The 57,548-nt window shown below is 70.5% G+C and carries 46 protein-coding genes and 2 pseudogenes (1 of these 48 running past the window's edge); 29 read left to right on the forward strand and 19 right to left on the reverse strand.

Going from position 1 to position 57,548, the window contains the following annotated elements:
* Positions 1 to 311: 311 nt before the first annotated feature.
* Together ACH5AC_RS36380 and ACH5AC_RS36385 are read left to right on the forward strand one after the other, a co-directional pair.
* Positions 312 to 1,421 (forward strand): ImmA/IrrE family metallo-endopeptidase, encoded by a 1,110-nt coding sequence (locus ACH5AC_RS36380; protein WP_398866626.1) that lies wholly within the window; start codon positions 312 to 314, stop codon positions 1,419 to 1,421.
* Between the two features lie 2 nt (positions 1,422 to 1,423).
* Complete coding sequence (locus ACH5AC_RS36385) at positions 1,424 to 2,638, forward strand: hypothetical protein (protein WP_398866628.1); 1,215 nt, start codon at positions 1,424 to 1,426, stop codon at positions 2,636 to 2,638.
* Here the strand turns inward: ACH5AC_RS36385 and ACH5AC_RS36390 are convergent.
* Positions 2,621 to 3,250 (reverse strand): hypothetical protein, encoded by a 630-nt coding sequence (locus tag ACH5AC_RS36390; protein ID WP_266924758.1) that lies wholly within the window; start codon positions 3,248 to 3,250, stop codon positions 2,621 to 2,623. The genes ACH5AC_RS36385 and ACH5AC_RS36390 overlap by 18 nt on opposite strands.
* A 609-nt stretch (positions 3,251 to 3,859) precedes the next feature.
* Between ACH5AC_RS36390 and ACH5AC_RS36395 the strand changes: the two genes are divergently transcribed.
* From ACH5AC_RS36395 to ACH5AC_RS36405, 3 genes are all read left to right on the forward strand, one after another.
* Positions 3,860 to 4,216, forward strand: a complete 357-nt coding sequence (locus tag ACH5AC_RS36395; protein ID WP_398866630.1) for a carboxymuconolactone decarboxylase family protein — start codon at positions 3,860 to 3,862, stop codon at positions 4,214 to 4,216.
* 54 nt (positions 4,217 to 4,270) lie between these two features.
* On the forward strand, positions 4,271 to 5,122 hold the full coding sequence (locus ACH5AC_RS36400) for a class II glutamine amidotransferase (protein WP_398866631.1): 852 nt from the start codon (positions 4,271 to 4,273) through the stop codon (positions 5,120 to 5,122).
* Between the two features lie 69 nt (positions 5,123 to 5,191).
* Complete coding sequence (locus tag ACH5AC_RS36405; protein WP_398866683.1) at positions 5,192 to 7,858, forward strand: LuxR C-terminal-related transcriptional regulator; 2,667 nt, start codon at positions 5,192 to 5,194, stop codon at positions 7,856 to 7,858.
* Here the strand turns inward: ACH5AC_RS36405 and ACH5AC_RS36410 are convergent.
* Positions 7,779 to 8,579, reverse strand: coding sequence for a hypothetical protein (locus tag ACH5AC_RS36410; RefSeq protein WP_398866632.1), 801 nt, complete (start codon positions 8,577 to 8,579; stop codon positions 7,779 to 7,781). The genes ACH5AC_RS36405 and ACH5AC_RS36410 overlap by 80 nt on opposite strands.
* A 425-nt stretch (positions 8,580 to 9,004) precedes the next feature.
* On the opposite strand from ACH5AC_RS36410, the gene ACH5AC_RS36415 reads away from it, so the two are divergent.
* From ACH5AC_RS36415 to ACH5AC_RS36425, 3 genes are all read left to right on the forward strand, one after another.
* Positions 9,005 to 10,633 carry an MFS transporter gene (locus ACH5AC_RS36415; protein ID WP_398866633.1) on the forward strand — a complete coding sequence of 543 codons (1,629 nt, stop codon included), beginning with the start codon at positions 9,005 to 9,007 and terminating at the stop codon, positions 10,631 to 10,633.
* An 18-nt stretch (positions 10,634 to 10,651) separates the two neighbouring features.
* Positions 10,652 to 11,185, forward strand: coding sequence for a hypothetical protein (locus tag ACH5AC_RS36420; RefSeq protein WP_398866634.1), 534 nt, complete (start codon positions 10,652 to 10,654; stop codon positions 11,183 to 11,185).
* A gap of 125 nt (positions 11,186 to 11,310) precedes the next feature.
* Positions 11,311 to 11,508 carry a hypothetical protein gene (locus ACH5AC_RS36425; RefSeq protein WP_020276994.1) on the forward strand — a complete coding sequence of 66 codons (198 nt, stop codon included), beginning with the start codon at positions 11,311 to 11,313 and terminating at the stop codon, positions 11,506 to 11,508.
* A gap of 18 nt (positions 11,509 to 11,526) precedes the next feature.
* On the opposite strand, the gene ACH5AC_RS36430 is transcribed toward ACH5AC_RS36425, so the two are convergent.
* Positions 11,527 to 12,936 (reverse strand): DUF2252 domain-containing protein, encoded by a 1,410-nt coding sequence (locus ACH5AC_RS36430; protein WP_398866635.1) that lies wholly within the window; start codon positions 12,934 to 12,936, stop codon positions 11,527 to 11,529.
* Complete coding sequence (locus ACH5AC_RS36435) at positions 12,933 to 13,574, reverse strand: potassium channel family protein (RefSeq protein WP_398866636.1); 642 nt, start codon at positions 13,572 to 13,574, stop codon at positions 12,933 to 12,935. The genes ACH5AC_RS36430 and ACH5AC_RS36435 overlap by 4 nt, the downstream gene beginning before the upstream one ends.
* 221 nt (positions 13,575 to 13,795) lie before the next feature.
* Here ACH5AC_RS36435 and ACH5AC_RS36440 point away from each other — a divergent pair, with 221 nt between their 5' ends.
* The 4 genes from ACH5AC_RS36440 to ACH5AC_RS36455 all read left to right on the forward strand — a co-directional run bounded on the left by ACH5AC_RS36440 (position 13,796) and on the right by ACH5AC_RS36455 (position 16,971).
* Positions 13,796 to 14,455, forward strand: coding sequence for an HdeD family acid-resistance protein (locus ACH5AC_RS36440; RefSeq protein ID WP_398866637.1), 660 nt, complete (start codon positions 13,796 to 13,798; stop codon positions 14,453 to 14,455).
* 94 nt (positions 14,456 to 14,549) lie between these two features.
* The gene (locus tag ACH5AC_RS36445) at positions 14,550 to 15,923 is read left to right on the forward strand and encodes a hypothetical protein (protein ID WP_398866638.1); all 1,374 of its coding nucleotides are present in this window, start codon (positions 14,550 to 14,552) and stop codon (positions 15,921 to 15,923) included.
* 80 nt (positions 15,924 to 16,003) lie between these two features.
* Positions 16,004 to 16,471: an SHOCT domain-containing protein gene (locus ACH5AC_RS36450; RefSeq protein WP_398866639.1), complete on the forward strand. Its 468-nt coding sequence runs from the start codon at positions 16,004 to 16,006 to the stop codon at positions 16,469 to 16,471.
* A 32-nt stretch (positions 16,472 to 16,503) separates the two neighbouring features.
* Positions 16,504 to 16,971, forward strand: a complete 468-nt coding sequence (locus tag ACH5AC_RS36455) for a hypothetical protein (RefSeq protein WP_398866640.1) — start codon at positions 16,504 to 16,506, stop codon at positions 16,969 to 16,971.
* 64 nt (positions 16,972 to 17,035) lie between these two features.
* On the opposite strand, the gene ACH5AC_RS36460 is transcribed toward ACH5AC_RS36455, so the two are convergent.
* The gene (locus tag ACH5AC_RS36460; protein ID WP_398866641.1) at positions 17,036 to 17,944 is read right to left on the reverse strand and encodes a universal stress protein; all 909 of its coding nucleotides are present in this window, start codon (positions 17,942 to 17,944) and stop codon (positions 17,036 to 17,038) included.
* Positions 17,945 to 18,065: 121 nt separating this feature from the next.
* Here ACH5AC_RS36460 and ACH5AC_RS36465 point away from each other — a divergent pair, with 121 nt between their 5' ends.
* Both ACH5AC_RS36465 and ACH5AC_RS36470 read left to right on the forward strand, forming a co-directional pair.
* Positions 18,066 to 18,644: a hypothetical protein gene (locus ACH5AC_RS36465; protein ID WP_398866642.1), complete on the forward strand. Its 579-nt coding sequence runs from the start codon at positions 18,066 to 18,068 to the stop codon at positions 18,642 to 18,644.
* 99 nt (positions 18,645 to 18,743) lie between these two features.
* A complete protein-coding gene (locus ACH5AC_RS36470) occupies positions 18,744 to 19,184 on the forward strand; it encodes a hypothetical protein (protein ID WP_398866643.1) in 441 nt (146 codons plus the stop codon).
* Between the two features lie 166 nt (positions 19,185 to 19,350).
* On the opposite strand, the gene ACH5AC_RS36475 is transcribed toward ACH5AC_RS36470, so the two are convergent.
* From ACH5AC_RS36475 to ACH5AC_RS36490, 4 genes are all read right to left on the reverse strand, one after another.
* On the reverse strand, positions 19,351 to 20,805 hold the full coding sequence (locus ACH5AC_RS36475) for an ATP-binding protein (protein WP_398866644.1): 1,455 nt from the start codon (positions 20,803 to 20,805) through the stop codon (positions 19,351 to 19,353).
* A 3-nt stretch (positions 20,806 to 20,808) separates the two neighbouring features.
* Positions 20,809 to 21,552, reverse strand: a complete 744-nt coding sequence (locus ACH5AC_RS36480) for a response regulator transcription factor (RefSeq protein ID WP_398866645.1) — start codon at positions 21,550 to 21,552, stop codon at positions 20,809 to 20,811.
* A gap of 205 nt (positions 21,553 to 21,757) precedes the next feature.
* Positions 21,758 to 22,351, reverse strand: a complete 594-nt coding sequence (locus ACH5AC_RS36485) for an FMN reductase (protein WP_398866646.1) — start codon at positions 22,349 to 22,351, stop codon at positions 21,758 to 21,760.
* Entirely contained in the window at positions 22,348 to 23,442 is a 1,095-nt protein-coding gene (locus tag ACH5AC_RS36490; protein ID WP_398866647.1) for an LLM class flavin-dependent oxidoreductase, read from the reverse strand. The genes ACH5AC_RS36485 and ACH5AC_RS36490 overlap by 4 nt, the downstream gene beginning before the upstream one ends.
* A gap of 163 nt (positions 23,443 to 23,605) precedes the next feature.
* On the opposite strand from ACH5AC_RS36490, the pseudogene ACH5AC_RS36495 reads away from it, so the two are divergent.
* Positions 23,606 to 24,415, forward strand: a pseudogene (locus tag ACH5AC_RS36495) (DUF6597 domain-containing transcriptional factor).
* A gap of 17 nt (positions 24,416 to 24,432) precedes the next feature.
* Here ACH5AC_RS36495 and ACH5AC_RS36500 read toward each other — a convergent pair.
* A complete protein-coding gene (locus tag ACH5AC_RS36500; protein WP_398866648.1) occupies positions 24,433 to 24,900 on the reverse strand; it encodes a hypothetical protein in 468 nt (155 codons plus the stop codon).
* A gap of 122 nt (positions 24,901 to 25,022) precedes the next feature.
* Here ACH5AC_RS36500 and ACH5AC_RS36505 point away from each other — a divergent pair, with 122 nt between their 5' ends.
* The 4 genes from ACH5AC_RS36505 (at position 25,023) to ACH5AC_RS36520 (ending at position 27,737) form a co-directional block, all read left to right on the forward strand.
* Positions 25,023 to 25,361, forward strand: a complete 339-nt coding sequence (locus tag ACH5AC_RS36505; protein WP_398866649.1) for a YnfA family protein — start codon at positions 25,023 to 25,025, stop codon at positions 25,359 to 25,361.
* Positions 25,362 to 25,529: 168 nt separating this feature from the next.
* Positions 25,530 to 26,291 (forward strand): SDR family NAD(P)-dependent oxidoreductase, encoded by a 762-nt coding sequence (locus tag ACH5AC_RS36510; RefSeq protein WP_398866650.1) that lies wholly within the window; start codon positions 25,530 to 25,532, stop codon positions 26,289 to 26,291.
* On the forward strand, positions 26,291 to 26,449 hold the full coding sequence (locus ACH5AC_RS36515) for a hypothetical protein (protein ID WP_398866652.1): 159 nt from the start codon (positions 26,291 to 26,293) through the stop codon (positions 26,447 to 26,449). The genes ACH5AC_RS36510 and ACH5AC_RS36515 overlap by 1 nt, the downstream gene beginning before the upstream one ends.
* A 25-nt stretch (positions 26,450 to 26,474) precedes the next feature.
* A complete protein-coding gene (locus ACH5AC_RS36520; RefSeq protein ID WP_398866654.1) occupies positions 26,475 to 27,737 on the forward strand; it encodes a tyrosine-protein phosphatase in 1,263 nt (420 codons plus the stop codon).
* Positions 27,738 to 27,751: 14 nt separating this feature from the next.
* Here the strand turns inward: ACH5AC_RS36520 and ACH5AC_RS36525 are convergent, their stop codons facing one another.
* Positions 27,752 to 28,945, reverse strand: a complete 1,194-nt coding sequence (locus ACH5AC_RS36525) for an RtcB family protein (protein ID WP_398866655.1) — start codon at positions 28,943 to 28,945, stop codon at positions 27,752 to 27,754.
* 182 nt (positions 28,946 to 29,127) lie between these two features.
* Between ACH5AC_RS36525 and ACH5AC_RS36530 the strand changes: the two genes are divergently transcribed.
* From ACH5AC_RS36530 to ACH5AC_RS36540, 3 genes are all read left to right on the forward strand, one after another.
* Positions 29,128 to 29,955: a DUF3558 domain-containing protein gene (locus ACH5AC_RS36530; RefSeq protein WP_398866656.1), complete on the forward strand. Its 828-nt coding sequence runs from the start codon at positions 29,128 to 29,130 to the stop codon at positions 29,953 to 29,955.
* Between the two features lie 107 nt (positions 29,956 to 30,062).
* Positions 30,063 to 30,944: a DUF3558 family protein gene (locus ACH5AC_RS36535; RefSeq protein ID WP_398866657.1), complete on the forward strand. Its 882-nt coding sequence runs from the start codon at positions 30,063 to 30,065 to the stop codon at positions 30,942 to 30,944.
* Positions 30,945 to 31,020: 76 nt separating this feature from the next.
* Complete coding sequence (locus ACH5AC_RS36540) at positions 31,021 to 32,343, forward strand: DUF2637 domain-containing protein (RefSeq protein ID WP_398866658.1); 1,323 nt, start codon at positions 31,021 to 31,023, stop codon at positions 32,341 to 32,343.
* Between the two features lie 45 nt (positions 32,344 to 32,388).
* Here ACH5AC_RS36540 and lysS read toward each other — a convergent pair whose 3' ends face one another.
* Entirely contained in the window at positions 32,389 to 34,137 is a 1,749-nt protein-coding gene (gene lysS / locus ACH5AC_RS36545) for a lysine--tRNA ligase (RefSeq protein WP_398866659.1), read from the reverse strand.
* A 139-nt stretch (positions 34,138 to 34,276) separates the two neighbouring features.
* Between lysS and argS the strand changes: the two genes are divergently transcribed.
* A complete protein-coding gene (argS, locus tag ACH5AC_RS36550) occupies positions 34,277 to 36,037 on the forward strand; it encodes an arginine--tRNA ligase (RefSeq protein WP_398866660.1) in 1,761 nt (586 codons plus the stop codon).
* 96 nt (positions 36,038 to 36,133) lie between these two features.
* Here the strand turns inward: argS and ACH5AC_RS36555 are convergent, their stop codons facing one another.
* Positions 36,134 to 36,628, reverse strand: coding sequence for an ATP-binding protein (locus ACH5AC_RS36555; protein ID WP_398866661.1), 495 nt, complete (start codon positions 36,626 to 36,628; stop codon positions 36,134 to 36,136).
* A 25-nt stretch (positions 36,629 to 36,653) separates the two neighbouring features.
* Between ACH5AC_RS36555 and ACH5AC_RS36560 the strand changes: the two are divergent.
* Positions 36,654 to 37,346, forward strand: a pseudogene (locus ACH5AC_RS36560) (NAD(P)-binding domain-containing protein); the annotation flags it as partial.
* Between the two features lie 108 nt (positions 37,347 to 37,454).
* Here the strand turns inward: ACH5AC_RS36560 and ACH5AC_RS36565 are convergent.
* Entirely contained in the window at positions 37,455 to 38,204 is a 750-nt protein-coding gene (locus ACH5AC_RS36565; protein ID WP_398866662.1) for a hypothetical protein, read from the reverse strand.
* A 75-nt stretch (positions 38,205 to 38,279) separates the two neighbouring features.
* Positions 38,280 to 46,109 carry a ricin-type beta-trefoil lectin domain protein gene (locus tag ACH5AC_RS36570; RefSeq protein ID WP_398866684.1) on the reverse strand — a complete coding sequence of 2,610 codons (7,830 nt, stop codon included), beginning with the start codon at positions 46,107 to 46,109 and terminating at the stop codon, positions 38,280 to 38,282.
* Positions 46,110 to 46,291: 182 nt separating this feature from the next.
* On the opposite strand from ACH5AC_RS36570, the gene ACH5AC_RS36575 reads away from it, so the two are divergent.
* The 4 genes from ACH5AC_RS36575 (at position 46,292) to ACH5AC_RS36590 (ending at position 52,234) form a co-directional block, all read left to right on the forward strand.
* Complete coding sequence (locus ACH5AC_RS36575) at positions 46,292 to 46,567, forward strand: hypothetical protein (protein WP_398866663.1); 276 nt, start codon at positions 46,292 to 46,294, stop codon at positions 46,565 to 46,567.
* A 90-nt stretch (positions 46,568 to 46,657) separates the two neighbouring features.
* Positions 46,658 to 49,840 (forward strand): DNRLRE domain-containing protein, encoded by a 3,183-nt coding sequence (locus ACH5AC_RS36580; RefSeq protein ID WP_398866664.1) that lies wholly within the window; start codon positions 46,658 to 46,660, stop codon positions 49,838 to 49,840.
* Between the two features lie 125 nt (positions 49,841 to 49,965).
* Entirely contained in the window at positions 49,966 to 50,751 is a 786-nt protein-coding gene (locus ACH5AC_RS36585) for a DUF4253 domain-containing protein (protein ID WP_398866665.1), read from the forward strand.
* A 4-nt stretch (positions 50,752 to 50,755) separates the two neighbouring features.
* Positions 50,756 to 52,234: an immunity 49 family protein gene (locus ACH5AC_RS36590; RefSeq protein WP_398866666.1), complete on the forward strand. Its 1,479-nt coding sequence runs from the start codon at positions 50,756 to 50,758 to the stop codon at positions 52,232 to 52,234.
* 7 nt (positions 52,235 to 52,241) lie between these two features.
* On the opposite strand, the gene ACH5AC_RS36595 is transcribed toward ACH5AC_RS36590, so the two are convergent.
* Complete coding sequence (locus ACH5AC_RS36595) at positions 52,242 to 53,465, reverse strand: PLP-dependent aminotransferase family protein (RefSeq protein WP_398866685.1); 1,224 nt, start codon at positions 53,463 to 53,465, stop codon at positions 52,242 to 52,244.
* A 304-nt stretch (positions 53,466 to 53,769) separates the two neighbouring features.
* On the opposite strand from ACH5AC_RS36595, the gene ACH5AC_RS36600 reads away from it, so the two are divergent.
* A complete protein-coding gene (locus ACH5AC_RS36600; RefSeq protein WP_398866667.1) occupies positions 53,770 to 53,946 on the forward strand; it encodes a hypothetical protein in 177 nt (58 codons plus the stop codon).
* On the opposite strand, the gene hemB is transcribed toward ACH5AC_RS36600, so the two are convergent.
* From hemB to hemC, 3 genes are all read right to left on the reverse strand, one after another.
* Positions 53,906 to 54,898 carry a porphobilinogen synthase gene (hemB, locus tag ACH5AC_RS36605; protein WP_398866668.1) on the reverse strand — a complete coding sequence of 331 codons (993 nt, stop codon included), beginning with the start codon at positions 54,896 to 54,898 and terminating at the stop codon, positions 53,906 to 53,908. The genes ACH5AC_RS36600 and hemB overlap by 41 nt on opposite strands.
* A gap of 159 nt (positions 54,899 to 55,057) precedes the next feature.
* Positions 55,058 to 56,758 (reverse strand): uroporphyrinogen-III synthase, encoded by a 1,701-nt coding sequence (locus tag ACH5AC_RS36610; RefSeq protein ID WP_398866669.1) that lies wholly within the window; start codon positions 56,756 to 56,758, stop codon positions 55,058 to 55,060.
* On the reverse strand, positions 56,755 to 57,548 hold the 3' portion of the coding sequence (gene hemC, locus ACH5AC_RS36615) for a hydroxymethylbilane synthase (RefSeq protein WP_398866670.1). The gene runs 175 nt beyond the window's last position; only the last 794 of its 969 coding nucleotides appear in the window; its start codon lies off the right edge, out of view — the gene reads right to left on this strand; it ends in the stop codon at positions 56,755 to 56,757. Before hemC ends, ACH5AC_RS36610 begins: the two co-directional genes overlap by 4 nt.

Here is a 57,548-nt window from a genome sequence, read left to right on the forward strand (position 1 = left end):
GAAACCGACGAACCCACCATCCCGACCGAACTCACTGCATAGCCTCAAAGACGAGATCACCGAGTGGCCGTCGATACACCACTCCAGCGGACGTGCCCCCCCTGCAGCACACGCATCTGGACCGCCCAAGCCGGCCAGCCGTCACCTCCCCGTACCCGCAGGAACGCGGCCCGGCGCCCCCTGGATCCGAAAACCGAACTGCCTGAGTTCATCGAGGGCGCCACTCAGCTACCTCTCATCACACTTCGGCGAATCACTCACGGAATATTTCGTGCTACTCTTTCGAGGTCTGATACGAGGTGGTGTCGTGTATGGCGATCGGTGAGCTGCCAGCGCAGCCAGGGATGCTCGTGTTGGCGCGCGAGTCTCGCGGGCTGACGCAGGTCGAGGTCGCCACGGCCATGACCAAGGCGTCGCCAGGTGGCTCGACGCCGGTATCCCAGGGGTACGTGAGCCGGGCGGAGGCAGGCCGTCTCGTTGTCTCCAATGAGCGCCTGGAGCTCTACGCCACCGCGCTGGGATATCCGCCTGAGCTGTTGTGTCTGGACCCGCAGGTCAACGGCATCGGAGTGGGCCTGGTCCACCATCGCAAGAAGGCATCGCTGTCCGCTTCCTCTCTACGACGCGTGCACGCTCACCTGGCTCTCGCTCGGCTGCAGTTGGACGGCTTGGCGTCAGCGGCAGCCCTGCCGAAGGTCCCACGGCACTTCTTCAGAGTCCCACTTAGCGACCTCATCACTCCCAAGGACGCTGCTCGGCGAGTCCGCAAGGAGTGGGGCATGGCCCCAGGCCCGGTACCCGACATGGTCGGCGTGCTGGAAGAGGCCGGAGCGCTCGTAGTTACCACTGACCTTGACAGCGACTTGTTGGACGCTGTGAGCCAGTGGGACGAGGACGGACAGCCGCTGCTCCTGGCGAGCACCCGGGCACCGGGCGACCGGCGTCGCTTCAGCATCGCGCACGAGTTGGGCCACCTCGTGATGCACCCCGAACCCGGGGCCGGATCCACGCAGGAGAAGCAAGCCGATGCTTTCGCGGCTGAGTTCTTGATGCCTGCCTCCGACATCCGGGAGGCATTCGCCGGCGGCGTCGATCTGGCCAAGTTGGCGGACCTGAAGCGCATCTGGGGCACGTCCATGGGGGCACTGTTGCGTCGAGCCCAGACTCTGAACGCCATCAGCGAGTGGCAATACCGCAATCTCGTGATCGAAATGTCAGCGCTCGGCTACCGGACCGCGGAGCCCGTCGAGATCCCGCCCGAGCAACCACAGCGCATCCCCGCTCTCGTACGCACGTTGCTTGCTGATCACCAGATGTCTCTGGACGACGCGGCAGCATGCGCACACCTGCTCCCCGAAGACTTCCAGCGCCTGTACGTCGAGGGTGCCGGCTCATCATCGTCCCCAGCCCTTCGAAGGTGACCATGACCGACAGCTCCGCTCCGCTTCCCCGTCCTCGCTCCGACCTGACAGAGCCTCCCGACGCCGCGAGTGCAAAACTTCAGCCGGACGGCATGGATCTTCTGCAAAGCCGCATGCTGATCCAGGTCAGCGCCGCGAGGCTCGGTTACGTTCAGGACCAGGTCGACCCAGGGCGCAGCGGGCTTGTCCTGTGCGGCACGGACGCGGTGCAGAAGGCCGGCACCCTGCGGTTCAGGAAGGGCTACACCGCCCCGCTCCTCATCGATCCAGCCGTGTACGAGGTCAGCGCCGCGACCGAGGAAAACCCTTTCCCCTACGACGTCGAGCCCACGCTGTTTCTCGACGACCCCCTGGAACTATCTCTTGCCGAGCAGCGCGATGCCGGAGCGACGCTTCCCATGACCCCGACCGGCTATATCAGGGCCGAGGATTCCGACGCTCTCAGGGCCGCCGTGATGCGCACCCTCGAACTCGACGACCCGTCGGTGATCTTCTCTGCGCCAGTCGATGTCTCCTGGCTGCGCGACGAGGAGTCGACCCGGCAGCTCATCGCCTATCTGAAGATGCTCAAGGGTCCGAAGGCCATCATGCTGGGCGGACAGATGGATCCCCTGGGCCGCTACGCGAAGGCCGTGAACCACCTCAGGCTGCTCGTCAACGAAGTCCCCCAGTCCGCGCTCCTGCGTACCGATCTCGCAGCCTTCGGTGCCCTGGCAGCTGGGGCTTCCTTCACGGCCTTTGGTGCCAGCAGCCGGTATCGGCACATCGTCGCTCCTGGCGAGAAGGCCCAGACCAACAAGCGCGTCCCGGTTCGGTCACCGCACGTCCTCTTCCCCGAGCTCATGGCCTTCTTCCTGGGGGAGACAATCGCCAAGCGCTACGGTGGTGCCGACGCCCCGATCTGCTTCTGCGCGGCCTGCGAGGGCAGCATGGCGCTAGACGCCTTCACGAGCAACCGCGGCGAACTTCCTGCCGCAGCGGCGGCCCACAACGTAGCGGTCCTCATGGAGTGGTTGCGTACCCTCACCGCAGTCGAACCTGGCATTGCCCGCCAGCAGTGGTGGTTCGACCGGTGCCGCAATGCCGTCGATCAGTACACAGTTATCAACACGTCCATCAGGCAGCCGGGAGCATTCAAGTCACCGGCTCAGCTCGATCGTTGGGCTCATGCCGCGCCCGCCGCAGTCGAAGCACACAGCTCAGACAGCCGACGCTGAGCGCAGGCGCTGATACAGATCCTCGACGAACCACCAGGCCGCGGCCGTGTGGCGAGGCGGCCTGTACCCCCCTGGCTCCAGAGCCAGCTCAACATCGTTTCCTGCAACGAGGAACACGCCGATGCCGTAGAAGTCGGCTTCCGCAAGGGCCTCCTCCAGACGAGCTGGATGGCGGTCCAGCAGCATGGCCCGTCGGCAGAAGGGAGCAAACCGCCCTGCTCGCTCAAGCCCCTGACGCCAGTTTGAGGCCCTGACTACGGCAAGATCCACCTGCAGGGGCCGTACGGCGTGCCGCGTGACCGTTTTTCGATCCCGCTCCGCTGCGCCAGTCGGCAAGGCCCTCACCGCACGGCGCACTGCAGAATCCAACGCCCCCAGCAAAACGGGGATGCCAACCGGGAGTGCCAGCAGGCTCTCCAGATCGGCCAAGTGATCCAGACGAGCGGCCGAGGCTTCCTCGCGCCGCGCATGCTCAGCCTTGTCCAGCCGGTAGAAGCACAGCGCCTCAGTCCCGAGAACGGAAACCGTTCGAGCCTGCGCACCTGGCGCCAGGAGAGCGCGGGATGCCGCCTGGACAGAACCGCCCATCAGGGAACTCGCCAAGGTCACCATGGCCCCAACCCTGCCTCACTGGGATTCGACCGCTCACAGCGGCCCTACCGTTGATCCAACCCATATGGGTACGGACCGACCTGCCAAACAGCTCAAGCAGCCCCCTGGACACTGTCCGCCTGGGATCCTTGTCGGCATCTCTGCCCCCATCAAGGGGCCGTAGGCACGAATTACTCGTGTTGCCCCAGACACGCTCCCCAGGGCACATCCAGGGCACATGAGCCTGGGAAACGGCGTTGACCTGTGAGAACTACCGAGAGGAGTTTTCCCAGGTCAACGCGCATCTTCATACGAAACCGCAGGTCAGCATCCTCCCGCCGCCAATCGCTGCACGAGTGGCAGGACTTCAGCCACCGGCTGCATGAGGCGGGGCATCAGCCGTACTGCCTGGTGTGGCCCTGAGCCGGAAGCGAAACGCCAGGTGGAGGGTGCGGTTGAGGCGTTCGGCCCTGCCGCCGAGGAGGGCTGCGATCACCTGCTCGGCCCAACATGCGCTCGGTTGGCGCGGCTCCTACCGTGGATGAGTGAAACGGCCGATACGTGAGGGGCTCCCGTGGTCAGCGGGACGGCGCGGGGCGGCTCCGCACAGCACCGGAAGGCGGACCGGACATGACCACACGCTCGGACACCCCGGTTCTCGACACGCTCGCCGCCATGACGGTCGACTCCATCGAGCGCTGCGGTCTGGACGAGAAGACGTTCCTCCTCACCCGCCTGGCCGCGCTCGCGGCCATGGACGCGCCGGCGATCTCCTACCTCGCGCATGTCGACCCTGCGATCAGGGCCGACCTGACCGCGGAGCAGCTGCAGGACGTTCTCGTTGCCATCGCCCCCGTTGTCGGCACGGCACGCGTCATGTCGGCCGCGACTCACATCGCCGAGGCGCTCGGCATCACCATCGCCTGGGCCGAGGCCGAGGCGGAGGCGATGGCCGAGGCGGAAGCCCAGAGCCGGAGCAGGCCCTGAGCGACCTCTCTCGCAACTGCGGAGTACGGCGACACCAAGAAACGGGGACCCAGGATGTGCCGCTGGATCGCCTACTCGGGTACACCTCTCCTTCTCAGCCAGATCCTGTTCCGCCCGCGACACTCGTTGATCGACCAGAGCCTGCACTCCCGCATGGGGGTGGAGACGACCAACGGCGACGGTTTCGGAGTCGGCTGGTACACACGGGACACGGACACTCCGGCGATGCTGCGGGAGGTCGGTCCCGCCTGGAACAACCGCAATCTGCTGGAAGTCGCCCACCACGTTCGCTCGGGTCTGTTCTTCGCGCACATCAGGGCCTCGACCGGGACCGCCGTGCAGCAGACCAACTGCCACCCCTTCCGGAGCGGCCGCTGGATGTGGATGCACAACGGGGCGATCAACGGGTTCCACGGGCTCCGGCGTGACCTCGCTCTGGCGGTCGATCCGGCCCTGTATCCCGACGTCGAGGGTTCCACCGACTCCGAGCTCATGTTCTTCCTGGCCCTCACCTTCGGCCTGACGGAAGATCCACCCGGTGCCGTGGCGCGCATGGCGGGCCTGATCGAGAGAACCGGGCACGCGCACGGCATCCAGTACCCCCTCCAGATGACCGTCGCGGTGGCCGACGGCGAAAGCGTATGGGCGTTCCGCTACTCCAGCGAAGGCCGCTCGCGGTCGTTGTACTTCAGCACCAGGGTGGACACCCTGCGCGCGCTCCACCCGGACACCGAGTTCCTGCGGGAGATCTCCGACGAGACCCGCCTCGTCGTGTCCGAACCACTGGGCGGCCTCCCCGGCGCCTGGAACGAGGTGCCGGAGAACAGTTACGGCATCGTCCAGCCGGGCCATGACGCGCTGCACGCCTTCCGGCCCGACCTCCGAGAAGGCTCGGCCCGGGGCTGACCAGCGCGGACAAGGGTGGTGAGTGCCGTGGCCGAGACCTATGAGGACGCTCAGGGACCGACCGTTCCGATGGTTCCGGCCGTTCCCTGCGCCGATCCCCCGGGAGACCCGTTCCTGCGCACCAGGTTCGCCCTCCCGGCGAGACCCGCCACGTTCCTGCGGCGGCAGCGGCTCGTCGATCACCTCGACCGGGCTCTGCGGACACCGTTGACCCTGCTCAACGGCGCGGCCGGGGCCGGCAAGACCCTACTGGCCGCCGACTGGGCCGCCGGCCTGCGGCAGCCGGTCGCCTGGCTCACCGTCGAAGCGGGGGACCGGCGCCCAGGGGTGTTCTGGGCCTACGTCATTCAGGCCCTGCACGCCTGCGGTGCGCTGACGCCCGGCCCGGTCGGGTTCCCGGCGGACGCGTCCCGGGTGGACGGCCGGCTCCTGGCGGCGCTCGCCGCAGAACTGAACGACCATGACCGGCCCGTGGTCGTCGTGCTCGACGAGTACGACCGCGTGACCGCGCCGGACGTCGCGGAGCAGCTGGAGTTCGTCCTGCACCACGCCGGGCGGGGGCTGCACCTGGTCCTCGTGACCCGCACCGAACCGCTGCTTCCGCTGCACCGTTACCGGGCGGCCGGCGAGCTGACGGAGATCCGCGCCGCGGAGCTGGCCTTCACCCCGGAGGAGGCCGTCGCACTGCTGGAGCTGCACGGGCTGAGCCTCCCGGTCGACGCCGCTCGGCCCCTGGTGGACCGTACCCGGGGCTGGGCCGCCGGCCTGCGCCTGTCCGCCCTGGCCGCCCGGGAGAGCACCGACCCCGAGCGCTACCTGAAGGAGTTCGAGGCGGACCGCAGTACGATCGCGGACTTCTTGCTGGCCGAAGTCCTCAAAGGTCAGCCGGAGGAGACCCAGGACCTCCTGCTGCGGGTCAGCGTCCTGGAGCGTTTCCGTCCCGATCTGGCCAACGCGCTGACCGGCCGGACCGACGCCGAGCCGATTCTCGTCGGGCTGCACCGCGCGAACGCGTTCGTCGAGCACCTCGGCCGCTCCTGGTACCGGCTCCACCCGCTGTTCGGGGAGATACTCCGGGCCCATCTGCGCGTGCGCCTGCCCGGGCTGGAGCCGGAACTCCACCGGCGGGCCGCGCGGTGGCTGCGTCGGCACGGATTCCTGGCGGAGACACTCGCTCACGGCGCCGCCGCGGGTGAGTGGGACTTCGCCGCCGAAGCCCTTGTGGACGACCTGGCGATCGGCCAGCTCTTCACCGGCCTGCGCTCGGGCGAGCTGATCCAGTTGTTCTCCGACATGGGGCCCGAGGCCGCGAGCCCCGCGACGGACCTCGTACGTGCGGCCGGCGATCTGGCCCGGTGCGACCTCGGCCGTGGTCTGGCGCGCCTGCGCCACGCCGAGGAGCGGCTGGCTCCCGAGGTGTCCGAACCGGCGCCCGACGTGGCGCCCGACCGTGCTGCCGCACAGCTGAGCTGTGCGCTGCTGGAGGCGCTGGCCGCCCGGCTGACCGGATGTCCTCCACGGGCCGAGAAGGCCGCCCGGACGGCCGATGAGCTGCGACGGGAAGTCCCGGCGCGGCTCCTGGACGAGCATCCCGAGATTCCCGCTCTGCTGCTGACCCATGTGGGATCGGCCCGCCTGTGGGCGGGGCGTTTCGAGGCGGCGCGCGCTGCCCTGACCACCGTGGCCGGCACTCCCGGCGGAGCCTCCACCGTGCTGCCCCGGGGCGACTCGATGGAGCATCTGGCCCTGCTCGACTATCTGAACGGCTGGCTCGGCCGGGCGGAGCGCAGGGCCCTGGCGGCGGTGGCCGAGGCGGAGCGGGCCGGCCTTCCCCAGCCGTCCGGCTCCGGCATCGGAAAGCTGGTTCTGGCCGCCGTGGCCCTGGACCGTCATGAACTGGACCGGGCCCAGGCCCTCCTCGACGAGACGAACGGGCTCCCCTCGGGAACGCGTGATCCGGTGACGGCGGCGGGACGCGCCCTCGCCACGGCTCGCCTCCTGCTGGTCAGGGGCGATGCGCGAGCCGCCGTCGAGGCGGCGGCCCCGTCGGTCGCCACCGCCGTGGCCTCACCCTGGGCGGCGGGCCACGAAGCGCTCGTCGCCTCCGCCGCGCACCTGGCCGAGGGACGGCCGGACGAAGCCGCCGAGGTGCTCCGGGGTGTGTCTGGCGGCCAGCCCACGTGTGCCGTGGAGGCCGCGGCGATCCAGGTCGCCGCAGGCCGTACCGGGGCGGCCATCGACCTGCTCGACAGCATCCGCACCGAGGGCCGGGCCGGGCCTGGGGTGACCGTGCGGGCCGCGCTGGTGAGGGCTCAGGCCGCGGAGAGGGTGGGAGACACCGCCGCCGCCCGCAGGCTCGTGGCGCAGGCGCTCCTCGATGCCCGGCGGGAGCGGCTGCGCCGTCCGTTCCTCGACGCGGGATGGCTGCGGCCTCTGCTGGCCACGGCTCCGCTGCAGGAGCTGGCGGCGGGCTGGCTCAGGCCCGGCCCACCCCCGCACGGTGAACGGCCCCGGGCGGGGTCGGGGCCCCCGCCGCTCGTCGCGGTGGAGCTGAGCGGACGGGAGCGCGATGTCCTGGAGCGGGTGGCCCGGATGATGTCGACGGAGGAGGTCGCCGCTGACCTCTATGTGTCGGTGAACACGGTGAAGACGCACCTCAAGAGCGTCTACCGGAAGCTGGCGGTGAACCGCCGAGGGGACGCGGTGCGCCGCGCACGCGACCTCCGCCTGCTGTGAACGGTCGAGGGCGCCGGTGGCGGCGCCGGTACCAGAGCGCGTCGACCCCGGCGGACGCCGTGACCAGGGTGATGCCGAGGACCGGCCAGGGGCTGCCGGCGAGGCGCAGGCCGGTCAGGAGCGTCACGGCGGTGACGACGAGCGGTACGAGCAGGGAGAGGAGCGCGCGGAGCGCGGCAGCCATCACTTCCGGATCGAGGTGGGGGGTCCGGTGGCGCGGGGCGGGTGCGGTGTCGGCGAAGTAGTGGGCGAGGACACGGTCTGCCAGGCGGGCGTCGGCCCGCCGGTGCACCACCGCCATGTACGGGAGCCAGACGAGCGGTGCGACCAGTCCGACCAGGAAGACCACGCCGAGGAGCAGCCACCGCCACGTCTGGACGGCGACCCGGCGTACGCGTCCGTCCGCGTCCCGGCTCTGGTCGGCCGGGGCGAGAATGCCGAGGAGGCGGGCCATGCGCAGGGTGACGTTCCACAGGGCCACCGGGGCCACCCATCGCTTCCGGCGGGCGGGTGGGGCGGTGGCGCGTCCGGTGCGGGTGAGCGCGGCCCGGGCGTGCCGGGTGTCCTCGTACACGCCCTGGAAGACGAGGAGTTCGCCGGCGCGGGCACTCGCCGTGGGGTCGCGGCCGTCGAGGGCGGCCAGTTCCAGGACCGTACGTGCCTGGCGGAGCAGCGCCGCGCAGAACGCGAGGGGAATGAGCACGAGGAACGGGCCGCCCACGACGGATCCCTCCGATACGACGGCCCGCCGGCCGCGGGCGACCACCCGGGCCCGGAGCTCCGCCTCGGTGGCGTCCGGGTGGCTTCGCCGAAGCGAGGCGATCGATTCGGGCACGGCCGGCCGACGCGGCGGACGGCGAAGTCGGCGAGGATTTCGGGAAGGTGCCCGGGGTCGGTGACGACCGACGCCAGCAGTGAGCGTTCGGGGGAGGGCTCCCTGCGTGAACCCTCGGTTCTCAGATTCTCCCGAGGCGGCACACGTCGTATCTATCACACATCATCCCCATAGGGATGATCCGTTGATTCTCTCCCCTGACCAGGCTCCCGGCGCCTTCCCCCGTGGCGGGTGAGGCACCGGCCCCGTGCCTGGGATGCGATGGGAAACGGCGGCGTACCTGGGCGGGACGACTCTGCGAGGTGGACGGCGTGAAGCACTGGCGGGCCCTGATCGTCCTGGGGACGGCCCAGTTCCTGATGGTCCTGGACACCTCCGTCATGAACGTGTCCATCAGTCAGCTGGTCGAGGACTTCGACACGGAGGTCACCGCCATCCAGGCCGTCATCACGCTGTACGCGCTGGTCATGGCCGCGTTCATGATCATCGGCGGCAGGTTCGGGGACATTCTCGGGCGTCGGCGCATGTTCCTGCTGGGGCTGGTCGTCTACGGCGTGGGGTCGGCCCTGACCGCCGTGGCACCCACCCTGTGGGTCCTCACGCTGGGCTGGTCGGTCATCGAGGGGCTCGGAGCCGCCCTGGTGCTGCCGGCCATGGCGGCCCTCGTCGCGGAGTCGTACCGCGGGAAGGACCGGGCCGTCGCCTACGCGGTCATCGGCGGGCTCGCCGGCGCCGGGATCGCGGTCGGCCCGCTGCTGGGCGGCTGGGTGACGGCGTACCTGACCTGGCGGCTGGTCTTCGCGGGCGAGGTCGTGGTCGTCGTGGCCGTCCTGCTGGCCCGCCGGGTGATCGTGACGCCCGCCCCGGCCGGTCCGCGCCCCCGGCTGGACATCGTCGGTGCGGTGCTCTCCGCGGCCGGGCTGGGGCTGGGCGTGCTCGGCGTGCTGCAGAGCAGCACCTGGGGATGGGTGCGGCCCCGCAACCCTCCCTTCACCGTCCTCGGCTTCGCCCCGACGCTGTTCGTCGTCGGCGCCGGGGCGGCCGTCCTGGCCTTCTTCCGGCACTGGGAGAGGCGGCGGGAGCACCGGGGCGTCGACCCCCTCGTGCACCTGTCCCTGCTGGGCAGACCCGTGCTGCGGTCCGGCCTGATGACGCTGCTGAGCCAGAACCTCATCCTGCTGGGGCTGTTCTTCACCATCCCGCTGTACTTGCAGGTGGTGCAGGGATTCAACGCCTTCGAGACGGGCCTGCGGCTGCTCCCGGTGTCCGTGACCATGTTCGTGACCTCCCTGTCCGCGTCCTCGCTGGGACGGGTGTGGGGGCCGCGCCGGGTGGTCCGGCTGGCCCTGGTGATCCTGGCGGCGGCCATCGTGTGGCTGCTGGCGACCATCGACCCGGTCATCGACGACGCGCAGTTCGCGGGAGCCATGGCCCTGCTGGGTGTGGGCGTCGGTCTGCTCGCCTCGCAGCTGGGCAACGTCGTCCAGTCCGGCGTCGGCGAGGAGGAACGCAGTGAGGCCGGAGGGCTCCAGTTCACGGCACAGAACCTGGGCTCCGCGCTGGGCACCGCGCTCATCGGGTCGATCCTCATCGGTGCGCTGGCCCACGCCTTCACCACGCAGGTGGCGGACGACCCGCGGCTGTCCCCGCACGCCCGTGAGGAGGTCGGTGTCGCTCTCCAGGCCGGGGTCACCTTCGTGCCGACCGATCAGGTGCGCTCGGCGGCCGAGCGGGCCGGGCTGCCGCCGTCCGAGGCCGAGGCCGTCACGGACTCCTACGCCTCCGCCCAACTGGACGGCCTGAAGGCGGCGATCCTGGCCACCGGCGGCATCGCGCTCGCCGGTTTCCTGGTCACGCCGAACCTGCCGACCGCCCGGCAGGGCCGTCCGCGGCAGCCGGACGCCGACGCTCCGGCCGAAGCGACCGGATCGACGCGCTGAGCCCGGAGGGAGACACCGGTGACCAGGACCAGGACCAGGATCGGCCCGGCCACGACCCGCGCGGAGCGCCGGGCCGAGCACCGGGCCCACGCGGACTACACGGGCGGCGTCTACGGATCCATGCTCGCGGCCTCCGTGGTGATCGGCGCCGGCTCCCTGGGCGCGTTCCCCCGCACCGAGCTGGTGCTGCTGCTGTTGCTCACCGGCGGGGTGTTCTGGATCGCGCACGTGCACGCCCATCTGTTCGGGGCCCGCCTGGCGCAACAGCCTCCGGACCGCCGGGTCGTGCTGCGCGTGTGCCGTGAGGAGTGGCCGATCGTCAAGGCCGCCGTCCCGCCGGCCGCCGCGGTGGCCGTCAGCGCGCTCCTGGGGATGGACGTGCAAGGTGCCCTCTGGCTCGCTCTCGGTGTCGCCGTGGCCGGCCAGGTGGGCTGGTCCCTGGCCGCGGCACGCCGCGCCGGTGCCTCGCCGCGGCTGATGGCCGTCACCGCGTCGGTCAATCTCCTGCTCGGCCTGCTGATCATCTCCTTCGAGGTCGCTCTGAAGCACTGACCGTGGCGTCCGGTCGCCGGGCGACGGTCACCTGTACCGGGTGAGGCCCGAAGGAGCGCGGAGGCCGACGATCGTAGGGAAGGGCGCCGTCCGCCTGTCCGAGGCAGTCCAGGGAAGGACAGCTCGTGCGCTACGAGATCCGGGTCGAGGGACACCTGTCGGAAACGCTCGCCAAGGCATTTCCGGAGCTGGGCCATGTGGTGATGTCCGGCCAGACCGTCCTGTTCGGCCCTGTCGTGGACGAGGCGCACCTGTACGGGCTGCTGGCACGCTGCCAGTCACTGGGACTGCGTGTCCTGGAGATGCGGCAGCTGCCGGAGTGACAGGAGCGGGCTGCGTGCTCAGAGCCGCTCCGCCCTGATCCGGCCGGAGCGGCGGGCGGCTTCCAGCGCCTCGAAGTCCCGCTCGTTCTGGTCGGCGTAGGACTGGGCGAACTCGATGAGCGCGCGGTCGAAGCGGTCGCCGGCGCCCAGGTAGGCGGCGATGGCGAGGGGATCGCCCGAGCGGGCGTGGGCCCGGGCCAGGGACGCGCCGCACAGCCGGGCGAAGAGGGCGAGCAGGCCCGGCCCCATGGTCTCCGGCTGGGCGATGCCCTTCCAGTCCCACAGCTGGCGCACGTAGAAGTCCCGGTCCTGCCCGTCGAGGCCCACGACGTGCGTCCAGCCCAGGAAGATGTCGCTGGTCGTCTGGATCAGACGCTGTCCGGTGACCACCCGGCGCCCCTGGTTGTCGTAGCGGTCGCCGCCCGTGTGGGCGGACAGCACCGACTCCTGGGCCTCCTTGGCCTGGAGCAGAAGCGGATCGTCGTCGTCCCTGCCGAGCAGGAGCAGGATCCAGCAGCGCGTACCGACACTGCCGACGCCCACCACCTTCCGTGCCATGTCCACCAGGCGGTAGTGGCGCAGCAGGTGGCGGCGTTCGGACGGCAGGGTCCGCGCGTACCCGTCCACGAGGGACTTGAGCTGTCTCTCACGCCCGGCCTCGGAGGGGTCGTCGAGCAGTTGGTCGAGCGGAGTGATCAGCGGTGGGTCGGGAGTGATGCGACGGCCCTGAGCCGTCACCCTGGTGAGCTTGGCGAAGGCCCGCAGGTGGGTACGGGTGCGGGCCCGCTGGGTCGCGCGGGCGGTGCGGCGCGCCGACTGCTCGTCCATCGCCGAGGCCATCAGCTCCCGCATCCGGTCGGCGTCGTCCTGGGCGTACCAGATGTCCAGGGTGCGCATGCCGGCGAACTCGCGCATCCGCTCCCGGTACGCCCGCACGCAGGCGCGCACGGTGCTGTTCTGCTCCTTGAGCGAGAAGCCGTTCGCCCGGGCCGCCGTCACGAAACCGGCCGCCAGCCGTTTGACGTCCCACTCGAACGGTCCGGGCAGGGTCTCGTCGAAGTCGTTGATGTCGAAGACCAGACGGCGCTCCGGTGAGGCGAGCAGCCGGAAGTTCAGCGGGTGGGCGTCGCCGCAGAGCTGCACCCGCAGCCCGGTGCCGGGCAGGGGCGCCAGATCGGCCGCCATGATCGCGGCAGCGCCGCGGTAGAAGCGGAACGGCGACTCCAGCATGCGGCCGTAGCGGATCGGCACCAGTTCGGGCACCCGGTCGGCCGACTGGCGCTCCACCACCTCGACGGGGTCGGGGCGCCGCTGTGCGGTCTCGTACCAGCCGTGCGACGAACGCGGTGCCCGCCCCCGTGCGTTCCTGCCGTACGCCACTCGCTCGGCCGGGGACAGGGACGCGGTGAAAGCGCTCGGTACGGTCATGGTCCGGCCTCCTCGTCCGGTGTCCCGGCGTCGGTGCCGGAACGCGCCCGCGCCGACGGCTCCCGGCTCTGCCGACGCAGCCCCGTCTGCACCGCGACCGCGAGCACACGTGCGGCGACGCCGACGAGGAGCAGCCCTCCCGCCATCTGCAGCATCGTCAGAACGCGCCCGGTCCGGGAAAGGGCGGTGATGTCCCCGTAGCCGACCGTGCTGAAGGTGGTCAGAGTGAAGTACAGGGCGTCCGTCCTGGTCAGCGGCTCGCTGAAGGAGCCCGGGGTGTTGCGGTCCAGCAGGTAGTAGGTGCCGGCGAAGAGGACCAGGAACAGCACCAGCGTGGCGGCCAGGGCCTCGACGGCCTTCAGGCGTGGGTGCGGTGAGCGGGAGATGACCCGCACCTCCCAGCCGAACACCAGCAGCACCGCCAGCAGGCCGCCCACGAGCAGCGCCGACGTCCCGGCCGTGCCGCGCTCGTCCAGGGGCAGCAGGTAGTAGGCGGTGACGAGGCCGACCGCGATGAGCGCGGCGCGGGCGAGGGCGACGATGGCCGCCCACCGGCGGGGGCGGCGGTGCCGACGCGGACGGTCCGTGTCCGGGCCGGGCCGGGCCCGGTCCGGACGCGCTGTGCTCGGGTCGCTCATCTCGTGTCTTCTCGCTCCGTCCGGCCACGGAAGGCGGGTGGGCCGGGCACCGGGAGACCTCCAGCCTCACCGCCACGGCGGCGCCGATGGATCACCCGTGGTGGGTGAGCCGGTCACTGAGCGGCCGGCATGACCCTGGAGCGGTCAGGTGCCCGCGCACCGCCCCCTCACCCCGCCCCGTCGGCTTCCGGAGGCGAGGGCCGCTCACGCGAGGAGGAGCCATGACCATGTCGCGTGGTCCGGCATCGCGTACCGGGCAGGAACCCGAGCCCGGCGGGGCGGCCCCCGGTCCGACGGGAGACTCCGCCGAGGTACTCGCGCGGCTCGGCCGTTCGTGGACCTGGCTCCTGGGGTCGGCTGTCGCGACGCTGGTGCCGGGCGTCCTGGTGCTGGTGTGGCCGGAGGCGACCCTGCACGTCCTGGCGGTCCTGATCGGCCTGTACCTGCTGGTGACCGGGGTGTTCCGGTTCGTGGCCGTCTTCGCGCGGGAGGGGCACGAGCGGCTGCCGGGGCTGATCCTGGCCGTGCTGTACGTCCTGGCCGGGGTGCTGTGCCTGCGCAACCCGCTGCAGACGATCGCCGCGCTCTCGCTGATCACCGGGGTCGTCTGGCTCGTGTCCGGCATCCTCACCCTCTACACGGCCGTCTCCGCCGAGGACCTGCCGCACCGTGGCGTCGTCACGGTCGCCGCCGTACTCGGCATCGTCGCGGGGATCGTGGTGCTCGCCCTGCCCGCCGAGTCGGCCCGCGCCCTGACGCGGCTGCTCGGCCTGTGGCTCGTCCTGCTCGGCCTGGCCGAGGCGGTGGTCGCCCTCGCCTGGCGGGCCGCGCTCCGAAAGACGCAGCCCCCGGGGCCGCCCGCCCCCGCCGCGACGGCATGACACGCCCCGCGCGCTCCGGTGCGGCCGCCTCCACGACCGTCGTCCCGACCGGCGAGCGTCGCGGCCGCCGCGGCGCACACGGAGAGGAGCCCCCATGAACCCGGCCGCGCCCCCGGATCCGCCGGACTCCGGCGCAGACGTCAGCCGGCACCACGTCATGACCGCCGAGGAACGAGCGGAGTACGAGCGGCTGCGCCGCCACGCGGCGGTGCGCCACCGGCGGCTGCGCCAGGCCGGCTCCTCGGTCCTCCTCCTGCTGGCCCTGCTGCTCGTACCCCTGGCCGTCGTCGCGGCCTGGGTCCAGGAGACGGTCTCCGACACCGACCGGTACGTGGAGACCGTCGCGCCACTGGCGTCCGAGCCGGCCGTGCAGGAGGTCGTGATCAACCGGCTCACGGACCGGGTGGTGGACAGCGTCGACGTCGCGGCGGTGACGGACTCGCTCGTCAGGGCTCTCCGGGACGCCGGGGCTCCACCCCGCGTCGTGGAGGGGGCGGAGTCCCTCGAAGGTCCGCTGCGCGGCGCGGTCAGGGCCGTCGTGGACCGCACCGTCACCCGTGTGATCACCGGCGACGCCTTCCAGCAGGTGTGGGAGGGCGCCAACCGGCGCTCGCACGCCGCGGTGGTGAACATGCTCACCGGTGACCGCGAGGGCACCGTGCGCGCCGAGGGCGACGCCGTCCAACTGGATGTGGGAGCGGTCGTCACCGAAGTACGGGAGCGGCTCGTCGACGCGGGTTTCGACAAGGCCGCCGCCATCCCGGACACCGACCGGACGATCACCCTGTTCCATACGGAGGAACTGGGCAGGGCGCAGGACGCGATGCGGCTGCTGGACGTCCTCGGCACCTGGCTGCCCGTCCTGACCGTCGCGCTCGCCGCGCTCGCCGTGTGGACCGCTCCGGCACACCGGGTGATGCTGATGATCACCGCGGTGGGTGTCGGCGTGATGATGGTGGTGCTGCTCGTCGCGCTGGCCGTCGTCAGACGGGTCTATCTGGACTCGGTCCCGCCCGACGCACTGCCCACCGACGCCGCCGCGGCCGTCTACGACACGTTCGTCCGCTTCCTGCGCGACAGCACGCGCACCCTGCTGGTCCTGTCGGTGGTCACGGCGCTGGTCGCGTACCTTTTCGGTCCCGGGCGCCCCGCCCGCGCCGTCCGCACGGCGGCGGACCGGAGCACGACGGCCGCCGGCCGGGCGCTGGGCCGCGCCGGGGTGCGTACCGGATCCACGGGTCGCTGGCTGACGGACCACCGGGCCTGGACCACCGGCGGCGTCATCGCGGCGGGAGCGCTGGCGCTGCTCCTCTGGAACCGCCCCACGGTCGGTGCGGTGGCCCTCGTCCTCGGCGTCGCCGTGGCCGTCCTGGTCGTCCTGGCGATCCTCGCCTCCGCGTCCTCGCAGCAGACGGCCGCCGCATCCCACGGCCGCGGGAACAGCGGTCCGATCACCCGCACCGGGTGAGGCCGCCCCGCCGTCGCCGTGCCCACGCTGAAGACAGCACGCAACGGCGGCCGGGCGGGCGCCCGGGACGGAGGAGAGACATGAGCGCGCAGACGTACCTGGCGTACGACTATCCCCTGCTGAGCCTCTTCTGGAGCATGCTCTTGTTCTTCCTGTGGATCATGTGGTTCGTCCTGCTCTTCCGCGTCGTCGTCGACATCTTCCGTGACGACGACCTGAGCGGCGGGGCGAAGGCCGGCTGGCTGGCGTTCACCGTCCTGCTGCCCTTCCTGGGCGTCTTCGTCTACGTGGTCGCCCGCGGCAAGAACATGGGCCGCCGGGAGGTCGCGCAGGCGCGCGCACAGCAGGAGGAGTTCAACGCCTACATCAGGCAGACCGCGGCCGGCGGCCGGACCAGCAGCGTCGACGAGCTCGCCAGGCTGTCCGAGATCCGCTCCCGCGGCGACATCACGGACGAGGAGTTCCGCAGGGCGAAGGACCTGGTCCTGGCGGGCCACGGTCCGGCGGAGCACTCGGGCTCACCCACCTCTCGTACCTCCGGTCACTGAGCATCCGGACCCACCACGAAACGAGGCACACGATGACCGCCACACACACCCGGCCGGCACACACCGCGAAGCAGGAATGGGCGACCGGCCTGACGGCCTTCGGCGCGGTGATGCTCTTCCTCGTCGGCCTGCTCGACGTCTTCCGGGGCATCATGGCCATCGCCGAGGACGACATCTTCGTGACGACGCGCAACTACGTGTTCGAGTTCGACCTGACCGGCTGGGGCTGGATCCACCTCGCTCTGGGCGTGGTCGCCGTGGTCGTCAGCATCGGGCTGCTCCAGACCGCGACGTGGGCGCGCGTCGCCGGCGTGGCCATCGCCGCACTCGTCATCATCGCCCACTTCCTCTCCCTGCCGTACTACCCGGTGTGGTCGGTCGTGATGATCGCCATCTCGGGCTTCATCATCTGGGCCCTGTGCGTGGTCCAGCGCGGCAGCCTCTTCGACGCGTCCGAGGAGCGCCCGGTGTACGAGGAGCGCCCGTCCCACAGGGCGTGAGGCGGAAGAGAAGATCCGGCAGGGTGGGGAGGCGAGGGGCGCGGGGGAACCGCGCTGGCGACCACTACGGCGCCGCGCCCGCGGGTCGGTCCTCGCCCCCGAAGCCCCGGAGCACCGCGACCGGACAGTCCGCGTGATGCAGCAGCGCCTGGCTGACCGACCCGAGCAGCAGACCCGTGAAGCCGCCCCGGCCGCGTGCCCCGGTCACCAGCAGCTGCGCCTCGCTGCTCGCCTCGATCAGCGCGTGCCGGACCCGGGAGCGGACCAGGCGGCGCTCCACGGTGACCCCGGGGTAGCGGGCCTGCCACGGGGTCAGCGTGTCGTCCAGCAGGCGCTGCTCCTCCTCGCGGAGGCGGTCGATGTCGACCACCACGTTCAGGGGGTCGCCGGGGCCCTCGTAGGCCCGCTCGGTCCAGGTGTTCCACACGTGCACCGCGAGCAGGTCGGCGCCGCGCAGGGCCGCCTCGGCGAAGGCGAACTCGACGGCTGCCGCGCCCGCCGGTGACCCGTCGAGGGCGAGCATCACCGGTCCGCTCGGCCCCGGTCTGCCCCGTACGACGAGGACCGGGCAGCGGCCGTGAGCGGCCAGATGGACCGCGGTGGAGCCGAGCAGCAGGCTGCCGAACGCGCCGAGCCCACGGCTGCCGACCACGACGAGCGAGGCGGTGCGGGACTCAATCTCCAGCACCATCAGCGGCTCACCGACGGTCACCTCCCGGCTGATGTCCAGCCCCGGCTCCGCCTCACGCGCCCGCTGCTCCGCCTCGATCAGCGTGCCGTCGACCAGCTCCCGCACCCCCGCCGTGGCGGGGTTCCACGGCGCCCCTCCGGGCGGTACGTGGATCGACGGCCACCCGAAGGCATGTACCAGCCGCAGCCCGGTCCCGCGCAGCGCGGCCTCGTGCGCCGCGGCCTCCACGGCGGCCAGGCTGGACGGCGAGCCGTCCACTCCCACCACGACGGGCTTCACCATACGGACCTCCTCGTTGCTCCGGTTCCCCTCCAGCCTCGGCCCATCCGGCGTGCGGCGCACCGGGCCGTACGTCCCTGGCATGCACACGAAAGCCCCCACGGGACGCGGTTAGGGTGACCCCATGGAGCCCAGGATCGTCACAGCGGCCCGGACCGTCACCGACGTGCTCCAGCCCCGCAACGTCCTCCTCGCCGGCATGCTCGGCATCGGCCTGGCCGCCGCCGGGCACTGGACCGGCATCCTCTGGGGGCTGCTCGGCGCGGTGTGCGCCGGGATCGTGCCCGCCGCCTACATCGAGTGGGAGCGGGGGCGGGGCACCTGGGGCGACCGGCACGTCGTCGACCGTACGAAACGGGCGCCGATCTTCCTCGTCATCCTGGCGTCGATCGGCCTCGGCTCGCTCGTGATGGTCGCCGGTGACGCCCCCACCGGCATCCTCGTCGCCATGCTCGCGCTGTGGGCGATGACCGTCGTCCTGCTGGTCGTCAACGAGGCGTGGAAGATCAGCGTCGACAGCGCCGTCTCCTCCGCCGTACCCGCCCTGCTCGCCGCCGTCCACTCCCCCTGGTGGCTCCTCGCCTACACCCTCACCGTGGCCGTCTGCTGGTCCCGCGTCGTCCTCGGCTACCACACCGTCGCCCAGACCATCGCCGGCGCCGGGGCGGGCGCGGCGACGGCGGGGGCGTTCCTGTTCGCGTAGCCGCGGGCCCGGGCCGACGGCCGCAGGAGCCCGGCCTGATCCCTGCCTTGGCCTGATCCTTCCTTGTGGGCGGCGAGAGCCCGAAGTGATCATGGTCGTATGGCGGACGAACGGTGTATGCACGACCTGGTGGTGGGCCAGTGCACCGAGTGCGCCCCGGTGCCCCGGGGGCTGACCGCACGGGTGTACGTCACCCAGGGCGGGTCGGTCTTCCATCGCGGCACGGCCTGTGAGGCGCTGCGCGACGGACAGCGCAAGGCCCGGCGCCGGGGCCGCGAGATCCACGACCCGCGCCAGGTGCCGCTCTCCGTGGCCATGGCGGAGGGACGCGGCGCCTGCATCCCGTGTTTCCCCGACTTCCGCCCGTCCGCCGACGCCAAGCCCTGCCAGGTGCTGACAGCGGGCACCTGGGTGCCGGGGCTGCTCACCGAATGGCGACGGGGCGCCGACGGGCGGTGGTCCGGGGTGGTGACGTACGTCGTCGACGGCGAGCAGACCACCGCCGTCAGGGACCAGTCCGAGCTGCGGCCGCCGACGTAGGCCCCGGTCGGGCACGGGTTCCTCGGCGGGCGGTGGCCGGTCGAGCTCGGACGGCCGACCCGGCAGCCGCCCCGTCCGCCTCCCCCAGCAGCGTCGGGCAGTCGCTGAGCAGGGCCGCCTCCGCGTACGGCAGGCCGACCGACTGGGTGAGGACGAACGCCTCCCCTCATCGCGCCTCGTCCTCGGCCTCCTCCACCGGCCGCCCGCCCACCGTGAACCCGATCACCGCGCCACCCCCGTCCCGCCGGAAGGCGAACGGCGTGCCCCCGTGGGACAGCGCCACCTCCCGCACGATGGACAGGCCGAGCCCGGAGCCGGGCAGGGAGCGGGCGTCGGCGGCCCGGTAGAAGCGGTCGAAGACCTGGGTCAGATCGCGCTCGGCGATCCCCGGCCCCCGGTCGAGGACCGCGACGCGCACCGTTCCCGTTCGCGTTCCCGGGCCCGCCGGTGCCGCCGGTCCCCGTACGTCGATCTCGATCGCCGCGGTGCCGTCCCGGTCGAACTTGGCGGCGTTCTCGACGAGGTTCGACACGGCCCTGGTCAGCCGTCCGGGCCGCCCGTCGGTGGTGGTGTCACCGCTCGCCCGCACCACGATCTCCCGCCCGGTACGCCGCTTGGCCAGCCCCGCGACCTCCTCGGCGATGTCGGCGAGGTCGATCCGGCGCGGCGGCTCGGCGTCGGACTGGCCGGCCGCGAGGTCGACGAGCTCGTTGACCAGGTCGGTGAGTTCGCGGGCCTCCTCGGCGAGGTCGGTGACGAGGTCCTCACGGGTGCCGGGCGGCAGTTCGTCGATGCGCCGGAGCAGCGAGATGTTCGTACGCAGGGAGGTGAGCGGCGTGCGCAGCTCGTGCCCGGCGTTCTGGACCAGGCGGCGCTGGTCCTCCTCCGACTGGGCGAGGCGGCCCAGCATGTGGTCGAAGGCGCGGCCGAGCCGGCCCACCTCGTCCAGCCCGGTGACCGGCACCGGGACCCCGAGCCGACGGGTGCGGGCGACGTCCTCGGCGGCCGCCGTGAGCACGACGAGACGGCGGGTGATACGACGGGCCAGCCACCAGCCGAACAGACCGGCGGCCGTGACCACCGCCGCCATGAGCAGCAGGGTGCGCTGCTGAAGAGCCCGCAGCAGGTCCTCGGTGTCGCTGAACTGCTGCGCGACCTGCACCGCGCCCCGGCCACTGCCGAGGGAGACGGTGGCGATGCGGTAGACGTCGCTGCCGACGTCCACGTCCTTGTGCACGGTCACCTCTCCGGCGACCGCCGCGCCGGCCGTGGTCATGTCGACGTCGGTGACCGGCAGCGCCGGCCGGCCCCGGTCGACGACGCTGCCGTCGGGTCCCAGGACCTGCACATCGGTACGGGCCGGGCGGACCAGGTCGTGCCCGGGCGCGGAGGAGAAGTCCTCCGGGGCCATGGGGCGCCGCCGCACCTCGCCCCGTACGTCCTGCACGACCTCGTCGAACACCGTCTGCTGGTCGACCCGGACCAGTCGGGCGGCGGCGTTGTAGGAGAGGATGCCGACCAGGACGGTCACGGCGGCGGTGACCGCGGCGAAGGAGACGGCGAAGGTCGTGCCGAGCGACATCAGCCTGCCGCGCCGCCGGGCCGGCCGACCGCCGCTCATTCCTCAGTCCTCCCGCAGTACGTAGCCCACGCCGCGGACGGTGTGGATCAGCCGCGGGGCGCCCGGCTCGTCGAGCTTGCGGCGCAGATAGCCGACGTAGACGGCGAGGTTCTTGGAGCCCGGTCCGAAGTCGTAGCCCCAGATCCGGTCGTAGATCGTCGAGTGGTCGAGCACGATGCCCGCGTTCCGCACGAGCAGCTCCAGCAGCTCGAACTCGGTGCGCGTCAGCTCCAGCTCCCGCCCGCCCCGCCACACCCGGCGCGCCTGCGGGTCCATCCGCAGACCGGCGGCCTCCACGTACCGCGCGGGCGCCGCCGCCTTGACGGACACGGGCGGCACGGGCTCGTCACCGGCGACCGCCCTCTCCGGCGCGGGACCGGCACCGGTGCGGCGCAGCAGGGCCCTGAGCCGGGCGAAGACCTCCTCCACGTCGAACGGCTTGACGACATAGTCGTCCGCGCCGGCGTCGAGCCCGGCGATCCGGTCGGCGGTCTCCACGAGCGCGGTGAGCATGAGGATCGGCGTCCGGTCCCCCTCGGCCCGCAGCACGCGGCACACCTGGAGCCCGTCGATCCCCGGCATCATCACATCGAGGACCAGTACGTCGGGCGGGCTCTTGTGCGCCTGCGCCAGCGCCTCGACTCCGTCGGCGACCGCGGTGACCCGGTAGCCCTCCAGAGTCAGGGCACGTTCCAGGGCATGCCGAATCGCACGGTCGTCTTCAGCAAGCAGAACGTTCTGGGCCACGCCCCCCAGTCTGCCAATGCCTCCGGCGGTTCAGCCGCTTCTTACTGGGCTCTCACCGTCACATCGCAGGTGCGGGCAGTCGCACCGCCGACACCCCGACTCGCATAGCTGCGGGCAGTCGTGCCGCTGGGGCGGCACGGGTGGGCGCAGGGGCACCCCGCCGCGCTGGGCTGCGCACCCACCCCACCCCAGCCGCACCCGACGGTCACCCCTCCCCGCGGGCCACCGCAGCCAGCTGCTCCGCGAACGGCACCACCGCGAACTCGTCCCGCACCCCCGCCCTCCCCACCCGCATCAGCCCGGCCAGCTCCCCACCGGCCCGCTCGATCCGCCCGTCCAGCCCCTCCGCCCCCCAGTCCTCGGACGCCGCGAAAACCCCGGTGGGCGCCACAACGGCCCGCAGATACGCGAACAGCGGCCGCATCGCATGCTCCAGCACCAGCGAATGCCGAGCCGTCCCCCCGGTCGCCGCGATCAGCACCGGCATCCCCACCAGCGCGTCCTTGTCGATCACATCGAAGAACGACTTGAACAACCCGCTGTACGACGCGGAGAACACCGGCGAAACGACGACCAGCCCATCCGCCCCCCGCACCGCGTCGGCAGCCGCCCGCAGCCCGGCCCCCGGAAACCCGTTCGTGAAGTTGTGCGCGATCTCCACAGCGAGCTCACGCAACTCCACGACCCGCACCTCGACATCCCCCTCGGCCTGCCGCGCCACCGCCGCCGCCAGCCGATCCCCGAGCAGCCGGGTCGAGGACGGAACGCTCAGCCCCGCCGACACCACCACGAGCTTCATGCGACGCTCACCTCCTGAGCCTCCCGAGCCTCCCGCAGGGAAGCATGCGTAGGCGCCTCCGGCACCCCCACCGGCCGCCCGTTCGCGAACTCCTTGCGCAGCACCGGCACGACCTCCTCCCCCAGCATGTCGATCTGCTCCAGCACCGTCTTCAACGGCAGCCCCGCGTGGTCCATCAGGAACAGCTGCCGCTGATAGTCACCGGCGTACTCCCGGAAGGACAGCGTCTTCTCGATCACCTGCTGCGGAGACCCCACCGTGAGCGGCGTCTGCTCCATGAAGTCCTCCAGCGACGGCCCGTGCCCGTACACCGGCGCGACATCGAAGTACGGCCGGAACTCCCGCACCGCGTCCTGCGAGTTCCGCCGCATGAAGACATGCCCGCCGAGCCCCACGATCGCCTGCTCCGCGGTCCCGTGCCCGTAGTGCGCGTAGCGCGTCCGGTACAGCTCGACCATCCGCTTGGTGTGGTCGGCCGGCCAGAAGATGTTGTTGTGGAAGAAGCCGTCCCCGTAGAAGGCCGCCTGCTCGGCGATCTCGGGCGAGCGGATCGACCCGTGCCAGACGAACGGCGGCACCCCGTCCAGCGGCCGCGGCGTCGACGTGAACCCCTGCAACGGCGTACGGAACTTCCCCTCCCAGTTCACGACGTCCTCACGCCACAGCCGGTGCAGCAGCGCGTAGTTCTCGACGGCGAGGTTGATGCCCTGGCGGATGTCCTGCCCGAACCACGGGTAGACCGGCCCGGTGTTCCCGCGGCCCATCATCAGGTCCACGCGGCCGTCCGCGAGATGCTGGAGCATCGCGAAGTCCTCGGCGATCTTCACCGGGTCGTTGGTGGTGATCAGCGTCGTCGAGGTGGAGAGGATCAGCCGCTCGGTGCGCGCGGCTATGTAGCCCAGCATGGTCGTCGGCGAGGACGGCACGAACGGCGGGTTGTGGTGCTCCCCGGTCGCGAACACGTCCAGCCCGACCTCCTCCGCCTTCAGCGCGATGGCGACCATCGCCTTGATGCGCTCACGCTCGGTCGGCGTACGCCCCGTGGTCGGGTCGGGCGTGACGTCCCCGACGCTGAAGATCCCGAACTGCATGCCCGCTCGCCCTCCGCTTAGTTGACGATTAAACTATACCGCCCAACGGTCCATCGTCCCCTCGTATTCCAACCCCCCGCCCCACCCCCGCCACGCCTCCGCCACCGTCGTCTGTCAACTCCGATACGAACTCCGGCCCCCCAGCCATCCCCGGCCGCCTGTCATGGCCGCTCCCCGCCGCGACACCCGAGGCATCGTCGACGCCGCGGAACTCCTCACCCGCGTCCATTTCCGCCGCCGCGAACCCGCCGGGCCCCTCCGCCCCTACCTGGAGCACTACCGGCTCATCGACTGGGACCTCCCCCAGCCCTATGCCTCACACGTCGTCCCGCACCCCTCGGTCAACATCGTCTTCCAGCGGTACGAGCACCAGACGCCCTTCGCCGAGCTCTCCGGCATCGGCCTGGACCTCTTCACCCGGAAACTGGAGGGAAGAGGCAGAGTCTGCGGCATCCAGTTCCCCCCGGCGGCTTCCGCCCCTTCTTCCCCGGCCACCCCCGTCTCCCACTGGACGGGCAGCCGCGTCCACCTCCCCGGCACCGACCCCGCACCGGTCCTGGACGCACCGGACGAGGACGCCCGAGTGGCCGCCCTCGACACCTACCTGCTCTCCCTCGAACCCCGCCCCGCCCCCAGGCCGACCTGGCGATGTCCCTGATCGACCGCATCCGCACCGACCGCACGATCCGCCGCGTGGCCGACTTCGCCCGGGCCGAGGGCATCTCCGTACGCCTCTTCCAGCGCCTCTTCCATGCCTTCGTCGGCGTCCCGCCGATGGGGTCCCCCTCTGGGGAGGGTGATCCTCCGCTACCGCATCCCCGAGGCCCTGGAACGCGCCGAGACCGACCGGTCCGTGGACTGGCCCGCCCTCGCCACCGACCTCGGCCACGCCGACCAGGCCCACCTCGTCCGCGACTTCACCGCAACAGTAGGGGTGCCGCCGACGACGTACGCCCACGGCACCCGCAGCTGAACGGCGGCCGAAGCCGGTCAGAAGTAGTAGCGGTCCCCGGTGTCCAGCACCAGCACCCGCTGCCGGTCGTTCCCCCGGTTGCGGTCCACCGCGTCCCCGCTCCACACCGTGTCGATCTCCAGGGTCACCTCCGCCGGCCGCCCCCGCAGCCACACCCCGAGCACCAGCTGATCACCCAGCCCGTCCGCGTCCAGCGCCCCCGTCCGGCACACCACGTCCCGCGCCCCGGTCCGCACACACCCCGCCGGCAGCGCGTGCGCCCGCTCCTCGAGCGGCACCGACCAGCGCAGCCGTACGGTCGCGTCGGCGACGGCCGAGGGCCCGTGGTTGCGCGGCGTCATCCGCACCTCGGCCCTCCCGCCCTCCAACACCGCGGACCCGTGATACGCGAGATCCGCCTCGGGCACCACGCCGGCCCGAGCGGACCCGGCCCCCATCACCAGCACCGCGGCCACCGCCACCCCGACAAGCCCCGTCCTGCGCATGCCACCCACTCCTCACTCGCCGACGCACTGACCACCGCAGTGACCACCGCACTGACCGATGTATCCCACGCACGGCGAAGGGCAGGCGCCGTCCATCAGGTGACGTCTGCGAAGCTCCCCCCATGCCGATCCTCCGCTCCGCCGCCCTCTTCGTCGTCGCCGCGCTGTTCGAGATCGGCGGCGCCTGGCTGGTGTGGCAGGGCTGGCGCGAACACCGCGGCTGGCTGTGGATCACCGGCGGCGTCCTCGCCCTGGGCGCCTACGGCTTCGTCGCCACCTTCCAGCCCGACGCCCACTTCGGCCGCGTCCTGGCCGCCTACGGCGGCATCTTCGTGGCCGGCTCGATCCTCTGGGGCACCGTCGCCGACGGCTACCGCCCGGACCGCTGGGACGTAACAGGCGCCCTGATCTGCCTGACAGGCATGGCGGTGATCATGTGGGCACCGAGGGGCGATGTGTGACAAGGGTGAGCGTCCCGGCCCAAGGGGCGCGGGGCTGTGTTCGATATGCGGCTCCGCCGCGTGGGCGCGAGAACCCCCACAACCCGCACCCGCCCATCACCCCGAAGGCCACCCACCTCCGAGGGCGCCTATCCTGACCTGAACCCGAACACCCAGCCGAGGAGCCCCATGCCCCCCGCCTCGCGCATCGCGATCGTCACCGGCGCCAGCAGCGGCATCGGCGCCGCCACGGCCAAGCACCTCGCCACCGCCGGCTACCGAGTCGTCGTCACCGCCCGCCGAGCGGACCGCGTCGAGGCCCTGGCCAAGGAGATCAACGAGGCCGGCGGCTCCGCGACGGCATACCGCCTGGACGTGACGGACCGAGCCGCCGTGGACGAGTTCGCCACCGCCTTCAGGACGATCGGCGTCCTGGTCAACAACGCGGGCGGCGCGCTCGGCGCCGACCCGGTCGCCACCGGCGACCCGGACGACTGGCGCACGATGTACGAGACCAACGTCATCGGCACCCTCAACCTCACCCAGGCCCTGCTGCCCAAGCTGGAGGCGAGCGGCGACGGCACGGTGGTCGTCGTCTCCTCCACGGCCGGCCACGGGACGTACGAGGGCGGCGCGGGCTACGTCGCCGCCAAGCACGGCGCCCACGTCCTCGCCGAGACGCTGCGCCTGGAGATCGTCGGCAAGCCGGTCCGCGTGATCGAGATCGCCCCCGGCATGGTCAAGACCGACGAGTTCGCCCTCACCCGCTTCGGCGGCGACCGGGAGAAGGCCGAGAAGGTCTACCAGGGCGTGGCCGAGCCCCTCACCGCCGACGACGTGGCGGAGACGATCACCTGGGCGGTCACCCGCCCCAGCCACGTCAACGTCGACCTGCTGGTCCTGCGCCCCCGCGCACAGGCGTCGAACACCAAGGTCCACAGGGAGCTGTGATGACGGAGCGGACCCCGGAAGACACCTCGGCGGAGAAACGCCGCCTGGCCGAGGAGACCAAGAACGAACGCCAGGTCTGGTACTTCTTGGCGTACTTCCTCTTCGGCATCCACATCGTGGCGTTCGTCATGATCTACGCGGTCCGCCACGGCCACTGACCCCCAGCGGGGACACTCGGACACCGTGGACAGACACATACCCTTCGAGGCCCTGCACAACTTCCGTGACCTGGGCGGCTACCGCACGGCGGACGGCCGCCACCGCGTCCGCCCGGGCCTCCTGTACCGCTCGGACTCCCTGGGCAAGCTGCGGCAGGGCACACCGGACTGGACCCGCTTCCTGTCCCTGGGCGTCGGCACGGTCATCGACCTGCGCTACCCGTGGGAGATCGAGGGCAGGGGCCGCGTCCCCGACTCGGAGACCTTCGCCTACCACAACCTGAGCATCGAACACCGCCCCTACAACCAGGCGGCGCTCACCCCCGACGTCGACCCGGGCCCGTACCTCTCGGACCGCTTCATGGAGGTCGCCGAGGACGGCAAGAAGGAGATCCGCACGGCCCTGCGGCTGATCGCCGACGCCCGCGCCCCCGTCGCCTTCCACTGCGCCTCCGGCAAGGACCGCACCGGCGAACTGGCCGCCCTGCTCCTCACCCTCCTCGGCGTGGACGAGGCCACCGTCACCGAGGACTTCACCCTCACCGGACTGGCCCGCCCGGCCCTCCTCGCGGAGTGGTCGACCCGCAACAACGGCCGCGTCCCCGCCTGGCCCTCCTTCGCGAGCACCCCCGCCTCGGTCATGCGCCTGTTCCTCGCGGCGATGAGGTCCCGCCACGGCTCCGTCGACGACTACGTCACCCAGACCCTGGGCCTGGACACGACCGCCCTGAAGCAGACCCTGCGCGCCACCTACCTGGAGCCGCTCCCCACCAGCTGGCCGGACCTGACATACCGCCAGGCGACCCCCGCCGACGCCCCCACCCTGGTCCGCCTCCGCGACAGCGCGGCCCTCTGGCAGCAGGCCCGCGGCATCACCCAGTGGCGGCCCGGAGAGAAGGACGAGGCCCACTTCCGCCACCGCATGCGGGAGGGCGAGGTCTGGCTGGCCCACACCGGCGACCACCTGGCCGGCGCCTACGAGCTCTGGTGGGACGACCCGGCGGCCTGGGGCCCCCGCCCCGCCGACGCGGGCTACGTCCACCGCCTGATGACCACCCCCCACACGGCCCCACCCGGCACGGGCCGCGACCTCCTCACCCACGCCGAGTCCCGCATCGCGGCAACGGGCCGCCCGTACAGCCGCCTGGACTGCCTCTCCTCCAACCCCCGCCTGCGCACGTACTACGAGTCGGCGGGCTACACGGTCGTAGGAGAACAGCGAGCCAAGACGGACGGCACGGGCAGCCCGTACGCGGTGACCCTCATGGAGAGGCGCCTGGGGGACTGACCGCCGAGGACGGCTCAGCCCTTCACACACACCACCTGCTTGAGCTTCGCCACCACCTGGACGAGGTCCCGCTGCTGGTCGATGACCTGCTCGATCGGCTTGTAGGCGCCCGGGATCTCGTCCACCACACCGGAGTCCTTACGGCACTCCACACCCCGCGTCTGCTCCTCCAGGTCCTTCGTCGAGAAGCGCCGCTTGGCGGCGTTGCGGCTCATCCGCCGACCGGCGCCGTGCGAGGCGGAGTTGAAGGACTTCTCGTTGCCGAGGCCCTTCACGATGTACGAACCCGTGCCCATCGAGCCGGGGATGATCCCGTACTCGCCGGAGCCGGCCCGGATCGCGCCCTTGCGGGTGACCAGCAGATCCATGCCGTCGTACCGCTCCTCCGCCACATAGTTGTGGTGGCAGGAGATCTCCGGCTCGAAGGCCGGCTTGGCCTTCTTGAACTCCTTGCGGATCACGTCCTTCAGAAGCGCCATCATGAGCGTGCGGTTGTACTTGGCGTACTCCTGCGCCCAGAACAGGTCGTTGCGGTACGCCGCCATCTGCGGGGTCTGCGCGATGAAGACGGCGAGGTCGCGGTCGACCAGGCCCTGGTTGTGCGGGAGCTTCTGGGCTATGCCGATGTGGTGCTCGGCGAGTTCCTTGCCGATGTTCCGGGAGCCGGAGTGGAGCATGAGCCACACAGAGCCGGTCTCGTCCGTGCAGACCTCCACGAAGTGGTTGCCCGACCCGAGCGTGCCCATCTGCTTCGTCGCCCGCTCCTGACGGAACTTCACCGCCTCCGCGACCCCGTCGAACCGCCCCCAGAAGTCGTCCCACCCGGCGGTCGCGAGCCCGTGGAACCGCCCCGGGTCGACGGGGTCGTCATGCATCCCCCGCCCCACCGGAATGACCTGCTCGATCTTCGACCGCAGCCGCGACAGATCCCCCGGAAGGTCGTTCGCCGTGAGCGACGTCCGGACGGCGGACATACCGCACCCGATGTCCACCCCGACCGCCGCCGGGCACACCGCCCCCTGCATCGCGATGACGGACCCGACGGTCGCGCCCTTGCCGTAGTGGACGTCGGGCATGACCGCGAGGCCCTTGATCCAGGGCAGAGTCGCGACGTTCTGGAGCTGCTGCATCGCCGAGCCCTCGACCGACGCGGGATCGGTCCACATACGGATCGGCACCTTGGCGCCCGGCATCTCGACGTACGACATATCGCCCTCATTCCCCCGGAATCAATACAAAAGACTTAGTTCGCAAAACCGGCGCCAAGGTCGACGAAAAGGACAACGGACCGGCATCCACGGCGTTGCGTGCGATACACATTGTCTGCTGGGCGCACCCCCGCCCGGCAAGGCAATTAACCCCAGCCGACCCCGTCGAGAGGAACCGCACCGTGCAGCGGAAGGTCCACGTACCCGGTGTCGCCGCCCTCCTCGCGGTGGTCCTCGCCGGCTGCACGGGCAGCTCGGACGACGGCGGCCCGACCGACGACTCCAACCCCGGGGTGCCCGGCACCGCCACCGCCCCCGCCGAACCCGGCCGGTACGACACCCTCCCCGAGCCCTGCCGAGCCGTCGGCCGGGGCACCCTCGACGCCCTCCTGCCCGGCATCAAGCAGCTCACCGACAAGACCCAGCGCGACGCGGCCTACGCCGGCAGTCCGACCCTCACCTTCGACACCGACCGCAAGGTCGGCTGCCGTTGGAAGGTCGAGTCGACCACCGCCACCGACCACCTCTCCGTCGACCTCGAACGCGTCGTCTCCTTCGACACCGCCGTCAGCGACGACACCCAGGCCGAGGAGCTCTTCGCCGGGCAGCAGAGCGCCGCCCACCTCCCCGAACCCACCCCGACTCAGCAGGAGACGACGACCGGGACCGCGTCCGCGACCGCGAGCCCGACGGACACCGCCGGCCCTTCCCCCGCCGCCTCCGCCGCCGCGGCCACCGCCACCGCCACCGCGTCCGAGACGCCCGCCGACCTCCAGCCCCGCATCCTCGACGACCTCGGCGACGAGGCGTTCCTCAACGACGTCCTCAGCAGCTCCGGTTCGACCGCCAAGCGGCGGGTGATCACTGTGGCGTTCCGCACGTCCAACGTCATCGTGACCATCCAGTACGAGGAGCAGCCGACGACCATCGGCACCGTCCCGGACAGCAAGGAAATGCAGGACAGGGCCCGGAAACTGGCCTCCCAGCTGGCCGACTCGCTCGCCGGTTAGCGCGCCCGGTCATCCGCCGTCAAAGCACGGCAACCGCAACCGCGTGGCTTCCTCACCGCGTACCGTGGCCCCTCGGACCCGATCCGACCGCAGGATCCACGAGCGTCATGAGTGAAGGAACCATGCAGCGACGAGCCCAGCGAGACGACCAGCGAGCGAAGCACGACGGAGAGGTGAGGGACGCGCGCCGCACAGGCCGCACGCACCGCGTCCTCGCCGCCGCGACCGCCCTCCCCGTACTCCTGCTGGCCTCCGCCTGCTCCTCCGACTCGGACTCCGGCTCCGACGCCAAGCAGGACACGAGCGCCTCGGCGAGCGCGTCCGCGTCCGCCTCCGCGAGCCCCTCCCCGACCGTCCAGGCGGCCGCGTACCGGTCGCTGCCCAAAGCCTGCGCGGTACTGCCGAAGAAGACCCTGACGGAACTGGTCCCCAAGGCCGACTCCGCCGGCAAGGCGGGCGCCTCGGACGAGCCGGCCGACCGGGCCAGTTGCTCCTGGGACAGTCTCACCAACAACGGCGTCAAGGGCTCCCAGTACCGCTGGCTGAACATCTCCCTCCTCCGCTTCGAGTCCGACGTGACCCGCGGCTCCGGCGACGAACTCGCCCAGGAGTACTACGAGAGCCAGGTCAAGGGCGCCCAGACGGTGTCCGGCGCCAAGAACACCAAGTCGGCCGTCCTCACCGGCACCGGCGACCAGGCGACGTCCGTGCGGTACGACCTGAAGAAGAAGGAAGGCGACTTCAGGCAGCAGACGGTCGTGGTGCGCGTCGAGAACGTCGTCATCACCCTCGACTACAACGGCGCCGGCCTCGCCGGCGACAAGACGCCGGACGCCGATCCGCTGGTGAAGGCGGCCCAGAAGGCGGCCAAGGAGGCGGTGGCCTCGATCCGCGCGACCAACACCGCGGACGCTGCGGCCACCCCGGCACCAACCACCACCAACCCGTCCACCACCACCCCTTCTCCCTCCCCCTCCGGCAAGAGCTGACAGTCCGGCAACACGTTCGCCGTACACATGTGCCACCCTGTTGCGCGCAAGAACACGCAATGGGAGGGGAGTACGAGTGGCCGCGCCACTGCAGCTGACTCGGATGCACCGCGTTCTCATCGGCGTGGTCGTGGCCGGCGCCGTGATCATCGCCGGCATCGGCTTCGCGGGTTCGTACGCGGCCGTCCGGGAACTGGCCGTCAAGAAGGGCTTCGGGAACTTCTCCTACGTCTTCCCGATCGGCATCGACGCGGGCATCTGCGTCCTCCTCGCCCTGGACCTGCTTCTCACCTGGATCCGGATCCCGTTCCCCCTGCTCCGTCAGACGGCCTGGCTCCTGACGGCCGCGACGATCGCCTTCAACGGCGCGGCCGCCTGGCCGGACCCGCTGGGCGTCGGGATGCACGCGGTGATCCCGGTGCTGTTCGTGGTCTCGGTCGAGGCCGCCCGCCACGCGATCGGCCGGATCGCGGACATCACGGCCGACAAGCACATGGAGGGAGTCCGCCTCACCCGCTGGCTCCTCTCCCCCGTCCCCACCTTCCTCCTCTGGCGCCGCATGAAGCTCTGGGAGCTCCGCTCCTACGACCAGGTCATCAAGCTGGAGCAGGAACGTCTCGTCTACCAGGCCCGCCTCCGCTCCCGCTTCGGCCGAGCCTGGCGCCGCAAGGCCCCGGTCGAGTCCCTGATGCCCCTACGCCTGGCCAAGTACGGCGTCCCCTTGGCGGACACGGCCCCCGCAGGCTTGGCAGCAGCAGGCATAGAACCGGCCGTGCTCCCCCCGGCCGCGGCACCGGCACCGCAGCAGGAACTGCCACCAGCGCCGGTAGCTGCGGGCAGTCGTGCCGCGGAGGCCGCCGACGTACGCACCGTAGCTGCGGGCAGTCGTGCCGCTGGGGCGGCACGGGTGGGCGCAGCGGCACCTCCCAGCGAGCAGCGCCAAAACCCCACCCCGGAACCCGAGCCCAGCCCCTGGTTCAAAGCCCCCCACGAGGTCGAGTACCAGGGCGGCTACGACCCCAACTACGACCCGGACGCCCAGTACGCCCAGTGGTACGCGGAACAGCAGCACGCCGAGGAGTACGCGGACCAGTACCTGGAAGAGCCACCCCTGGAGGAACCCACCCCGGAGGAGACAGGCACCTTCCCCATCCCGGTGGGCCCGAACCGCACCCGAGAACTCGGCGAGGGCGGCGGCGCCCCCGAGCCGGACGAAGAAGCCCTGTACACGGTCTTCAAACAGTCGATAGACGGCAGCGGCTACCCCACCCCACGCGAGTTCAGCTACAACGTCGAGGCGACGTACGGCGTCCCTCTCATCGACGCCGAAGCCAAGCGCATGGTGATGCGCTTCCAGAACCGCCACACGGCAGAACTGGAAGACGACCACATCGCGTAAGGACAGGAAACGAAAAGGGGCCCTCCGACGAGGGCCCCTTGCCGCTTACTCCCCGAGCAGGGCCCGCACCCGCTCCTGCCCCACCGCCAACAGCAGCGTAGGCAGCCGAGGCCCCGTGTCCCGCCCGACCAGCAGGTGGTACAGCAGCGCGAAGAACGAACGCTGAGCCGTCTTGATCTCGGCCGGCAACTCCTTCGGCGTCGCGTCGGCGGAGAACCCGGCCTGCACCTTGGGCACGCCGTACACGAGGTGCGTCAGCCCGTCCAGCGACCAGTGCGACTCCAGCCCGTCGAGCAGCAGCCGCACCGACTGCTGGGACGCCTCGTCGAGCGACTTCAGCAGCTCCGCGTCGGGCTCGTCCCGCACGATGGTCCGCTGGTCGGCGGGCACGTGCGTGTTGATCCACGCCTCAGCCTTGTCGTACCGCGGCCGCGCCTCGTCCAGTGAGCCCAGCGGGTTCTCCGGGTCCAGCTCGGAGAGGATCCGCAGCGCCTGGTCCTGGTGCCCGGCGGTGATGTCGGCGACGGACGCGAGGGTCCGGTACGGCAGCGGCCGGACCGTGCGCGGCAGCTCACCGGCGGCGGTCCGCACGGCACGCGAGTGCGCGGCGACATCGGCGGGCAGCGCAGACCCGTCGGCGACCTTGGCGTCGAGCTTGTCCCACTCGTCGTAGAGCCGCTGGATCTCCTGGTCGAAGGCGATCTTGAAGGACTGGTTGGGCCGGCGCCGGGCGTACAGCCAGCGCAGGAGCTGCGGCTCCATGATCTGCAGCGCGTCGGCGGGGGTCGGCACCCCGCCCTTCGACGAGGACATCTTCGCCATGCCGCTGATGCCCACGAAGGCGTACATGGGCCCGATGGGTTGCTTGCCGCCGAAGATCCCGACGATCTGCCCGCCGACCTGGAACGAGGACCCGGGCGAGGAGTGGTCGACACCGCTGGGCTCGAACACGACGCCCTCGTACGCCCACCGCATGGGCCAGTCGACCTTCCAGACCAGCTTGCCGCGGTTGAACTCGTTGAGCCGGACCGTCTCGGAGAAGCCGCACTCGGTGCAGGCGTACGTCAGCTCGGTGGTGTCGTCGTCGTAGGACGTGACGGTCGTGAGGTCCTTCTCGCAGTTGCCGCAGTACGGCTTGTACGGGAAGTACCCGGCGGCACCGGAGGACCCGTCGTCCTCGGCGGCCGCGCCGGATCCCTCGGCGGCCTCCAGCTCGGCCTCGTCGACCGGCTTCTGCGACTGCTTCTGCTTCGCCGGGGCCTTCTTGGTCCGGTACTGGTCGAGCACGGCGTCGATGTCGCCGCGGTGCCGCATCGCGTGCAGGATCTGCTCGCGGTAGACCCCGGAGGTGTACTGCTCGGTCTGGCTGATCCCGTCGAACTCGACGCCCAGTTCGGCCAGCGACTCGATCATCCCGGCCTTGAAGTGCTCGGCCCAGTTCGGGTACGGCGACCCGGCGGGCGCGGGCACGGAGGTGAGGGGCTTGCCGATGTGCTGGGCGTGGGACTCGTCGGACACGCCGGGGATGCCCTTGGGCACCTTGCGGTAGCGGTCGTAGTCGTCCCAGGAGATCAGATGGCGCACCTGGTACCCGCGCCGGCGGATCTCGTCGGCGACGAGGTGCGGGGTCATGACCTCGCGGAGGTTCCCCAGGTGGATCGGCCCGGAGGGGGACAGACCCGACGCGACGACGACCGGTTTGCCCGGGGCCCGACGCTCCGACTCCTCGATGACCTCATCCGCGAAACGGGAGACCCAGTCGGTGGTCTCGGTGCTCTGAGCCACGATCGGCACGTCCTCTTGATCTGAGCTGGCATGGTCGATTGACCTCTCCATACTCCCAGACGCCCGTGCGACCGGAAAAACGGCTTTACCTCGCATGGGATACTGGCCGGGTCTATCCATCCCCACGAGGAGAACGGCACCCACTCCTATGGCCTCGGTCACGTCCCTCAGCGACTCCGTCCAGCAGCATCTCGCGTCCGCCCTCTCGGCCACTCTGCCGGAGGCCGCCGACGCGGACCCGCTGCTGCGACGAAGCGACCGGGCCGACTACCAGGCCAACGGCGTCCTGGCGCTGGCGAAGAAGGCCAAGGCGAACCCGCGTGAGCTGGCGACGCAGGTGGTGTCCCAGGTCGTCACCGGCGATGTGATCAAGGAGGTCGAGGTCTCGGGCCCCGGCTTCCTGAACATCACCCTCACCGACAAGGCGATCACGCAGAACCTGGCGGCCCGCTACACGGACGCCACCGACCGCCTGGGCGTGCCGTACTCCACCGCCCCCGGCACCACGGTGATCGACTACGCCCAGCCGAACGTGGCGAAGGAGATGCACGTCGGCCACCTCCGCTCGGCGGTGATCGGCGACGCCCTGCGCGGCATGCTCGACTTCACCGGCGAGAAGACGATCGGCCGACACCACATCGGCGACTGGGGCACCCAGTTCGGCATGCTCATCCAGTACCTGCTGGAGCACCCCGGCGAGCTGGCACCGGCCTCGGAGGTCGACGGCGAGCAGGCCATGTCGAACCTGAACCGGGTGTACAAGGCGTCCCGCGTGCTGTTCGACTCCGACGAGGAGTTCAAGGAGCGGGCCCGCAAGCGGGTGGTCGCGCTCCAGTCCGGCGACAAGGAGACGCTCGACCTCTGGCAGCAGTTCGTCGACGAGTCGAAGGTCTACTTCTACTCGGTCTTCGAGAAGCTCGACATGGAGATCCGCGACGAGGAGATCGTCGGCGAGTCGGCGTACAACGAGGGCATGCCCGAGACCGCCCGCCTCCTGGAGGAGATGGGCGTCGCGGAGCGCTCCGAGGGCGCGCTGGTGGTGTTCTTCGACGACATCCGCGGCAAGGACGACGAGCGGGTCCCGCTGATCGTGCAGAAGGCCGACGGCGGCTTCGGCTACGCCGCCTCCGACCTGACCGCGATCCGTGACCGCGTCTTCGGCCTGCACGCGACGACGCTGCTGTACGTCGTGGACGTCCGCCAGTCGCTGCACTTCCGGATGGCCTTCGAGACGGCCCGCCGCGCCGGCTGGCTGAACGACGACGTCACCGCGCACAACATGGGCTACGGCACGGTGCTCGGCGCGGACGGCAAGCCGTTCAAGACGCGTGAGGGCGAGACCGTACGCCTGGAGGACCTGCTGGACGAGGCCGTGCAGCGGGCCGCCGAGGTCGTCCGGGAGAAGGCCCGCGACCTCACCGAGGACGAGATCCAGGAGCGGGCCGCCCAGGTCGGCATCGGCGCCGTGAAGTACGCCGACCTGTCGACGTCGCCCAGCCGCGACTACAAGTTCGACCTCGACCAGATGGTCTCCCTCAACGGCGAGACGTCCGTGTACCTCCAGTACGCGTACGCCCGTATCCAGTCGATCCTGCGCAAGGCCGGGGACGTACGGCCGTCCGCGCACCCGGAGCTCGAACTGCACCCGGCGGAGCGGGCGTTGGGCCTGCACCTGGACGCGTTCGGCGACACGGTCTTCGAGGCGGCCGCGGAGTACGCGCCGCACAAGCTGGCGGCGTACCTGTACCAGTTGGCGACGCTGTACACGTCGTTCTACGACAAGTGCCCGGTCCTCAAGGCCGACACCCCGGCCCAGGTCGAGAACCGCCTCTTCCTGTGCGACATGACGGCCCGCACCCTCACCAAGGGCATGGGCCTGCTGGGCATCAGGACCCCCGAGAAGCTCTGACCGAGCTCCCGACCACAGAGCAGCCCCGCCGGAAGCGATGTCCGGCGGGGCTGTCGTCTGTCAGAGGCTGAGGCATGGTCCACGCCTGCCCGCGCTTCAGATGTCGCGCAGGTCGTCCAAGTCGTCACCGACGCGCGCGCTGTCCTCGGCGTACCGAGTCATCGCGTCTCGCAACAATTGATCTCTCCCATCGGCGCACCCGAACTCGCACCACGCGATCTTCCCGAGCTCCCGCTCCCGCACCCCCCAGTCGTCACTGAGCGCGGCCACCAGCAGCAGCCCGCGCCCGCCCTCGTCCCGCCGGTCGACAATGCGGGGCTCGCCGGGACCGCTGTCGTGCACCTCGACATGCAGTACGCGTCCGTCGTAGCGGAGGAAGAGCAGGAACTGCCTGCCGGGCGGTACGCCGTGCAGCAGGGCGTTGGTCGCCAGTTCGCTGACGCAGAGCAGTACGTCACCGGCCCGCTCCCACTCCGCGAGCCCCCACCACCGCAGCGCCTCGACGGCGAACCGCCGGGCGCCCGGCACTGACCTGCGGTCCCGTCGGAAGAACTTCTGCCTCAGCGGCTGGACTTGGATCGTCTCGTTCACGGGACGTGAGTTACGCAGAGTTACTATCGCGGTGCAGTCGGTAAACCCGTACGATCCTGAGAGCGCGGTCGACTACATCGAGTCGCGGGCCTGCGGTGAGGCTGTCGTGCTGCTCGATGTCGGCGGGTACTTCGCGCCGACACTCGACGCCCTGTGCGAGCGGTTCTCGGGTCGCGTCCTGGGCGTGGTCGAGGACACGGAGAACGGGCACAAGCGGTACGCGAGCGCCGAGAAATTGCCCTGCCCCGTCGTCTCCGTCGCCCGCTCCCCGTTGAAGGACCCCGAAGACTTCCTCGTGGGTCAGTCGGTCGTGTTCTCGACCGAGGCGCTGATGCGGGGCCGCGGTGACATCCTGCACGGTCGCCCGGCCCTCGTGATCGGCTTCGGCAAGCTCGGGTCGAGCATCGCCCGCCTGCTGCACGCCAAGGGCATACAGGTCACCGTCTACGACGTGGACCCCGTCCGTCGCACACAGGCGCTCTCGCAGGGCTTCACCGTCGCCAGGGATCGCGACGCCGCTCTACCCGGCGCCGGTCTGATCCTGTGCGCGACCGGTGCCGTGTCGCTGCGGGGCGAAGACTTCTCGGCCCTGCGGAACGGGGCCTACGTCGCCACGGTCACCAGCAGCGAGGATGAACTCGACCTGGCCGGACTCCCCGCCGTGTACCAGCGGACCCCGAACGGGGAGCACGTCACCCGGTACCAGACGACCGGGCACTTGTCGGCGCACCCGCCGTCGTGGCTGAGCGACTTCCTCGGCGACGACGCGGTGCCCCAAGGGGTACGGGACTTCGTGGGCTGAGCCGGCCGAGTCCGGGCACGCCCACTAAAACGGCGGCTCGTCAACTGATCCCCGTTTGTCGTGCGAATTGTGATCCTTCCCTCGCCCGTCGGAGGGGAGTGGATCGGTAGGGGGTTCCATCAACATGCGCCCTTGCTCCCAAGACGCCAACGCCTCGGAGGCCAAACTTCTATGCCGTTCGCTGGAGCTTTGCGCTAGAACGTTCTCCATCAAAGGAGTCAACCTCCTGCGGTGCATCGCCAATGCCGGGGACTCCAGAAATCGAACGGCCGCAACAAGAGCCGCCTCAACCACTCTCGGATCAGAGTCATCAAAGTAGGAGGCGACGCCCGGAAAAGCTTCCGGGTAAATACTCCTGATGTTCAGGAAATCGGGAAATGGCTCGGTCGGCGAATATTCCCCCCACTCTCGAATGCGCTGCTCCTGCTCAATGCTGACATCGAAGGCCACGTCGGCCAGCCATGAAAGGAGCTTGCCTCGAAGTGGGAATTTTTCCCCATCCCATGAAGGAGTGAGTGCGGCTCGACTTTCGCGGTCGCCCAAAAGTGCGGCGACATACCTGAAAGCCGGCGCGGTCGCAGAGTAGACGACTCCGTCGTTGAGGAGAGCGTCATACAGGTGGTTGAGTGAACTCGTTACCTTGGAAAAGTCACCCGACGCCAAGTCGCGCAACTTGGTCGGAGTAACCGGGAAGGCAGACCCGTCGGCATTCTCGAGCTCAGCCCAGTCGGTGAGATCGATAATCGCGCATGGATTCAACTTATCGCCGTTCATGTCTATAAGGCCAGCATAGTGGCCTGCAGGAAAGCAGCCAAGGCGCGGCAACTGGGCCGCGCCCTGGCGAATGCATCAGAAGGGTACCTCACTGAAAACTTGCCCGCGCTGAGATCGAACCGCTAGCGATGAGCTCCCCGGCAACATTCCTGCCACGTTTGGCGTGCAGAAACCGCATGGCCCGCCAGGCTTTGAAACCATCAGTCGGCCAGTCAAACCCTCGGATCCCGACTGTTTGGCCAGAATCCTCATGATAGTGGCCGCCTGAACCTCGACATGCGAGCCAAAGAACTTACCGCCGCCGGGGCTCGCCGCAGCAGGAATCTCGCCCATGTTGGCTCTGATCAACGGATGGAGCCGATCGGAAGCCAGGTCAAACTCTCCGTGCCCCTGAACCCAGAGGTACCCGCCGGTAGCAACGTCCGGCCTGCTGGAATATGCAGCGTTCTCCGATGCTCTGGCATGCGCCCGTTCATCCGCAGTGGAGCAGTTGTGAACGAGTGCTGAGGTCCCGCCTGCGACCACATAGTACGTGTGGATGTCGCCGACAGTGAGGTTGTGGACGGTCGCGCCGGGGCTCGTCCACCGCTCCACTGCGGTGATCTGGACGTAGGTGCCTGCGCTGGTCTGGAGCCACTGGCCGGACTTCAGGTCGGTGGCGTCGATCCATTCGCCGAGTTCGGGGACCCAGAAGGGGTGGCCGTCGGTCGCGGTGACCTGGGCGGTCTTGGTGCCCTTGTCGCCGTCGGTGTCGATGGTGACCTTGACCAGGTGCTTCAGGCCCTCACCCTTGATCTCGGCGGTGACCGTCTCGATCCGGGTCTCGCCGGTCTTCGGGTCGGTGGTGACGACCTTGTCGCCAGCCTTGACCTTCTCGATCGGCTTGGTGGTGCCGTCGGCCATCAGGACCTTGGTACCGGGCACGAAGCTGTTGTTGATCGGGCATGAACCCCCGCCACCGTCGGCCTTGCCGGAGCCTCCGCCCCCGCTGGAACCGCCGCTGCTCTTGGAGGAGCCACCGGAGCTGCCGCCCGGCTTGGAGCCGCCGCCCTTGCTGCCGCCTGAGGAACCCTTGCCGGCGGAGGACGCCTTCGGGGCTGCCTTGGCCTGGGCCTGCTTCTGGACGGGGTTGCCGGTTTTCTTGGTCTTCTGGGCCGCCTGGTCGGCGATTCTCTTCGCTTGCTCGGCGGCCTTCTTCTTCGCTCTCTGAGCGGCCTCCTTCTTGGCCTTCTCGATCGCCGCCTTCTTGGCAGCCAGCGCCGCAGCCTGGGCGGCCTTGGCCCTCTTCAGGACACTCTCGGCCGCCTTCTTCGCCTTGTTGAATGCCTGGACCGCGCTGATGGTGCGCTTGACCGCCTTGACCACCTTCGGGATCTTGGCGATCTTCGTCCACGGAATCGCGTCCACGACGATGCTCACACAGGACCACATGTCACCGCCGAAGCACGCCATCGCGTCGTTGATGCCGATGAAGTCCTTGAGCGTCTCCCAGGCCACGGCCAGGATCACCGAGGTCAAGGACCTGTTCATGGTGGCCTGTGCCTGCGCGACCTGCGCGGCGTTCAGCCCCGCGCCTCTCAGTGCCGCGTCCTTCTCGGAGGCGGTCAGCGAGATGGCCAGACCCGACGGGTCCGACATCGTCACCGGGTTGTTGTGCGCGTAGGCGTACCCATTCGACTGCAACGGGTCGTTCAGATCGACGACCGGGTCGACCGACAGGAAGCGTCCGACCACCGGGTCGTACAGCCGCGCGCCCAGCGGCACGAAGCCCGAGGCGTCGTCACGGGTGGCGCCCAGGAACCCGGTGTGGCTCTGGACGTTGACGCCGACCGTGTCCGTGCCGCGCTGGTTGCCGAACGGGTCCTGCTTGCGGATCCGGACCGGGTTGCCGTCTCTGAGCGCGACCTCCGCGAACGTGCTGCCCTGGTGGTCGCCGGCGAGGGCGACCAGTTGGTCGGCGCCGTTGCCGTAGGCGTAACGCATGACCGCGCCGCCGGGGGCGGAGTAGGTGCGCTGGGTGTTGACCAGCACACCGCCCGCCTGCACGGTGACCTCGGCCTCACCCAGGTAGAGCGTGGCCTGCTTGCCCTTGATCGTCAGCAGTCGCGAGCCGTCGGGGCCGTAGATGTGACGGGTGTCGTTCTGCGCCGCCCACCGCTGCTCGGCCTTGGTGGCGTCACAGGTGGCCAGCACGATCGGAGTCGAGTTCGCCGAGTTGGCACCCTCGACCGCCAGGCACAGACCCGAGGCGACGTGGGTCAGCTGGCCGGAGGCGTTGCGCTTGAGCTCCTGCGCCGCCGTGCCGTCACACTTCTGCAGCTGGACCGCCGATCCGGCCGTGTTTCCGGTCGGCTGAGCACACCAGGTGTCGTAGACGTTCAGCGTGCCCAGGTCGGGGTCGGTCTGCGTCGCGCCCGGCGTGGTAGAGAAACGCCAGCTCTGGGCCGGGGAGGTGTTGCAGGCGTACAGCTGGATCTTCCGGCCCGCGGTCGTCAGACCGCCGGAGAGGTCCAGACACTTGTCGGCCAGGCCCACGTACGGCGTCTTGCCTCCGGCGCCCGCGCCCTTGATCCGGTCGACCTGGCCGTCGTAGGTCCAGGTCAGCTCCTGCTTGTCACCGTTCTCCAACGAGGTGATCGACTTGGTCTCACCGGTCAGCTCGTACAGCCGCTCGGCCTCCGCGGTGACCTGCGCCCCGGCCGGGGTCGTGTAGGTCTTGGACACCTTGGCCAGCGTGTGCGGCTGGGTGCCGTCGGCCTTGCCGTAGGAGTAGGTCGTCACGGCATCCTTCGCCGTGGCGCCGGCGAGGTCCTTCTCCGTCAGCTTCGTGCGGTTGCCCAGCAGGTCGTACTCGTACTCCTGCCAGTAGCCGGACTTGTCTCCACCGGCGGCGACGTTCAGGGTGCCGTCGCTCCTCACCGGGCCGGTGCACGAGGACTGGTCCTCGGACGTCCACGCCTTCTTCAGCTGGCCCAGCGGGTCGTAGGTGAAGCACTGGCGCTCCGCGATACCGGTCGAGTGCTCCCGGATCGAGGTGACGTTGCCGGCCGGGTCGTAGGTGTAGCTCCGGTTGGAGACCAGGTGCCCGCCGACCACGGAGGTGTCGCCGGTCTGCTCGCGGTAGACCGCCTGTTCCTTCAGCTCACCGCTGGACTCGTCGTACAGGGCCTGGGTCCACACCCGGTACGGCTGGGCGCCCAGGGTGGAACGCAGGACCTGGCCGTAGACGTCGTAGGTGGTCTCCGAGCCGTACCAGTCCTTGCCGGAGAGGGAGAGCGGCTTGCCGTCCTCGTTGTAGCGGACGACGAGCTTCTCGGCGTCGAACCTGCCGACCGCCGGGAGCGACGCCGACTCCAGCATCCCCTGGTCGTTGTACTCGTAGCGGTAGGTGTACGACGTCTGGAGGCCCCACGTGCTCGCCAGCGTGGCCGGCAGCGTCAGCGTGGTCGAGGTCGGGTCGTAGTCCTTCGTGTAGCCGTCGACCTGCTGGGTGTATGCCTCACCGTCGGTGTAGCGGATGGCGCTGGCCGGCATGCCCTTGCCGCCGGGGACGGTGTCGTAGCTGAACTTCGACAGCAGCGTCCCGGTGGAGCTGTTCAGGCGCTGCTCGGTCGGGCGCGACAGGATGTCGTAGCCGTTCCAGACCGTGACGCCGCGGGCGTTGGTCGTGGTCAGCGGACGGTCACGATCGTCGTACGACGTCTGCGTCGTGCCCGAGTCGGGATCGGTGGCCGTGAGCTGACGACCGCGGTGGTCGTACGTCCACGTCCACGGGTGCGCGGTGTCGGTGGAGCTGGTCGCCTTCACCAGCCGGCCGCGGTCGCTGTAGGTGTACCGCGTCGACGTGAACCCGCCCGGCGCCGCAGGGTTGAAGGTGTCGGTGCGGACGGTGCGGCCGAGGGCGTCGGTGTAGACGCGGTAGGAGGAGGCGCCGGTCGGGTGGATGACCTTCGACCAGTCCTCGCCGTACTCGTACCGGGTGGCCCGCTCCGGGACCTCCTGCGAACTCGACTCGCCCGTCAGCGGGTCCTTGACCTTCAGGACCGGCGTCTCCTGCACCACGCGGCCCAGGCCGTCGTAGGTGTAGCGGGTGATGTTGGGGACGGCCGTGTCCGCGAGCGGCTGGAACAGCACGCCCGGGGTCGCCTCGTCGGTGAAGTACGCGTTGTTGGTCTGCCAGACCTCACCGGCGCTGTTGTACAGCGTGTCGGTGATCAGGTACCCGGCCCCGCCGTCGGCCTCCTCCTGCGTCTGCCGCTCACGGCCCAGGCCGTCGTAGAGGGTGACGGAGGTCTCGATGCGGTCCTCGAAGCCGCGCATGTACGTGGTGACGTACGGCGGCTTGTGGTCCGACTTGGCCGAGTCGTTCGGGTCGTACTCGGGAACCGTGTAGACCGCCCGGAAGTCCGGCACCGCGGAGGCCGAGGGGGTACGGCCGGGCGCCCAGGCTTCCAGCAGACGGCCCAGGGGGTCGTACTTCGCCTCGCTGACGTGGCCGTTGGCGTCCGTGGTCTTGAGAGTGGTCGCGCGGCCCGGCTCCAGTTCCTGGATCTGGGTGTGGCCGAGCGCGTTGGTCGTGGTGACGGTGAAGACCTGACCGGTGGACGGGGTGTACGTGATCGTGCCGTAGTTGCCGTCCGGGTCGGTCTGCTTGACCACGCGGCCGATCGCGTCGAACGCGGTGGTGCCGTTGGTCTGGAAGCCCGTGCCGGAGCCGTTCAGCGACCAGGACTCGGTGGCCAGTCCCCGTGTGGTGGACGTGAGCGCCGCGCCGTACGCCTGCCCGTCGTACGCCGTGCGCGTGGCGCCGCTGAGCATCGCCAGGTCGGTGAAGTCGGCGGCCGTACACGTCGTCGGCGCGACGAGGACCTGCTTGGTCAGGCCGATGATGTTCTTGCCGGTGTGGTGGACGTACTCCAGCTTGGTGCACGACTCGTCGCCGGCCCGGCCGGTGTCGCCGAGCGACTCGACCTGGGTGGGCAGACCGTACGTCGAGTCGTACGTCGTGCTGGTCCTGACGATCCGCTCGGTGCGGGTGTCGTCACCGGTACCGGAGGACTTGGTGTACGCGATCTCCTCGGGCTCGGTCACCCGCCATGCCCGCAGCGGGGACAGCCCGTCGTCGCGGATGCGTTTGGCGAGCTCGGTCGCGGCCGGGACGGTGACGCTGCGCGACAGCCATTCGGTGTCCAGTGCGCCGGCGTCGGCGTAGGTGAGTTCCTCCGCGATGCGGCCGGCGAACGCCTCGCGGTCCTTGGCTATCTCCGCGCCCGTGATGTCCCTCACCGGGACGGTGTCACCCATGCCGCGGAAGAAACGGGTGACCGCCTTCGACCGCTTGGCGCCGATGGTCGGCTCGTCCTGGTCCGGGCCCGTGATCACCGTGGTCTGCTCGAACCCGGCGAACTGCGAGTACGTCCGGGTGGCCTTCTTGGAGAACTCCGCCTCGGCCAGCTTCCAGCCCGCGTTCTTGTACGCGTAGGACGTCTTCGTCGTGAACGCCCCGTCGACGTTGGGCAGCTCCTCGATCGACTGCACCACGTACTTGTGGAACCAGTCGATGTCCTCGACCTCGGGGTCCGGGTGCCAGAACGACGGGTAGCACAGCCGCGTGTTGGACTTCAGCGCGGCGGTGTCGCTCTTGCCGGGGAGGCTGGTGCCGGTGGCGCAGTCGCCTTCGGCCGGCTTGTAGGTGACGACGGTCTCGCCGCCGTACTCGTTGATGACGCGCACGATACGCAGCCGGGAGAAGCCCGGACGCGGGTCGGTGTCGCCGCGCTTCACCCGGTTCGGCATGTCCTCGGCGTTCGATTCGAAGCGCACCGCGTTCAGGGTGACGCTGTCGTCCGTGGAGCCGTTGCGGGCGTAGCCGGTGCGCTGGATGGACTCCAGCCACAGGGCGGTGTTCGGGCCGGTCTGCAAGACCGGGAACTTCTGGGTGAGGGTGTAGCGGTCCACCACCTGGCGGGCGGTGGTGTCGGTGCGGCGCTGCGCGGAGGTCTGGATCTCCGTCAGTCGCTTACGGGACCAGAACGACGGGCCGGCGTTCCAGCACTTCCTGGTGTAGGTCGCGGTGACGGCCTGGCAGTTCAGGTCGGCCGGGGTGTCGTACCAGATCCGGAACTTGCCCGGGTCCTTGTCCGTGAAGTTCGCATCCGAGCAGGTCAGCGTACCCTCGGTGAAGCAGCGCTCGGCGACGGTGAAGCCGACGCGGGCCGGCGCGGTCGCGGAGAAGATGCTGTCCTTGCGCTGGCCGTAGTAGATGTGGGAGAGGTAGCCGCCGCGGTCGTAGACCACCGGCGCCTTGAAGTTGAAGTTCCGCGCGTAGTGGTTCTCCTCCTTCTTCCACCACAGCGTCATGGCGTTGCCGTGGATGTCCTCGACGTAGTCGAGGTTCCACCGCCAGCCCTGCGTGCACCACGAGCCCGGCCAGTCGCCGGCCTTGTAGCAGTCCTCACCGGAGTGGTTGCCGTACACGGGCACGGTCAGCACCGAGTCGGTGACCGGGTCGCCCGTCGTCCAGCCCGGGAGCTTGTGCAGGCCGAAGTGGTAGCGGGTGCCGTCTCGGGTGGTGACCACCCAGTACTCGCCGTCCTTGGCCCCGTTGCCGGTGGTGTTGTCGCGGATCCGCTCGATCTTCGAGCCGTCGCCGTTGGCGGTGAACCACTTGCCCTGGGTCTCGTCCCACACCAGCTCCGTCGTCGTACCGCCCAGCGACAGGGTGGCGTTGTCGGAGCCCCAGCACAGGTCGGATGTGCGGTGCGTGGCGTTGTTCGACCCGGACTTCTTCGAGTCCTCACGGCAGTTGGCGTAGGTCCGGGTGATCGAGCCGGGGTTGTAGTCCCAGCCGTCACCGATCCAGGATGCCTGGTTGTTCGTCGCCGAGGTGCGTCCGTCGACCGACTGCGACGAGTAGCCCAGCGACACCTTCGGCATCAGGCCGCCGGCGGTCTCCGGCACCTGCACGTCGTACGAGTACGTGAAGGCGCCCGAGGACGCACCGGCCGCCCAGGAACCCGAGGACAGCAGCGGCGTCGCGGTGTAGTCGCCGGACGCCGAGGCACCAGTGTCCATCGCGCCGATCACCTGCGGACCGGACGCGTCCACGGCCTGCAGCGCGTCGCTCCGAGTGAAGGACGCCGTCCGTACGGAAGCACCCGACGTCGACGAGTCCGTCGCGGCGGTGCCACCCAGCAGGTTCGCGACCGGCACCAGGCCGGTGAGGATCTTCTGGGTCGGCGCCGCCGCGGCCTTGGACTTGGTCGGTGCCTTCTTGGTGGGGACGACCTCCACCGAACTGGGCAGCCGCTCCGCCTTCTCCTCGGCGGGGGCCTTGACCGACATCGTCGTGGTACCACCCTCGGCGGCACAGTCACCGCTGTCGGGCGAAGTCAGTACGCAGTCCGGGAGCAGCACCAGGCCGAAACGCTCCACTGCCTGCGGGCCGTACATGTCCGCGAAGCCGGCCATGTGCACATCGAGTGCGACCTGTGCGGTCGGATCCGCGTCGGGGGGCGGGGTGATCTGCATGATCATGCCGGGTACGCCCGCGTCCTGGGACGCCGTCGGCGTCGCCACGTCCACCTGCCACTGACCGTCGACCGCGGCCGGGTCCGTGCCCTCGGGCACTCCGATCGCGACCGGCAGGCCGTTGGACACCGGTACCGTGGTGCCCGGCGGCGTCGTCACGTCCAGCGTCGCCGTGCCCGTGCCGTCCGTCCACGGCGTCACCGCAACCGGCTCGTACGGGGTGACCGGGTTCTCGGGCGCTGTGGTCAGGTTCTTCTCGGCCGTCTCGTCTCCGTCGACCGGGATGTCCTCGGGCAGGTCAGGAAGGTCAACTTCCTCCCGGCTCATGCCCGGGCCGGGAACCGCCCACGCGTCCGCGCCCAGGCTCGTCACCATCAGTGCCGAGGACAACAAAAGGACGGTCGCCACGCGGCTGTGCCGCCGGCGCCGTCGTTGTGACTCCGTCACGGCCAGGCGTCCCCGCCCCAGCCATGACAGCGGACGTTGAGCACGCATACGCGTCGTCGACTCCCACCAGGCGATGCAAACAAGAAGCACGTGCCTGTTCAGGCGCATGCGTGCCCGAAACCCTCTGTCATGCACGCCGCTCATTCAAGATCGAGGCCGACAGACGAAAACGGCGAGAATGTGATACGCGCCACACGACACAGGCGATCAAGTCGCCGCTTTTGATCACCAACGCCAAGCATGGTGAAAATCCATTGCTATCCATGCACGGCGGGCCACAAAAGGGCGCAAACACGGCACACCTGACGGGCAGTCAAGAAATCACCAAAGCCTCATTACGACCTTATAAAGAATTCACACATGGACGAGCAGTGCGAATCGTGTGATCGTGTGCGCGCCCATGCCCCGCGGCCAGCCGACCGGGGCTGTCTGTGCTGTCCTCATTCGCCTGGTCCACACGGGAGTAGACCGCAGCCGTGTCCGCGCCGCCTCGTTTCCTCAGCCCATTCGTGCGCACGCGCACCCGGCTGACCCTCACCCTCGGCCTCGTCCTGGCCGCTCTGACCACAGCCCTGCTGCCGTGGTGGCAGCCCGACGACTCATCAGCGCCCCAGGCGAACAAGGCGACCGACGCCCAGCAGGCCGCGACCGGCCCCCGTGATGAGGCCGCCGCCCAGGCGGAGGCCAAGCGCACCGGCAAGCGGGTCGTCGTCGACACCGCCACCACAGCCAACTCCATGACCTGGGCCCAGCCAGATGGGCAACTGCACACGGAGATCACCGCCGTCCCGAAGCGAGCGAAGAACGCCGAGGGCAAGTGGGCCCCGATCGACAACCGTCTGCGGCGCACCGACAACACCACCGACGGCCTCGGCATCCAGCCGGCCAACCCGGCGGCACCGGTGCGCTTCTCCAGCGGCACGCCCGGCAAGGACCGCGCCGACCGCTCCTACGCCCGCGCCCCGTTGACGGACGCTCAGGCCCCCGTCGAGAGCGTCTTGGCCGAGATGGACGTGAACGGCCACACCATCACCTACACCTGGCCCGGCGCCCTGCCCGAGCCGGTCCTCGATGGCGCCCGTGCCCTCTACTCCGAGGTCCTGCCCGGCGTCGACCTGCTCCTGGTCGCCCGCGAGGAGGGCGGCTTCGCCCAGCTCCTCATCGTCAAGACCGAGGAAGCCGCGCAGAGCAAGGCCCTCGCCACCGTCTCCTACGGACTGCGCTCGAAGACGGCCGTCTTCCAGCACGACGAGAGCGCCGAACGCATCCAGATCCTCGACAAGGACGGCACGGAGATCGGCTCGATCCCCACCCCGTTCGCCTGGGACTCCAGCGGCCGTGACCCCGAGCTCCCCGCCGACCAGTCGACGCCGCGCACCTCGGTCGCCACACCCGCCGACGTGTTGAAGCTGTCCGGCTTGAGCGGCATCGAGCCCGGCGCCCACAGCGCCCCCATGCCCATCCAGCTGGTCGGTGACAAGACCGGCACGGCACGGCTCGACCTCGATGTCGCCAAGACCGGTCTGCTCACCGACACGGACGTGCAGTTCCCGCTGTTCGTCGACCCCACCGCCACCACCGGCTGGGAGGCGTGGACGACGGCGTACAAGCCATATCCGAACACCAGCTTCTGGAACGGCACCAACTTCAACTCCGGCACCTCCGACGCCCGCGTCGGCCACGAGGACTCCACCGGCGGCACGGCCCGCTCCTTCTGGCGCATGGACTTCGACAGCAGCATCGAGGGTGCGACGGTCTCCTCCGCTTACTTCAAGGTGCTCAACAACCACTCCTGGTCCTGCACCACCCGCCAGTTCCAGCTCTGGCTGACCGGAGGGATCTCGACGGGCACGACGTGGAACAAGCAGCCGAGCTGGTCCACGGAGATCGACCGCCAGTCGTTCGCGCACGGCTGGTCCTCCAGCTCCTGCCCCGACGCCTACGAGTCGTTCACGGTGACGAGCGCCGCCCAGAAGGGCGCGACCGGCGGCTGGTCGAACATCACCTTCGGCATGCGCGCCACCACCGAGACCGACACCCAGACCTGGCGCAAATTCCGTGCCACCTCGGCGACGCTGGAAGTGAACTACAACCGCAAGCCGTACGAGCCCACGGGCGGCAAGTCATCCCCCGGCGGCGCCTGCGTCGTCGGCGGCACGGGCGTGACGGTCGGCAAGACCAACATCGTCCTGTCGGCGAACGCCAAGGACCCCGACGGCAACCTCAGCAAGCTGCGCTTCCGCTTCTGGTTGAACGGTGACACCACCACCCGCAAGGAATACCTGGTCACCCCGAACAGCAGCGGCACCGCCACCCAGACCATCCCGACCACGTTCCCGCTGACGGACAAGACGACCTACGCCTGGGACGTGCGCGCCGAGGACTCCGGTGGCCTGGTCTCCACGTTCTTCCCGCCGGGCACCTTCCCCTGCAACATCACCGTCGACGGCAGCGGCCCGCCACAGCCCGAGATCACCAGCACCGACTTCCCCCGCGCCACCTCGGACGGCGAGACCTGGGCCAACGTCAAGTTCGGCTCGACCGGCTCGGTGACCTTCACTTCCGTGGGCGCGACGAAGTTCAAGTACGCCTTCGAGGGCATCGGCTACCAGGAGATCTCCGCCAACTCCAGCGGGGTCGCGACCGTACCGGACCTGAGGCCCGAGCACGCCGGACCCACCTGGCTGAACGTCTACGCCTACGACCAGTACGGCAACGCGAGCGTCCGCTCCGACTACAACATGTACATCCCGCCACGGGACAAGGCCGACGGCCCCGGCGACACCGGCGGCGACGACATCCCCGACCTCCTGATCGTCAACTCCGGCAGTGACCTGTTCAACTGCGCCGGAGCCCCCGGCGGCGAGCTGTATTCCTGCCTGGGCGCCGCGTACACGGTGGACAAGTCGGGCAAGGCGCAGCTCCACCCGGCCAACCACTGGTACGACACCGCCACGGGCAAGGCCGCCCTGATCACCCACTACGACGACGCCTACCCGGGCGACGGCTCCACCGACTTGTTCGCCGTCACCCCCGACGGCAACTTCTGGCTCTACCCAGGTGACGGCTACGGCAGCTTCAACGTCGAGAAGCGGCTGAAGATCCGACTGCCCTCGGACGCCCCGGCTCCGTCGACCTGGACCCAGGTCAAGGCCGTCGGCGACATCACCGGCGACAAGCGCCCCGACCTGGTGCTGCGGGCCGGCACCGCGTTCTGGGCACTCTCCGGCTACACCGGCGCCTCCTTCGAGACCGCGACGCTGATGAACTCCGACGCCTGGGCCCGCCGCGACATCGTCAACGTCGCCGACATCAACGGCGACAGCACGCCCGACCTGCTGTGGCGCAACCTGGACAACGGCAACATGTACGTCCGCCACGGGAAGCCCGGCTCCGTAAGCGGCAGCGTCGACCTCGCATCGATCAAACTGGCGTCCAACTCCCTCAACGGAGACGTCTCCTACGGCACCGGCTGGACCGAGGCCAGCGTGCCGAAGGCGCTCGGCATCCCCGATGTCAACGGTGACGGCATCCCCGACATGTGGGTCGTGTTCAGCGACGGCAAGACCCGCGTCTACTACCCCTCCAGGACCAATACCGGCGGAGCCGTCAAGATCGTCCTGTCGACGGACTGGAGCACGGTGAAGGCCCTCGGCTGACCGGAGCACCATTCCGCTGACGCACACACCGGCGCCGAGCCCCGGCCATCCTCACACGGAAGGCCGGGGCTCGGTCGCTTGCTGAGGCGAGATCAATGTCAGTGGCTGCGCCTACAGTCACTGGCATGGCGACTCTTCCCAACCCGCTGCCCAAGCTGGCGACCGACCCGAGCGGTCGTTCCCTCGGTCTTCAACTCCCGCCGGGGAGACTGATCGACGAGACCGACGAGGGCGTGTGGCACGAGCCGTTGCTGTGGTGCTCGGGCAAGTCGGCGGCGCCCGGCACATGGACGGCGCTGGGGGTACCGGCGGCCAGAGCGGGTCTGCTGCCGGTGCTGGTGGATGTGGGCGGGGTGCAGGGCGCGCCGGAGAACTGGGAGTTGATGCCAGGGGAGGTGTCCTACCCCGGGGATCACGAGGCGGAGGACGTCCTCGCCGAGCACTGGGCCGAGGACGACGACGTTCCCGAGTGGCCCGGACTCGCTCCCGCCGGCTCCCTCACCATCGCCCCGGACGCCTGCGCGGCCCGTCTCGCCGACTCCCTCTCGCAGGACGCGCCGTCCTGGTTCCAGGAACCCCGTCTGGCCCTCGTACCGGCCCGCCGCTCCGCCGACATCCCGGCCGCCGTCGGCTGGTCGGGCCCGCTGAACCACGACAACGACGTGGCCCGCCTGTGCGCCGTCCTGCGCTCCTGGGAGGACCGGTTCGGGATACGCGTGGTCGGTCTCGGCTTCGACGTCTTGGTCGTCTCCGTGGCGGCCCCGCCGACCACCCAGGCCGACGCCGAAGCCGTCGCCGCCGAGCACTTCGCCTTCTGCCCGGACAACATCACCCAGGACGGCCCGGAGGGCATCGCGGCCTACGCCAAGGAGCTGGTCGGCGACCACACCTGGACCTTCTGGTGGGACTGAGCCGATGAACACCGACGAACTGCTGCACGGCATCCACGCCCGTCTGATCCCCGCCGACTCGATCACCCCGGAGATCGCCGGCGCCCTGCGCTACGCCCGCCAGGTCGCCGACGACCTCGTCTTCGCCTACGCCCTCGACCGCCCCACCGACGTCCGCATCCTCACCGACTCCGACGTGGCGCAAGCCGACCCGGAGCAGCTCGGGAGGGCCGCGTACGACAACCTGATGCGCGTGCCCGTGACGCACGAGGAGATCCCCCACGCGGGGACGGTCCTGCATTCCCTGTACGGCGACTCGCACTTCGTCGCGAGCAAGGCGCTGTATCTGGCCGCCGCCGTCCAGGAGGCGACCGGCGCGTCCCTGCCGCACGAGGGCGCCCTCGTGGTCATGCCCAGCCGGCACAACCTCGTGTACCACCCGATCGAGGACGGCAGGGTCGTCGACGCCGTCAACCACCTCGCCTCGTACGCACTCGGCGCCTACGAGGACAGCCACGGCCGGGGCGCGCTGTCCCCGCGCCTGTACTGGTGGCACCGGGGCGGCCTGACGTCCCTCACCGTCATCGACGAGGAGGCCCGCCGCTTCTCGATCCAGCCGCCGCCGCAACTGCTCGACCTGATGAAGGGGCTGGTCGGCCTGGACCGGGCGGGCCGGATCCCCGGCCGGGCGACGGCCGGTGCGCCGGACCCGGACGAACTGACCGAACGCGCCGCCGAGTCGATGACGGCCCTCGCGCAGGGCCCGGTCCCCGCCGCTTCGAAGGCCGCCTTCTCCACCGTCGTCGAGCTCGCCCACGCCCGCTGCGCCGCCGATCCCCAGGCGGACTCGGGGTTCACGTGGGCCGCGTGGGCCACCGCCGTACAGCTCGGCACCGCGCTGTTCACCGGCACCGACCGGCCGCTGGACTGCCATCTGGACGAGGACCTCGTACGCCCGCTCCCGGCCGCCCCCGCCGCGCCGCCCGCCGACGCGCGGGCCTGGCTCGACGCGCTCTACCTGGCGATCGTGTGCCGGCAGGGTGACCGGATCCGCCGGCTGTGCGAGGTGCCGCCGGGGCGGCTGCGCGAGGACGACTCCGTCGATCCGTACGTCCTGCACTGGGTCGACACCCTGCGGGCGTACTTCTCCGCCGACGGCTCCATGGACGACGTGGTGGCGAACCTGAGCGCCACCATCGAGACGTCCGGCCCCGGCGTCACGCACGCGCCGAGGCAGTTCGTGGACGCGATCGACTACCAGCCGGTCGCGCTCTTCCACCGCCTTATCGCCCGGGACCACGACACCTTCGCCAAGACGCTCACCGAGGCCCTGGCGGAGCACCGGTCGTACTGGGGCGGGACACCGGCGCCGCGCGCCCAGGTGGCCCTGGGCCCGCTGGCGATGGCGAGCCTCGCTCATGACTGGGGCTTCCCGCTGCCCTCCGACCTGCCGTTCCTGCCGCGCTACCTCCTCGACGGGCAGCGGATCGAGCACATACCCTGACGGCCGCTCAGCCGCCCGCCCTAGCCCCGGTCAGCCCCTGGCCCAGCCTGCGCAGCCCCTCCCCGATCTCCTCCGGCGTCTGCGTCACGAAGCAGAGCCGGAGGGTCGCGAGGTCGGGCTCACCGGCGTGGAAGGGGGCACCGGGCACGTACGCCACGTTGTGCTCGACGACGCGGGGCAGCAGAGCGGTCGTGTCGTACGGCTCCGGCAGCCGGGCCCAGAGGAACATGCCGCCCTCGGGCCGGTTCCAGGTCGATCCCTCGGGCAGCGCGTCCGGCAGCCCGGCGAGCATGGCGTCACGGCGTTCCCGGTAGACGTCGGCGACCCGGGCCACATGCGCGTCGAGGTCGCGGTCGGCCAGGTAGCGGGCCGCGGCGAGCTGGTTGACGGTGGGGGTGTGCAGGTCGGCCGCCTGCTTGGCGACCGCGCAGGCGCGGCGCAGTTCGGCCGGCCCGCGCAGCCAGCCGAGCCGCAGCCCGGGCGCCATGACCTTGGAGAAGGAGCCGAGGAGGGCCGTACGGTCACCGGCGCCGTCGTAGGAGGCGATCCAGGGGACGCGTTCGCCGTCGTAGCGGAGTTCCCCGTAGGGGTCGTCCTCGATGATCCACAGGCCGTGCCGGGCGGCGACGGAGGCGATCGCGGCGCGGCGAGCGGCGGGCAGGGTGCGGCCGGTGGGGTTCTGGAAGGTGGGGACGGTGTAGAGCAGCTTGGGCCGCTCCCGCACGACGAGTTCGGCGAGGGCGTCCGGGTCGGGGCCGTCGGCGTCCCCGGGGACGGCGACGACACGGGCGCCGGCGAGGCCGAAGACCTGGAGGGCGGCGAGGTAGCAGGGGTTCTCGACGAGGACGGTGTCGCCGGGGTCGAGCAGTGCGGCGGCGAGCAGGGAGAGGGCCTGCTGGGAGCCGGTGGTGACGAGCAGGTCGTCGGCGTCGGTGGCCAGCCCGCGCACGGTGTGGCGCTCGGCGAGCAGCGCGCGCAGGGCGGGCTCGCCTTCGGTGGTGGCGTACTGAAGGGCCTGGGCGGGGGTCTCCTCCAGGACCTGACGGAAGGCTGCCGCGACGCCCTCCCGGTCGAAGACGTCGGGCGCGGGCAGCCCACCCGCGAAGTTGATCACCTCGGGGCGCGCGGTGACGGCGAGTATGTCCCGCACGGGCGACCCACCCACGGCCCGCGCCCTGAGGGCCAGCGACGGCGGACGGGAGGCGGCTGGGTCGCTTGGGACCGCACGGATGGCAGGGGCGGCAGCGGTCACGGCATGGCTCCTTCGGCTACGGGCGAGAGGCTGCCCGCAGCATAGGGAGATGGATGCCACCTACAAGAGTTTTTTCGGGATACGGACACGGCGGAGCGGCGCTCAGGCGTCCCGTGAACCGTCCCGCAATCACCCTGTCCCAGCAGGTCAGCGCGGCGGGCGGGCCGAAGTCGTCCCGATACCCCGGTCGGCCCTGGCCTCCCGGCGAAGGCTCCCGGCAGGGTGGGACAGCCCCGGACCCCGTCCGCTCCTCCGCCCCCACCGCAGGGAAAGGCCGACCACGATGCCCGCGCGCCGTCGCCCCACGATCCGCCTGCTGCTGCTCGCCGCGCTGACCGTCACGGCCACGCTCACCCTGACGGCGTGCGACGACGGCGAGGGCCTGCGCGACGAAGGCCCGTCCTCGCTCTCGTGGGACCTCAGCGGAGCTTCTGAGCCGCCTCCGTCGCCCAGTAGGTGAGGATGGTGCGCGCCCCGGCCCGCTTGATGCCGGTCAGCGTCTCGAAGATGGCCCGGTCCCGGTCGACCCAGCCCTTCTCGGCGGCGGCCTCGATCATCGAGTACTCGCCGGAGATCTGGTACGCGGCGACGGGCAGGTCCACGCTGTCGGCGACGCGGGCGAGGATGTCGAGGTAGGGCCCGGCGGGCTTCACCATCACCATGTCCGCGCCCTCCTCCAGGTCGAGCGCGAGCTCCCGCAGCGATTCCCGCCAGTTGGCCGGGTCCTGCTGGTACGTCTTGCGGTCGCCCTGCAAGGAGGAGGCGACGGCCTCCCGGAAGGGGCCGTAGAAGGCGGAGGAGTACTTGGCGGTGTAGGCGAGGATCGCGACGTCCTCCCGCCCGATCTGGTCCAGGGCGTCCCGGACGACCCCGATCTGCCCGTCCATCATCCCGCTGGGCCCGACGACATGGGCGCCTGCGTCGGCCTGCACCTGGGCCATCTCGGCGTACCGCTCCAGAGTGGCGTCGTTGTCGACCCGTCCCTGCGCGTCCAGCACCCCGCAGTGCCCGTGATCGGTGGTCTCGTCGAGGCACAGGTCGGACATGACGAGCAGCTCATCGCCCACCTCGGCCCGCACATCACGGATGGCGACCTGGAGAATCCCGTCGGGATCGGTCCCCGGAGTCCCCAGGGCGTCCTTCTTCGCCTCCTCCGGCACACCGAAGAGCATGATCCCGGAGACCCCGGCCTCGACGGCCTCGACAGTGGCCTTCTTCAGACTGTCCCGGGTGTGCTGCACCACTCCGGGCATCGCCGCGATCGGCACCGGCTCACTGACCCCCTCCCGCACGAAGGCGGGAAGGATGAAGTCGGCGGGATGCAACCGGGTCTCGGCGACCATGCGCCGCATGACGGGACTGGTACGCAGCCTCCGCGGCCGCGCCCCGGGAAAAGAACCGTACTTCGCCATGCCCCTAAGCTACGCCCGCCCACCACCCCCTCTTACCGACGAGACGTCGGAGCCCTTCCTCCCCTGCCCGCGCCGATGACGCCGAGTGTCCGACACGGCATCAGGGCCGGCCCCCGGAAGGGGACGGGCCCTGATGGCGTACTCCGGCCAGGTCGCCGACTAGGTCGCCCGGCGCCGCCGGGCCCCCGGCCGCCGCTCGCTGGGCCGCGTCACCGGGTCCCCGGCCTCCAGGGCGGCGGCCCGCCGCTTCAGCCCGAAGTCGGCGAGCGCCTCGGCCAGCTTGTGCACGGACGGCTCGGGCGCCATCACGTCCACCCGCAGCCCATGCTCCTCGGCGGTCTTCGCCGTCGCGGGACCGATGCACGCGATCACGGTCACGTTGTGCGGCTTCCCGGCGATACCCACCAGGTTCCGCACGGTCGACGACGACGTGAACAGCACGGCGTCGAACCCACCGCCCTTGATCGCCTCCCGCGTCTCCGCCGGCGGCGGCGAGGCCCGCACGGTCCGGTAGGCCGTGACGTCGTCGACCTCCCAGCCCAGCTCGATGAGCCCGGCGACCAGCGTCTCGGTGGCGATGTCGGCCCGCGGCAGGAACACCCGGTCGATCGGGTCGAACACCGGGTCGTACGGCGGCCAGTCCTCCAGCAGCCCGGCCGCCGACTGCTCCCCGCTCGGCACCAGATCCGGCTTCACACCGAACGCGATCAGCGCCTTCGCGGTCTGCTCGCCCACCGCGGCCACCTTGATGCCCGCGAAGGCCCGGGCATCGAGCCCGTACTCCTCGAACTTCTCCCGCACCGCCTTGACCGCGTTCACCGAGGTGAAGGCGATCCACTCGTAGCGGCCGGTCACCAGGCCCTTCACGGCCCGCTCCATCTGCTGGGGCGTGCGCGGCGGCTCGACGGCGATCGTCGGCACCTCGTGCGGCACGGCCCCGTACGAGCGCAGCTGGTCGGAGAGCGACGCCGCCTGCTCCTTCGTACGCGGCACGAGGACCTTCCAGCCGAACAGCGGCTTGGACTCGAACCACGCGAGCTGGTCGCGCTGGGCGGGGGCGCTGCGCTCACCGACCACGGCTATCACCGGCCGCCCGCCCTCCGGCGACGGCAGCACCTTGGCCTGCTTCAGCGTCTGGGCGATGGTCCCGAGCGTGGCGGTCCAGGTGCGCTGCCGGGTCGTCGTACCGGCGACGGTCACCGTCATCGGCGTATCGGGCTTGCGCCCGGCCGCCACCAGTTCACCGGCCGCCGCGGCCACGGAGTCGAGCGTCGTCGACACCACGACCGTCCCGTCCGACGCGCCCACCTCGGTCCAGCACCGGTCGGAGGCGGTACGGGCCTCCACGAACCGGACGTCCGCGCCCTGCGCGTCCCGCAGCGGCACACCGGCGTACGCGGGCACACCGACCGCCGCCGCGACACCCGGCACGACCTCGAAGGGCACACCGGCCGCCGCGCAGGCGAGCATTTCCTCCGCCGCGTACGTATCAAGTCCCGGGTCCCCGGACACCGCACGGACGACCCGCCTGCCGCCCCGCGCGACCTCCATGACAAGATGTGCGGCATCCCGCACAGCGGGGCCGGCAACGGTTGTTGACGCGCCGTCAACAACCGTCGGCTGAGGCGCGCCCGTGCCCGGAACAACGTCCGCGGAGGCACCCGGGTCCAGGTGCGTGACACCGGCCCTGGCGTGGGCGCGTACGACGTCGAGCACCTCGTGCTCGGCGACGACGACGTCCGCGTTCGCCAGCGCCTCCACGGCGCGCAGAGTCAGCAGTCCCGGATCCCCGGGTCCGGCACCGAGAAAGGTGACGTGCCCGTGCTCAGGACCGGCGGCAGGAAGGGTGGTGGGGCTCAAAGTGCTCGCTCCCCCATCAGACCGGCCGCGCCCTGCGCAAGCATCTCGGCAGCGAGTTCGCGACCGAGCGCCAGCGCTTGGTCGTGCGTCTCGGGCACGGGACCGGTGGTGGACAGCTGCACCATGCGGGTGCCGTCGGTCGTGCCGACGACGCCCCGCAGGCGCATTTCCTTGACAATCTGCCCGTCGGCCAGGAGGTCGGCCAGTGCGCCCACAGGGGCGCTGCAACCGGCCTCCAGGGCGGCGAGCAGTGACCGCTCGGCGGTCACGGCGGCCCGGGTGTACGGGTCGTCGAGTTCGGCGAGCGCGGCGATGAGTTCCGTGTTGTCCGCGGTGCACTCGATCGCCAGGGCGCCCTGGCCGGGGGCGGGCAGCACGGTGTCGACCGACAGGAAGTCGGTGATCTCGTCGGCGCGCCCTATGCGGTTCAGCCCGGCCGCAGCCAGCACCACCGCGTCCAGTTCGCCGTCCTGCACATACCGGATGCGCGTGTCGACGTTCCCGCGGATCGGGACGGTCTCGATGTCCAGCCCATGGCCGCGCGCATACGCGTTCAGCTGCGCCATGCGGCGCGGTGAGCCGGTGCCTATCCGCGCCCCGCGCGGCAGGTCGGTGAACTTCAGCGCGTCCCGGGCGACGATCACGTCGCGCGGGTCCTCACGTTCCGGTACGGCCGCCAGCACCAGCTGCTCCGGCTGGCTCGTGGGCAGGTCCTTCAGCGAGTGAACCGCGAAGTCGACCTCGCCCTTCAGCAGCGCGTCGCGCAGCGCGGTGACGAACACACCGGTGC

It is taken from the genome of Streptomyces sp. NPDC018693 (assembly GCF_044391385.1).
GTDB lineage: Bacteria > Actinomycetota > Actinomycetes > Streptomycetales > Streptomycetaceae > Streptomyces.

What these genes read in the sequence shown, in the direction of transcription:
- ACH5AC_RS36390 (WP_266924758.1), bottom strand. Translation starts at nt 3,250, where the DNA reads ATGGTGACCTTGGCGAGTTCCCTGATGGGCGGTTCTGTCCAGGCGGCA.
- ACH5AC_RS36450 (WP_398866639.1), top strand. Translation starts at nt 16,004, where the DNA reads ATGAGCGCGCAGACGTACCTGGCGTACGACTATCCCCTGCTGAGCCTC.
- ACH5AC_RS36485 (WP_398866646.1), bottom strand. Translation starts at nt 22,351, where the DNA reads ATGAAGCTCGTGGTGGTGTCGGCGGGGCTGAGCGTTCCGTCCTCGACC.
- ACH5AC_RS36490 (WP_398866647.1), bottom strand. Translation starts at nt 23,442, where the DNA reads ATGCAGTTCGGGATCTTCAGCGTCGGGGACGTCACGCCCGACCCGACC.
- ACH5AC_RS36590 (WP_398866666.1), top strand. Translation starts at nt 50,756, where the DNA reads ATGAACACCGACGAACTGCTGCACGGCATCCACGCCCGTCTGATCCCC.
- ACH5AC_RS36400 (WP_398866631.1), top strand. Translation starts at nt 4,271, where the DNA reads ATGTGCCGCTGGATCGCCTACTCGGGTACACCTCTCCTTCTCAGCCAG.
- ACH5AC_RS36500 (WP_398866648.1), bottom strand. Translation starts at nt 24,900, where the DNA reads ATGCGCAGGACGGGGCTTGTCGGGGTGGCGGTGGCCGCGGTGCTGGTG.
- ACH5AC_RS36465 (WP_398866642.1), top strand. Translation starts at nt 18,066, where the DNA reads ATGGAGCCCAGGATCGTCACAGCGGCCCGGACCGTCACCGACGTGCTC.
- ACH5AC_RS36445 (WP_398866638.1), top strand. Translation starts at nt 14,550, where the DNA reads ATGAACCCGGCCGCGCCCCCGGATCCGCCGGACTCCGGCGCAGACGTC.
- ACH5AC_RS36470 (WP_398866643.1), top strand. Translation starts at nt 18,744, where the DNA reads ATGGCGGACGAACGGTGTATGCACGACCTGGTGGTGGGCCAGTGCACC.
- ACH5AC_RS36435 (WP_398866636.1), bottom strand. Translation starts at nt 13,574, where the DNA reads ATGAGCGACCCGAGCACAGCGCGTCCGGACCGGGCCCGGCCCGGCCCG.
- ACH5AC_RS36585 (WP_398866665.1), top strand. Translation starts at nt 49,966, where the DNA reads ATGGCGACTCTTCCCAACCCGCTGCCCAAGCTGGCGACCGACCCGAGC.
- ACH5AC_RS36385 (WP_398866628.1), top strand. Translation starts at nt 1,424, where the DNA reads ATGACCGACAGCTCCGCTCCGCTTCCCCGTCCTCGCTCCGACCTGACA.
- ACH5AC_RS36565 (WP_398866662.1), bottom strand. Translation starts at nt 38,204, where the DNA reads ATGAACGGCGATAAGTTGAATCCATGCGCGATTATCGATCTCACCGAC.
- hemB (WP_398866668.1), bottom strand. Translation starts at nt 54,898, where the DNA reads ATGGCGAAGTACGGTTCTTTTCCCGGGGCGCGGCCGCGGAGGCTGCGT.
- ACH5AC_RS36535 (WP_398866657.1), top strand. Translation starts at nt 30,063, where the DNA reads ATGAGTGAAGGAACCATGCAGCGACGAGCCCAGCGAGACGACCAGCGA.
- ACH5AC_RS36430 (WP_398866635.1), bottom strand. Translation starts at nt 12,936, where the DNA reads ATGACCGTACCGAGCGCTTTCACCGCGTCCCTGTCCCCGGCCGAGCGA.
- ACH5AC_RS36460 (WP_398866641.1), bottom strand. Translation starts at nt 17,944, where the DNA reads ATGGTGAAGCCCGTCGTGGTGGGAGTGGACGGCTCGCCGTCCAGCCTG.
- ACH5AC_RS36455 (WP_398866640.1), top strand. Translation starts at nt 16,504, where the DNA reads ATGACCGCCACACACACCCGGCCGGCACACACCGCGAAGCAGGAATGG.
- ACH5AC_RS36380 (WP_398866626.1), top strand. Translation starts at nt 312, where the DNA reads ATGGCGATCGGTGAGCTGCCAGCGCAGCCAGGGATGCTCGTGTTGGCG.
- ACH5AC_RS36510 (WP_398866650.1), top strand. Translation starts at nt 25,530, where the DNA reads ATGCCCCCCGCCTCGCGCATCGCGATCGTCACCGGCGCCAGCAGCGGC.
- argS (WP_398866660.1), top strand. Translation starts at nt 34,277, where the DNA reads ATGGCCTCGGTCACGTCCCTCAGCGACTCCGTCCAGCAGCATCTCGCG.
- ACH5AC_RS36395 (WP_398866630.1), top strand. Translation starts at nt 3,860, where the DNA reads ATGACCACACGCTCGGACACCCCGGTTCTCGACACGCTCGCCGCCATG.
- ACH5AC_RS36440 (WP_398866637.1), top strand. Translation starts at nt 13,796, where the DNA reads ATGACCATGTCGCGTGGTCCGGCATCGCGTACCGGGCAGGAACCCGAG.
- ACH5AC_RS36405 (WP_398866683.1), top strand. Translation starts at nt 5,192, where the DNA reads ATGGTTCCGGCCGTTCCCTGCGCCGATCCCCCGGGAGACCCGTTCCTG.
- ACH5AC_RS36570 (WP_398866684.1), bottom strand. Translation starts at nt 46,109, where the DNA reads ATGGTGACGAGCCTGGGCGCGGACGCGTGGGCGGTTCCCGGCCCGGGC.
- ACH5AC_RS36525 (WP_398866655.1), bottom strand. Translation starts at nt 28,945, where the DNA reads ATGTCGTACGTCGAGATGCCGGGCGCCAAGGTGCCGATCCGTATGTGG.
- ACH5AC_RS36600 (WP_398866667.1), top strand. Translation starts at nt 53,770, where the DNA reads ATGCCCGCGCGCCGTCGCCCCACGATCCGCCTGCTGCTGCTCGCCGCG.
- ACH5AC_RS36505 (WP_398866649.1), top strand. Translation starts at nt 25,023, where the DNA reads ATGCCGATCCTCCGCTCCGCCGCCCTCTTCGTCGTCGCCGCGCTGTTC.
- ACH5AC_RS36475 (WP_398866644.1), bottom strand. Translation starts at nt 20,805, where the DNA reads ATGAGCGGCGGTCGGCCGGCCCGGCGGCGCGGCAGGCTGATGTCGCTC.
- ACH5AC_RS36515 (WP_398866652.1), top strand. Translation starts at nt 26,291, where the DNA reads ATGACGGAGCGGACCCCGGAAGACACCTCGGCGGAGAAACGCCGCCTG.